At 58.8% G+C, this 57,671-nt stretch carries 49 protein-coding genes (2 of these 49 running past the window's edge); 23 read left to right on the plus strand and 26 right to left on the minus strand.

The window, feature by feature from the left end; translation table 11 throughout:
- Both nth and OHL20_RS03050 read left to right on the plus strand, forming a co-directional pair.
- Window positions 1-655, plus strand: partial view of an endonuclease III gene (gene nth / locus OHL20_RS03045; protein WP_263381740.1) — the 3' portion only. It extends 125 nt beyond the left edge of the window; the window shows 655 of its 780 coding nt (coding positions 126-780); its start codon lies beyond the left edge, outside the window; its stop codon occupies window positions 653-655.
- Window positions 656-746: 91 nt separating this feature from the next.
- Window positions 747-1,754 carry a tagatose 1,6-diphosphate aldolase gene (locus tag OHL20_RS03050; protein ID WP_263381741.1) on the plus strand — a complete coding sequence of 336 codons (1,008 nt, stop codon included), beginning with the start codon at window positions 747-749 and terminating at the stop codon, window positions 1,752-1,754.
- Between the two features lie 41 nt (window positions 1,755-1,795).
- On the opposite strand, the gene OHL20_RS03055 is transcribed toward OHL20_RS03050, so the two are convergent.
- From OHL20_RS03055 to OHL20_RS03080, 6 genes are all read right to left on the minus strand, one after another.
- Window positions 1,796-3,325, minus strand: a complete 1,530-nt coding sequence (locus tag OHL20_RS03055; protein WP_263381742.1) for an MFS transporter — start codon at window positions 3,323-3,325, stop codon at window positions 1,796-1,798.
- Window positions 3,326-3,371: 46 nt separating this feature from the next.
- Complete coding sequence (gene guaA / locus OHL20_RS03060; RefSeq protein WP_263381743.1) at window positions 3,372-4,931, minus strand: glutamine-hydrolyzing GMP synthase; 1,560 nt, start codon at window positions 4,929-4,931, stop codon at window positions 3,372-3,374.
- A 38-nt stretch (window positions 4,932-4,969) separates the two neighbouring features.
- Window positions 4,970-5,137 carry a hypothetical protein gene (locus OHL20_RS03065; RefSeq protein ID WP_263381744.1) on the minus strand — a complete coding sequence of 56 codons (168 nt, stop codon included), beginning with the start codon at window positions 5,135-5,137 and terminating at the stop codon, window positions 4,970-4,972.
- Window positions 5,138-5,208: 71 nt separating this feature from the next.
- Window positions 5,209-6,165 (minus strand): hypothetical protein, encoded by a 957-nt coding sequence (locus tag OHL20_RS03070; RefSeq protein ID WP_263381745.1) that lies wholly within the window; start codon window positions 6,163-6,165, stop codon window positions 5,209-5,211.
- The gene (leuS, locus tag OHL20_RS03075) at window positions 6,165-8,699 is read right to left on the minus strand and encodes a leucine--tRNA ligase (protein WP_263381746.1); all 2,535 of its coding nucleotides are present in this window, start codon (window positions 8,697-8,699) and stop codon (window positions 6,165-6,167) included. The genes OHL20_RS03070 and leuS overlap by 1 nt, the downstream gene beginning before the upstream one ends.
- Window positions 8,700-8,759: 60 nt before the next feature.
- The gene (locus tag OHL20_RS03080) at window positions 8,760-9,641 is read right to left on the minus strand and encodes a deoxyribonuclease IV (protein ID WP_263381747.1); all 882 of its coding nucleotides are present in this window, start codon (window positions 9,639-9,641) and stop codon (window positions 8,760-8,762) included.
- A 104-nt stretch (window positions 9,642-9,745) separates the two neighbouring features.
- Between OHL20_RS03080 and OHL20_RS03085 the strand changes: the two genes are divergently transcribed.
- The 3 genes from OHL20_RS03085 to OHL20_RS03095 all read left to right on the plus strand — a co-directional run bounded on the left by OHL20_RS03085 (window position 9,746) and on the right by OHL20_RS03095 (window position 12,691).
- Window positions 9,746-10,186, plus strand: coding sequence for a DUF6526 family protein (locus OHL20_RS03085; RefSeq protein ID WP_263381748.1), 441 nt, complete (start codon window positions 9,746-9,748; stop codon window positions 10,184-10,186).
- 165 nt (window positions 10,187-10,351) lie between these two features.
- Complete coding sequence (locus tag OHL20_RS03090; protein WP_263381749.1) at window positions 10,352-11,626, plus strand: aminotransferase class I/II-fold pyridoxal phosphate-dependent enzyme; 1,275 nt, start codon at window positions 10,352-10,354, stop codon at window positions 11,624-11,626.
- Between the two features lie 75 nt (window positions 11,627-11,701).
- Window positions 11,702-12,691 carry an NAD-dependent epimerase/dehydratase family protein gene (locus OHL20_RS03095; RefSeq protein WP_263381750.1) on the plus strand — a complete coding sequence of 330 codons (990 nt, stop codon included), beginning with the start codon at window positions 11,702-11,704 and terminating at the stop codon, window positions 12,689-12,691.
- Here the strand turns inward: OHL20_RS03095 and OHL20_RS03100 are convergent.
- The 3 genes from OHL20_RS03100 to OHL20_RS03110 all read right to left on the minus strand — a co-directional run bounded on the left by OHL20_RS03100 (window position 12,688) and on the right by OHL20_RS03110 (window position 15,101).
- Complete coding sequence (locus tag OHL20_RS03100) at window positions 12,688-12,951, minus strand: acyl carrier protein (protein WP_263381751.1); 264 nt, start codon at window positions 12,949-12,951, stop codon at window positions 12,688-12,690. The genes OHL20_RS03095 and OHL20_RS03100 overlap by 4 nt on opposite strands.
- 100 nt (window positions 12,952-13,051) lie before the next feature.
- Complete coding sequence (locus OHL20_RS03105) at window positions 13,052-14,230, minus strand: diflavin oxidoreductase (RefSeq protein WP_263381752.1); 1,179 nt, start codon at window positions 14,228-14,230, stop codon at window positions 13,052-13,054.
- Between the two features lie 283 nt (window positions 14,231-14,513).
- Window positions 14,514-15,101 carry a DinB family protein gene (locus OHL20_RS03110; RefSeq protein WP_263381753.1) on the minus strand — a complete coding sequence of 196 codons (588 nt, stop codon included), beginning with the start codon at window positions 15,099-15,101 and terminating at the stop codon, window positions 14,514-14,516.
- A 101-nt stretch (window positions 15,102-15,202) separates the two neighbouring features.
- On the opposite strand from OHL20_RS03110, the gene OHL20_RS03115 reads away from it, so the two are divergent.
- Window positions 15,203-16,420 carry an MFS transporter gene (locus tag OHL20_RS03115; RefSeq protein WP_263381754.1) on the plus strand — a complete coding sequence of 406 codons (1,218 nt, stop codon included), beginning with the start codon at window positions 15,203-15,205 and terminating at the stop codon, window positions 16,418-16,420.
- A gap of 106 nt (window positions 16,421-16,526) precedes the next feature.
- Here OHL20_RS03115 and OHL20_RS03120 read toward each other — a convergent pair whose 3' ends face one another.
- Window positions 16,527-19,973, minus strand: a complete 3,447-nt coding sequence (locus OHL20_RS03120) for a TonB-dependent receptor domain-containing protein (protein ID WP_263381755.1) — start codon at window positions 19,971-19,973, stop codon at window positions 16,527-16,529.
- 232 nt (window positions 19,974-20,205) lie between these two features.
- Here OHL20_RS03120 and OHL20_RS03125 point away from each other — a divergent pair, with 232 nt between their 5' ends.
- Window positions 20,206-21,444 (plus strand): cysteine desulfurase family protein, encoded by a 1,239-nt coding sequence (locus OHL20_RS03125; protein WP_263381756.1) that lies wholly within the window; start codon window positions 20,206-20,208, stop codon window positions 21,442-21,444.
- 47 nt (window positions 21,445-21,491) lie between these two features.
- Here the strand turns inward: OHL20_RS03125 and OHL20_RS03130 are convergent, their stop codons facing one another.
- Entirely contained in the window at window positions 21,492-23,363 is a 1,872-nt protein-coding gene (locus OHL20_RS03130; RefSeq protein ID WP_263381757.1) for an APC family permease, read from the minus strand.
- A 137-nt stretch (window positions 23,364-23,500) separates the two neighbouring features.
- Between OHL20_RS03130 and OHL20_RS03135 the strand changes: the two genes are divergently transcribed.
- Window positions 23,501-24,097: a glutathione peroxidase gene (locus OHL20_RS03135; protein ID WP_317890931.1), complete on the plus strand. Its 597-nt coding sequence runs from the start codon at window positions 23,501-23,503 to the stop codon at window positions 24,095-24,097.
- A 179-nt stretch (window positions 24,098-24,276) separates the two neighbouring features.
- Window positions 24,277-26,187 (plus strand): M61 family metallopeptidase, encoded by a 1,911-nt coding sequence (locus tag OHL20_RS03140; protein ID WP_263381758.1) that lies wholly within the window; start codon window positions 24,277-24,279, stop codon window positions 26,185-26,187.
- A gap of 134 nt (window positions 26,188-26,321) precedes the next feature.
- On the opposite strand, the gene OHL20_RS03145 is transcribed toward OHL20_RS03140, so the two are convergent.
- Window positions 26,322-27,554 carry a glycosyltransferase family 87 protein gene (locus tag OHL20_RS03145; protein ID WP_263381759.1) on the minus strand — a complete coding sequence of 411 codons (1,233 nt, stop codon included), beginning with the start codon at window positions 27,552-27,554 and terminating at the stop codon, window positions 26,322-26,324.
- 112 nt (window positions 27,555-27,666) lie between these two features.
- Between OHL20_RS03145 and OHL20_RS03150 the strand changes: the two genes are divergently transcribed.
- The 4 genes from OHL20_RS03150 (at window position 27,667) to mnmA (ending at window position 33,208) form a co-directional block, all read left to right on the plus strand.
- Window positions 27,667-28,791 carry an alpha/beta fold hydrolase gene (locus OHL20_RS03150; protein WP_263381760.1) on the plus strand — a complete coding sequence of 375 codons (1,125 nt, stop codon included), beginning with the start codon at window positions 27,667-27,669 and terminating at the stop codon, window positions 28,789-28,791.
- Window positions 28,792-28,866: 75 nt separating this feature from the next.
- Window positions 28,867-29,961 carry a cytochrome P450 gene (locus OHL20_RS03155; RefSeq protein WP_263381761.1) on the plus strand — a complete coding sequence of 365 codons (1,095 nt, stop codon included), beginning with the start codon at window positions 28,867-28,869 and terminating at the stop codon, window positions 29,959-29,961.
- Window positions 29,962-30,580: 619 nt separating this feature from the next.
- The gene (locus OHL20_RS03160; RefSeq protein WP_263381762.1) at window positions 30,581-31,975 is read left to right on the plus strand and encodes a hypothetical protein; all 1,395 of its coding nucleotides are present in this window, start codon (window positions 30,581-30,583) and stop codon (window positions 31,973-31,975) included.
- 102 nt (window positions 31,976-32,077) lie between these two features.
- Complete coding sequence (gene mnmA / locus OHL20_RS03165) at window positions 32,078-33,208, plus strand: tRNA 2-thiouridine(34) synthase MnmA (RefSeq protein ID WP_263381763.1); 1,131 nt, start codon at window positions 32,078-32,080, stop codon at window positions 33,206-33,208.
- Window positions 33,209-33,262: 54 nt separating this feature from the next.
- Here mnmA and OHL20_RS03170 read toward each other — a convergent pair whose 3' ends face one another.
- Together OHL20_RS03170 and OHL20_RS03175 are read right to left on the minus strand one after the other, a co-directional pair.
- Complete coding sequence (locus tag OHL20_RS03170; RefSeq protein WP_263381764.1) at window positions 33,263-33,820, minus strand: hypothetical protein; 558 nt, start codon at window positions 33,818-33,820, stop codon at window positions 33,263-33,265.
- Window positions 33,821-33,910: 90 nt separating this feature from the next.
- Window positions 33,911-34,333: a YtxH domain-containing protein gene (locus OHL20_RS03175; RefSeq protein ID WP_263381765.1), complete on the minus strand. Its 423-nt coding sequence runs from the start codon at window positions 34,331-34,333 to the stop codon at window positions 33,911-33,913.
- Window positions 34,334-34,701: 368 nt separating this feature from the next.
- Here OHL20_RS03175 and OHL20_RS03180 point away from each other — a divergent pair, with 368 nt between their 5' ends.
- Window positions 34,702-35,796 carry a BON domain-containing protein gene (locus OHL20_RS03180; RefSeq protein ID WP_263381766.1) on the plus strand — a complete coding sequence of 365 codons (1,095 nt, stop codon included), beginning with the start codon at window positions 34,702-34,704 and terminating at the stop codon, window positions 35,794-35,796.
- A 68-nt stretch (window positions 35,797-35,864) separates the two neighbouring features.
- Window positions 35,865-37,655, plus strand: coding sequence for a glycoside hydrolase family 57 protein (locus OHL20_RS03185; RefSeq protein WP_263381767.1), 1,791 nt, complete (start codon window positions 35,865-35,867; stop codon window positions 37,653-37,655).
- Window positions 37,656-37,673: 18 nt separating this feature from the next.
- On the opposite strand, the gene OHL20_RS03190 is transcribed toward OHL20_RS03185, so the two are convergent.
- Window positions 37,674-38,135, minus strand: coding sequence for a phage tail protein (locus tag OHL20_RS03190; RefSeq protein ID WP_263381768.1), 462 nt, complete (start codon window positions 38,133-38,135; stop codon window positions 37,674-37,676).
- Between the two features lie 116 nt (window positions 38,136-38,251).
- Here OHL20_RS03190 and OHL20_RS03195 point away from each other — a divergent pair, with 116 nt between their 5' ends.
- The 5 genes from OHL20_RS03195 to OHL20_RS03215 all read left to right on the plus strand — a co-directional run bounded on the left by OHL20_RS03195 (window position 38,252) and on the right by OHL20_RS03215 (window position 43,808).
- A complete protein-coding gene (locus OHL20_RS03195) occupies window positions 38,252-39,139 on the plus strand; it encodes a hypothetical protein (protein WP_263381769.1) in 888 nt (295 codons plus the stop codon).
- 21 nt (window positions 39,140-39,160) lie between these two features.
- A complete protein-coding gene (locus tag OHL20_RS03200) occupies window positions 39,161-39,802 on the plus strand; it encodes a class I SAM-dependent methyltransferase (protein ID WP_263381770.1) in 642 nt (213 codons plus the stop codon).
- A 199-nt stretch (window positions 39,803-40,001) separates the two neighbouring features.
- Entirely contained in the window at window positions 40,002-42,035 is a 2,034-nt protein-coding gene (locus tag OHL20_RS03205) for a M1 family metallopeptidase (protein ID WP_263381771.1), read from the plus strand.
- A 52-nt stretch (window positions 42,036-42,087) separates the two neighbouring features.
- A complete protein-coding gene (locus tag OHL20_RS03210) occupies window positions 42,088-43,197 on the plus strand; it encodes a hypothetical protein (RefSeq protein WP_263381772.1) in 1,110 nt (369 codons plus the stop codon).
- A 77-nt stretch (window positions 43,198-43,274) separates the two neighbouring features.
- Entirely contained in the window at window positions 43,275-43,808 is a 534-nt protein-coding gene (locus tag OHL20_RS03215) for a SixA phosphatase family protein (protein WP_263381773.1), read from the plus strand.
- Here OHL20_RS03215 and OHL20_RS03220 read toward each other — a convergent pair.
- On the minus strand, window positions 43,760-45,328 hold the full coding sequence (locus OHL20_RS03220) for a Ppx/GppA phosphatase family protein (protein WP_263381774.1): 1,569 nt from the start codon (window positions 45,326-45,328) through the stop codon (window positions 43,760-43,762). The two genes, OHL20_RS03215 and OHL20_RS03220, sit on opposite strands and share 49 nt — an antisense overlap.
- Before the next feature lie 127 nt (window positions 45,329-45,455).
- Here OHL20_RS03220 and OHL20_RS03225 point away from each other — a divergent pair, with 127 nt between their 5' ends.
- Window positions 45,456-47,606, plus strand: coding sequence for an ArnT family glycosyltransferase (locus OHL20_RS03225; protein ID WP_263381775.1), 2,151 nt, complete (start codon window positions 45,456-45,458; stop codon window positions 47,604-47,606).
- A 63-nt stretch (window positions 47,607-47,669) separates the two neighbouring features.
- The gene (locus tag OHL20_RS03230) at window positions 47,670-49,562 is read left to right on the plus strand and encodes an ArnT family glycosyltransferase (protein WP_263381776.1); all 1,893 of its coding nucleotides are present in this window, start codon (window positions 47,670-47,672) and stop codon (window positions 49,560-49,562) included.
- A 70-nt stretch (window positions 49,563-49,632) separates the two neighbouring features.
- On the opposite strand, the gene OHL20_RS03235 is transcribed toward OHL20_RS03230, so the two are convergent.
- The 3 genes from OHL20_RS03235 to OHL20_RS03245 form a co-directional block, all read right to left on the minus strand.
- Entirely contained in the window at window positions 49,633-50,808 is a 1,176-nt protein-coding gene (locus tag OHL20_RS03235) for a glycosyltransferase (RefSeq protein ID WP_263381777.1), read from the minus strand.
- Window positions 50,809-50,910: 102 nt separating this feature from the next.
- Complete coding sequence (locus OHL20_RS03240) at window positions 50,911-51,321, minus strand: MerR family transcriptional regulator (protein ID WP_263381778.1); 411 nt, start codon at window positions 51,319-51,321, stop codon at window positions 50,911-50,913.
- A gap of 365 nt (window positions 51,322-51,686) precedes the next feature.
- A complete protein-coding gene (locus tag OHL20_RS03245; protein ID WP_263381779.1) occupies window positions 51,687-51,860 on the minus strand; it encodes a BrnT family toxin in 174 nt (57 codons plus the stop codon).
- A gap of 86 nt (window positions 51,861-51,946) precedes the next feature.
- Here OHL20_RS03245 and OHL20_RS03250 point away from each other — a divergent pair, with 86 nt between their 5' ends.
- Window positions 51,947-52,948 (plus strand): SDR family NAD(P)-dependent oxidoreductase, encoded by a 1,002-nt coding sequence (locus tag OHL20_RS03250; RefSeq protein ID WP_263381780.1) that lies wholly within the window; start codon window positions 51,947-51,949, stop codon window positions 52,946-52,948.
- Here OHL20_RS03250 and OHL20_RS03255 read toward each other — a convergent pair.
- The 7 genes from OHL20_RS03255 to OHL20_RS03285 all read right to left on the minus strand — a co-directional run.
- On the minus strand, window positions 52,945-53,733 hold the full coding sequence (locus OHL20_RS03255; protein ID WP_263381781.1) for a LolA-like protein: 789 nt from the start codon (window positions 53,731-53,733) through the stop codon (window positions 52,945-52,947). The two genes, OHL20_RS03250 and OHL20_RS03255, sit on opposite strands and share 4 nt — an antisense overlap.
- Window positions 53,734-53,849: 116 nt before the next feature.
- Window positions 53,850-55,088, minus strand: a complete 1,239-nt coding sequence (locus tag OHL20_RS03260; protein WP_263381782.1) for a J domain-containing protein — start codon at window positions 55,086-55,088, stop codon at window positions 53,850-53,852.
- Between the two features lie 61 nt (window positions 55,089-55,149).
- A complete protein-coding gene (locus OHL20_RS03265) occupies window positions 55,150-55,785 on the minus strand; it encodes a hypothetical protein (protein WP_263381783.1) in 636 nt (211 codons plus the stop codon).
- Between the two features lie 12 nt (window positions 55,786-55,797).
- Entirely contained in the window at window positions 55,798-55,968 is a 171-nt protein-coding gene (locus OHL20_RS03270) for a hypothetical protein (RefSeq protein ID WP_263381784.1), read from the minus strand.
- 175 nt (window positions 55,969-56,143) lie between these two features.
- Window positions 56,144-57,040, minus strand: coding sequence for an Fpg/Nei family DNA glycosylase (locus OHL20_RS03275; RefSeq protein WP_263381785.1), 897 nt, complete (start codon window positions 57,038-57,040; stop codon window positions 56,144-56,146).
- A 94-nt stretch (window positions 57,041-57,134) separates the two neighbouring features.
- Window positions 57,135-57,482, minus strand: coding sequence for a HigA family addiction module antitoxin (locus tag OHL20_RS03280; RefSeq protein ID WP_263381786.1), 348 nt, complete (start codon window positions 57,480-57,482; stop codon window positions 57,135-57,137).
- Window positions 57,466-57,671, minus strand: partial view of a type II toxin-antitoxin system RelE/ParE family toxin gene (locus tag OHL20_RS03285; RefSeq protein WP_263381787.1) — the 3' portion only. The gene runs 73 nt beyond the window's last position; 206 of the gene's 279 nt are visible here — the last part of the coding sequence; its start codon lies beyond the right edge, outside the window; the stop codon is at window positions 57,466-57,468. Before OHL20_RS03285 ends, OHL20_RS03280 begins: the two co-directional genes overlap by 17 nt.

The following is a 57,671-nucleotide window of genomic DNA, read 5'->3' on the forward strand; positions in this document are numbered from 1 at the left end:
GAAGAAGCCGCTCGCTCCCGAGCGCATCACTGCAATCCTCGCCATACTCAGCAAGACATATCCCGATGCAGTTTGCGCCCTCAATCACCGCAGCGCATGGGAGCTGACCGTAGCTACCATCCTCTCGGCGCAGTGCACGGACGTCCGCGTAAATATCGTTACTCCGGCGCTCTTCGCAGCGTTTCCGACACCGAAAGCGATGGCCGCGGCGTCCCTGCCCGAACTTGAAGAGCTAATCCGCACCACCGGCTTCTACCGCAACAAAGCGAAATCCATCCAGGGAGCCGCGCGCACTGTCGTCGAAAACTTCGGCAACAAGGTTCCTCAAACGATGGAGGAGCTGCTCACCCTGCCCGGGGTAGCTCGCAAGACTGCCAACGTCGTCCTCGGCTCCTGGTTTGAGATTGCCGATGGCATCGTCGTCGATACACACGTCCTTCGTATCTCGCGCCGTCTAGAGCTCACCCAGGAGACAACCCCCGAAAAAATTGAGCGCGACCTCGTTAAGATCATCCCTCGCGACCATTGGATCGATTACTCCCACGAAATCATCTTTCACGGTCGGCAGATCTGCATCGCCCTCAAACCCCGCTGCGCCGACTGCACCCTCGAGAAGCTTTGCAACTCTGGCGATAAGATCTGGTCTTCCCACTGACTTGCGCACGGTAATCGGCCATTCCAGTTTCCTCAGTACAGACGCTGTAAAATCGCGACTGTAGCATCAAAGGTTTTAGGAGACGATTGACATGAAGCTGACCCCAGGAAAACTTGCCGGACTGAAGGCTGTCTCAGACGCCCGCGGCGTCATCGCTGCCGCAGCTATGGATCAGCGCGGCTCGCTTCAAAAATCCATCGCCAAAGAGCGCGGTGCGGCCTCTGATTTTCACGATCTCGAAGAGTTCAAGGAACTCGTAACCGACGTTCTCACTCGGTACTCTTCCGCCATTCTGCTTGACCCGGAGTACGGCCTTCCTGCAACTAAGCTTCGCAACTCTGCCGGTCTCCTGCTCGCCTATGAGAAGACGGGTTACGATTCCGCTACTCCCGGACGACTGCCCGACCTGCTCGACGTATGGTCCGTACGTCGCCTCAAGGAGGCTGGCGCTGACTGCATCAAGATTCTTCTGTACTACACCCCATTTGAGAAGACTTCGATTAACGACCTGAAGCATGCCTGGATCGAGCGCATCGGCGACGAGTGTCTCGCCCATGACATTCCCTTCTTCCTGGAGTTCGTTGGCTACGATACCGACGGCGGTGACGAAAAATCCCTCGGCTACGCTCTCAAAAAGCCTGCAATCGTCTCCGGCTCTATGGCGGAGTTTGGTAAGGCCCGTTACAACGTAGATGTTCTCAAGGTCGAAGTTCCCGTCCAAATGGCATTCGTTGAAGGAACAAAGGCCTACAAGGGTGAGAAGGCTTACACCCGCGCTGAAGCTCTTCAGCACTTCCGCGACGCTGAGCAGATGACGCACAAACCCTTTATCTACCTATCGGCCGGTGTCTCGAATCCAGTCTTTATCGAGACCCTTGCTCTTGCAGGCGAATCCGGTACCAAGTTCAATGGAGTTCTCTGTGGCCGGGCGACCTGGGCCGACGGAGTTCCAATCTTCGCTCGTCAAGGACCCAAAGCTTTCAAGGATTGGCTTGAGACCACGGGCGTAGAGAACATCCAGAACGTCAACAAAGCTCTCGAAGCTGCCACCCCTTGGTACACACGCTTCGGTGCTACCAGCCTCGAAGAACTCGGCTGAGTCGCTTCGCTCCTGAACAAACGCCTGACGGCCCCTCAGCGTCAGGCGTTTTGCTTTTCTACAGATCGTCCTTCGATCATCAGCCATGCGCACACCGCGCTCGCTAGCGCCAAGCCGGTGGCGATTGCCAGCACCCGGCGATATCCCGCCACAAACGCCTCATCCACGGCGAGATCTATCCGCACATCATCGGTCTCTATACCCGCCAACTTCGAGCGCTGTCGATCAATGGCCTGTCGCTGTACCGGCGACAGCCCCATCCCCTCAAGACGCCTGTTCAGCTCTTGATTGAAGCCAGCAAACAGGACCAATCCCAGTGCAGCCACCGCTAGCAATCCCGCAATGCGCGAAACGGCATTGTTAACGCCGGAAGCAACGCCAGCCTGCTCCTCAGGCAATGAGGACATCACCGTGGTAGTCAGCGGAGCGACACAGATCGCCAGCCCTAAACCCAACCCGAGCACCGCCGGAAAGAATGTAGTCCAGTACGATCCACCAATCCCGGGGCGCATGAATAATGCCAATCCCACTGCCGCAATCAGAGGCCCAATTGTCAGCGGCAGTCGTGCTCCATAGCGCACGACCAGGCCGCCCGACCAGCGTGAGAGTACAAAGATCAACAGGATGAGCGGCAGCAATGCACCACCGGCTGCCGTAGCGGAGTAATGCTGCACCTGTATCAGATCGAGCGGAAAGAAGAACAATACACCACTCAATGCTCCGTACAAGAAGAAGGTGATCAGATTTGCCCCGCTGAATGCACGCGACCGAAAGAGCCCCAGCGGAATCATGGGGATCTTCGACCGCGCCTCCACCACCAAAAACGTTCCGAGAGCCGTTAGACCCACGACCCACGCAACAGATATGGCCAGTCCGCCTCGTTGCGCTTCGATCAGCGCAAAGGTAATGCTGCCAAGTCCGACAGTAGCCGAGATCGCTCCGAACCAGTCCAGCCCTTTACCCGAGTGCTCATTACGACTCTCAGGCACGCGCCACACTGTTAGCCAGATCACCACCGCAGCCAGCGGCAGGTTGATAAAGAACACCCATCGCCACAACGCATGTTGCACCAGCCACCCGCCCGCCACTGGTCCAACCGCCGTGGTGATGGCCGTAAACGCCGACCAGGTTCCGATCGCGCGCCCACGCTCGCTTTCTGCAAATGAAGCACTGATCAGCGCCAGGCTGCCCGGTACCAGCAGGGCCGCGCCAAGACCTTGCAGCCCACGCGCAGCAATCAGCCAGCCGGTGGAGACAGCGAGACCACACCCCGCCGAAGCCAAAGCAAACAACCCTACACCAAGAAGATAGATCCGCCGGCGGCCATACAGATCCCCAAGCGACCCGCCGACCAGGAGAAGTGACGCGAGCAGCAAGGCATATGCTTCAACCACCCACTGCACATCCATCACCGTAGCGTGTAAATCCCTCTGTAGAGCGGGCAGAGCGACATTTACAACCGTCCCATCAATGAACGCCATGCTCGAGCCTAAAATCGTGGCCGCGAGCACAATTACTCCCGCACTAGCTCGTGTCCCTCTGCTCACCTCAGAGCCGTTGGCAGGCGTCATCTATCCTCAGTCACGGTTCATCGGGACTCTTGCTGTCAGCCTGAGCTTACTCCCACTCAATGGTGCCTGGCGGCTTGCTCGTGATGTCGTACACCACCCGGTTGATTCCCCTTACCTCGCTCACAATTCTGCTCGAGATTGTACGGAGCAATTCGTACGGGAGTGCCGCCCAGTCCGCCGTCATTCCGTCTTCACTCTCTACGGCGCGGATTGCACACGTGTTCGCATATGTTCGCTGATCCCCCATCACGCCCACGGACTTCACCGGCAGCAGTACCGCGAAGCTTTGCCACACCTTCCGGTACAGCCCAGCCTTCTTGATCTCGTCGACGACGATCTGATCCGCCTCCTGCAAAATTGCTACACGCTCTGCTGTTACCTCACCCAGGATTCGCACAGCCAATCCAGGTCCTGGAAACGGCTGACGCTCAATGATCTCGTCCGGCATTCCCAGGTCGCGCCCGATCCGCCGTACCTCATCCTTGAAGAGATCCCGCAGCGGCTCGATCAGCTTCAGCTTCATGTCCGCCGGTAAACCACCTACGTTGTGATGGCTCTTGATGGTGTGCGACGGTCCATGCACGCTGCTCGACTCGATTACGTCGGGATACAGCGTCCCTTGCACTAGCCAGGCCACCTCTTCGCCAACATGCTTCTCTGCCTCGAAGATCTTTTTCGCTTCGTCGTCGAACACTGAGATGAATTCGCCGCCGATCACCTTCCGTTTCGTCTCCGGATCAGTGACACCCGCAAGCTTCGTCAGAAATCGCTCCGAGGCATCAACGGCGACCACGTTCAGCCCGAGCTGCTCCCGCATCGTCGTCTGCACCTTCGCAAACTCATCCTTACGCAGCACGCCGTTGTTCACGAAAATGCAAGTCAAGCGATCGCCAATGGCCTTCGCTACCAAGACCGCGGCAACACTCGAATCCACGCCGCCGCTCAAGCCGCAGATCGCATGGCCATCGCCTACCTGCGCACGCACCCGCTCCACCGTTGTCTGAATGAAATGCTCTGGTGTCCAATCCGCTGCACACCCACAAATATCCATGCAGAAGTTCTTCAGCAACTCCATTCCCTGACGCGTATGCGCCACCTCAGGGTGAAACTGGACCGCCCAAATCCTGCGCGCCTCGTCCGCAATTCCCGCCACAGCGTTTGCCGTCTGTGCCGTCAGCACAAAGCCCGGGGGCAGCGTCTTTGCCTCGTCCCCATGCGACATCCAGACATCCATGGTCTGCGGGAGCCCACGGAACAGCGGAGTCTCCGCTATCACGGTAACAGCAGCATGGCCGTACTCACGTGCTGGAGCCGGCTCAACCTTTCCACCGAGATGATGCGTAATGAATTGCAGGCCGTAGCAGATGCCAAGCACGGGAACGTCCAGCGTCAACATGCCGACATCCGCATTGGGAGCGTCAACGTCATACACGGACGACGGTCCGCCAGAAAGGATAATCCCCTTCGGATTCAGCGCCTTGATCTGCTCCAACGGCACCGTACACGGCAACACGACAGAAAAGACGTTGAACTCACGGATACGTCGGGCGATAAGCTGCGTGTACTGCGATCCGAAGTCCAGAATGACAATAGTAGAGGTGTCCAAGATGGTTCAAGTCTAAACCAGCGCCGAGACCAGCCAAGTCAGTCGGGCCGCTTCGTGTTGTTCACCGCGCCGATGATACCGGCACCTGCAACAAGAACCGCCCCAGCAACGATCCACTGCGTGTGCACGTGTGCCAGCGTTGCCACGTAGATCAGACCACCAATGATAATCACGACGCCGATAGCGTAAATGCCGAATGATGACATGCGGAGCTCCTCAACCTAAATTAGAGACTTAGACTGAGACGCTATTTTTATCCTTCGTGATCGAAACAAAGCTACTTATCTGGCGCGCCAGCTGCCGAAGCGCGCCATAGATCGAGGTAGGCCACCAATCGCGCCACATGAAAGAAGTCGGAACCGATGAAGTAAAGCACCATCACGCCGCACCACCACCACGTCAGGAACGTCTGTGACGCCACTGTCTCGAATGGCAGCGGGCTTGCCGAGAAGACCATTGCCAGCACAATCAGCGCAATCTTGACGATGCCCAGCACCAGATTGATCTCGACGAGCTTGATCTTCAACGCACCCAGCCGAAAAGATGACCTCAGGCTCTTCCACGCACCCCAGCCATGCAGCATCGCAAGCAGCGGCGCGACCGAAAGTCCCCAACTTACCACGGCCCACAAGGTAAACAGCCCAAGAGTAGCCACGATAGCCAGGCCGAAGTACAACACCAGGCTAGGCTCCTGATTGCTCGCGATGGGGCCTGTTACGGCGACCTCCGCGGCCCATTGTAAGCAGAGAAACCAACACATGAAGCTCACACACAGCGCCGTCATGCGGATCGCCTGCAACACCATGAGCGTTATAGGCCGTGCATGCAGTCGCTCATCAGCCCTCTGCAATACCAGTGTCCTCCCCAGAGAAGACACAATCACCCAGGTAACCAGCAGCAGCGGAACAAGCCACACGGCGACCGCCTCATCTTGCGGTCCAAGCGCAAGCGCAGCCTTCCCAAGGGTCACCGAGCTTTTCATCGGATCGAGCAGCGTCATCTGCTTTAACCCTGCATAATCCAGTTGCGTTGCAAGCAGAATCCTTACTCCCTCATGCCAAATCAGCAGCAGCGCGGGAATTCCATACACCCATCGCCAAAGCACCTCAAAAGCTGTCAAGACGGGGCGCTTCCGCACCCAAGCCAACGTCGCGACAAAGCTCTGCGTCACCCGTTCCGACTGCGCCGTCTGCGAGACAGCCCGATAATCAAACGGGTCTGGAAGAGGCGCCATTACTTCACCACAAAATTCACGAGCTTGCCCGGCACCACAATCAACTTCACCAGCGTTTTGCCCTCGATCCTCGCAGTCACCTTGAGATCCGCCATCGCAGCCGCCTTCACCACATCTTGATCGCTCCCAGCAGCAACCGTCACCACGGTCACCAATTTGCCATTCACCTGGACCGGGACCTGCATTTCATCGTCCTTCGCAAGCTCCGCATCGGCTACCGGCCATTGTGTCCGAAACACCACACCCTCGCCACCTATCTGCGACCATAACTCCGCTGAAAAGAAAGGCGCGAACGGTGCCAACATCAGCACCAGGGTGCGAAATACTTCTGCGACCGTTGCAGCAGGAATTTCACCGGCATCCATCGCCGGCTCCGCTGCCTGGATGTCATTCACTAACTCCATCACAGCCGCAATACTGGTGTTGAAGTGCCACCGCCCGCTGAAGTCCTGCGTGATCTTTTCGAGCGTTTGGTGCAGCTTACGCAACAACCTCTGCCCCGCCACGGACTGCCCTGCCAACATGCTCACGACCGCATGCGCACCCTTGTACTTCAACGTCAGCCGGTGCACTCGATTCAGAAAGCGCACAATCCCGCCAACGCCCTCTTCCTGCCAGTCCAGGTCCCGATCCGGCGGAGCTGCAAAGAGTGCATACAACCGCGTCGCATCTACTCCATAGCGGTCGATCATCAAATCCGGACTCACGACATTGCCCTTTGACTTGGACATCTTTGCGCCGTCTTTGATCACCATGCCCTGCGTAAACAGCCGCTCCACTGGCTCGTCGTTCGAGATCATACCTAGATCGCGCATCACCTTCGTCCAGAACCGGGAGTAGATGAGGTGGAGAATCGCGTGCTCCACTCCGCCAATGTACTGGTCAATCGGGAACCAGTACGACGCCTTCTCCTTCGAGAACGGCTCCGTGTCATTCTTCGCATCGATATAGCGGTAGAAGTACCAGCTCGAATCGACAAACGTATCCATTGTGTCCGTCTCACGGCGCGCTGGGCCGCCACACAATGGACACGTCGTATTCACAAACTCGGGTACGCGTCCAAGCGGCGATCCACCCTCCTGCGTAATCTGGATTTGCTCCGGCAAGATCACCGGCAGTGCACTCTCCGGCAGCGGTACCACCCCGCCCGGCTCCACTCCATCATGCCCTTCTTCGCAGTAAACCATCGGAATCGGCGTCCCCCAATAGCGCTGGCGGCTTACTCCCCAATCCTTCAACCGATACGTGACCGTCGGCGTACCAAATCCGTTTGCTTTCGCAAACGCACCCATCTTCTCCTGTGCCTCGAGACTTGCCTCACCCGTCCAGGCACCCGAGTCAATCAGCACCGCCTCATCCTCGCCCAGGTAAGGCAGCGCCAACTCATCCGTATCGACATTTGGAGCGATTACACGCTTCAACGGTAGCCCATACTTCTGCGCAAATTCGAAGTCACGCTCATCATGCGCAGGTACGCTCATGATGGCGCCCGTTCCATAGTCCGCGAGGATGTAGTTCGCTACCCAGATTGGCACCAGTTCACCATTGAACGGATTGACCGCAAATCGCCCTGTCGACACGCCGTGCTTCTCAATCGCGCCCAGATCGCCAGCCTCACGAGCCGCCTTTTGCTGCGCTAGCATCTCTTCAACCTGCGCAGCCAGCAGTTCGTCTTTCGCCGCAAACGCCTTCGTCACCGCATGTTCTGGAGCCAACTGGACCGAAGTAGCTCCGAAGATCGTGTCTACCCGCGTCGTAAAGACGGTGATCTTTTCCTCACCCTCCACCGCGAAATCAACCAGCGTTCCTTCGCTCCGTCCGATCCAGTTCTTCTGCATCGTGCGGACCTTCTCCGGCCAGCCGTCCAGCGTCTGCAATCCCGCCAGCAACTCATCCGCATACTTCGTAATCCGCAGGAACCATTGCGTCAGCTCGCACTGTTCGACCAGCGTGTCCTCATGTCGCCAGCAGCGCCCATTGATCACCTGCTCGTTCGCCAACACGGTGCAGCATTTCGGACACCAGTTGACTCGGCTCTTCTTTCGATATGCCAGCCCTGCTGCGTACATCTTCAAGAAAATCCATTGATTCCAGCGATAGTAATCCGGAAGGCACGTCGTTACCTCGGTTGCCCAGTCGTAGCTCAGCCCGAGCCGCTGCATCTGCTTCCGCATGGCAGCAATGTTTCCCAGCGTCCATTCGCGCGGAGGTACGTCATTCTTTAGCGCAGCATTCTCCGCTGGCAGTCCAAATGCATCCCAACCCATCGGGTGCAGTACATTGTGGCCACGCATCCACATAAAGCGAGCCAGCGCATCACCGATCGCATAGTTCCGGACATGCCCTATATGCAGCGCACCACTCGGATACGGCAACATCTCCAGGCAGTAGTACTTCGGCTTGCCCGAATCATGCGGCTCAGCCGCGTAAAGCGTTGGATCGGCATCCCAGAGGGCTTGCCACCGTGGCTCTATCTCCGCCGGGTTGTATCGCTGGATGCCGTCACTCTCATGCTGGTTCTGTATTTCGGACATAGACGTCCATTGTAAAGAAATTGTTACCCTGCGCCGCTAAGCCTCGCCAGTCCGGGTCTGCTAGCCAGCCGACAAAGCTCGCAGCACTCCGACATTTCGCGCCTCGTCGCCCGGGGCGTCCACCGGCGTCTCGGCGATAAATGCCGCATGCTTAAACCGCGAATCCTGCAGCAACCGTTTGAACGCCGCCGCACCGATAGTCCCTTCTCCAATATGCTCGTGCCGGTCCAGCTTGGAACCACGTGCCGCCTTTGCGTCGTTGCAATGCCACACCCGCACCGCCTCGAACCCGACCGTCTCGCCGATAAGCTTCGCGGTCTCCACATACCCTTCCGGCGTCACAATGTCGTAGCCAGCCACATGCATGTGACAGGTATCCAGACACACTCCCACCGGAGCACATGCCTGCAGCCGCGCCACAAGCTCTGCCACCTGCTCTAGGCTCCCACCTAACGAGAATTCTGCTCCCGCCGTATTTTCAATCAGAATCTTGAAGTCCTTATCCTGCCACGCTATACCTTCAATCGATCGCTCTATTGATTCCACCGCCAGCCGCAGCCCCTCCTCCCGCGTCAGCCCTTTCCAGCTGCCAGGATGCAGTACGAGGTACTCCGCCCCAAGCGCCAGAGCGCGCTCCACCTCGCCCTTGAAAGCAGAGATCCCGTTTAGCCGGACGCCCTCCGTCTGGCTGCATAGATTGATGAGATAGCTCGCATGCACCGATACAGGTCCAATGTCGTGTGCCGTTCGCAACTCCCGCATCTTCGCCGCATCCTCCGGCTTCACATCTGCAGCTCGCCACGTCCGCGGACTCGACGAGAATATCTGAAAAGTATTCGCCCCCGCCTCAACTGCCCGCTCCACTGCCTTCCACGTCCCACCTGCCGTTCCTAGATGGACGCCAATTCGCTTCTTCGAACCCAGCTTTGTATCGATTGCCATGTCCCGAGCCTATCGCAAACTCCTGCGCGCCGGCAGTCATCCCGTTCCTGTCAGGCCGTACACTCAATCGACCACAAACGCGCTACAAACTGAAAGGATCCATCATGCCCGCGCCCCAAAGCCCTAAGAGCCACATGAGATTCGATCCGATTCACCACTACGTCATTACGCCAATCCTGCTTTTGAACTTTGTCTTCGCCTTCTTCGTTTGGAACAGCGACTACAGCCAGCATCCCTTTCTCTCATTCTGGTGGATCATTCTCTCCTTAGCTGTCCTTCTTCTATCCATGAAGACCCGTACCTATTCCCTCCGTATCCAGGATCGCCTCATTCGTCTCGAAGAGCGCCTGCGCCTCACTGCCCTGCTACCATCCTCCGAACATAACCTGATTCCTTCCTTTACGACCCGCCAACTCATCGCCCTCCGTTTCGCTGGCGACGCCGAACTTCCCACCCTGGCCCGCCGCACCCTCGCCGAGAATCTCAACCCAAAACAGATCAAAGAAAGCATCACAAACTGGCGCCCAGACCACGACCGCATCTAGTTTCAATGACTTGGGTGGGTCAGATCAGGGGGCCGCGCATCGTAAGTTTCTAATCCACATCTCTTATATGGCGAGATGGTTGCTCGGGTTTTCCTTTCCATGCCTGCTTCTTTCGTCTAGCATGGTTACAGACCCATGACACAGCGACTCGAAGTGCAAGAAACCGTGGCAGAGGAAGCCCTGGAACCAAAGGTGTTCCCTTCCTCCTCCGGGCATATGTTTAACAACTACTTCACGTCCGGCCGGACCTGGAGCTTTAAGAAGAGCGGCCTTCTCGATACCCGGGCCCGTCGCATCTTCGAAACAACGGCCTTGGGCTGCGCGCATGACGCCTACCCGTTCCACATGCCGCTCGAAGCAAAAGCTGGACCGCGCGTCCAGGCTGACGGTCACCAGATGCTGATGATGTCGTCCTACGACTATCTGGGGCTCATCGGCCACCCGCGCATCGACGCTGCCGCCGTCGCCGCCATCGGTCGATATGGCACCAGCACCAGCGGAGCCCGCCTTCTCACCGGAACTCTCGATATTCATAATCAGGTCGAGCGCGATCTCGCTGAATACAAAGGCACCGAAGCCGCCCTCACTTTCTCCTCCGGCTATATGGCCAATCTAGGCCTCATCACCGGCCTTTTTGGACCATCTGATCGCATCATCATCGATGCCCTTTGCCATCGCAGCCTGCTCGATGCCTGCAAAATGGCCGGTGTTCAGGTCCAGCGCTTCCGCCATAACGACCCTGAAAGCCTCCGCGAAGAGATCAAGAAGGGTCCGCCAGCGAACCGCACCGTCATCATCTCTGACGGCGTCTTCTCCATGGACGGCGACATCTGTTGCCTCCCCGACCTTATTGCAATCAAGAAAGAGTTTGGCTGTTTCCTCTTCATTGACGAGGCCCATGCCTCGGGCGTCCTCGGCGCCACCGGTCGCGGCACGGATGAACATTTCGGCATCGATACCAGCGAAGTCGATCTCTGGTCCGGCTCTCTAGCCAAGTCGATCCCCTCCGTGGGTGGTTTCGTTGCCTGCTCGCAGGAGGTTGCTATTTTCCTCCAGCATGCCTCTAGCCCCTACATCTTCTCCGCCGCAGTAGCCGCCTCTGCCGTTGCCGCTATCTCTGAAGGCCTTGCCATCCTCAAGGAAGAGCCTCAGCGCGTCGCTCGCCTCAAGGCAAATGGGGACTTTCTGCGCCACGGTCTTCAGGACCTCGGCTACGACACTGGCCTCTCTGAAACAGCCATCATCCCCGTCGTCCTGAATGATGAGATCACGACCGGCCTCTTCGCACGCAAGCTGCGCAACTATGGCATTATTGCTGCCCCGGTCATGTTCCCCGCAGTCGCCCAGGGTGTAGCCCGCCTCCGTCTCTGTGTCACCGCCGGACATACCCCCGAGCAGCTCGATTTCGTCCTGGACGTCTTCCGCCAACTCGCTAACTAAGAACTTGGGTGGGACGACGTAGGTCCCGCTGCTCATAATCGCTTCATCGCGGCTTTTGGTCGCCAAGGGACCGCAGTGACGACCCTCATCACCGGTGCAAGCGGCTTCCTCGGAGGCCGCATAGCCCAGCTTCTATCGGCCCAGGGCGAAGACATCATCGTGCTCGCCCGTCCCACCTCCGCCCTAACCCATCTGGCCAATGTGCCCCATCGCCTCGTCGAGGGAGACCTCTCCGACCCAGCCAGCCTGCAGCGAGCCGTGACCGAAGCAACTCGGATCATCCATTGCGCCGCCTGCTCGACCGATTGGGCACCTTGGCAGACCTACTACGGCGCGAATGTGACCGGGACCCAGAACCTCGTCGATGCCGTCCTGCGCTCCGACAAGATCGAGCGCTTTGTTCACATAAGTACCACCGACGTCTACGGCTACCCGCCTGCGCCCTGCGACGAATCCACCCTCACCCGCGACGCCGGGCTCCCCTACAACCAGACCAAGCGGCTCGGCGAACTAGCCGTCTGGAAAGCCCATCAAGATCACGGCCTTCCTGTCACCATCCTTCGCCCTGCCACCATCTATGGTCCACGCGGCAAGGACTTTACAGTAGAGATCGCCACCCTGCTTCGCCAACGCCTCATGGCCACGATTGATCACGGCGGCGCGCCAGGCGGTTTCGCCTATGTCGATAACGTAGCCGAAGCCATCCTCCAGGCCTCCACCCATCCAGCAACAATCGGTGAAGCTTTCAATTTGGCCGACGGAACCGAGGCAAACTGGGCAACCTACCTCAAGCTTTACGCAGAAGCCTTAGGCACTAAGCCGCCCTGGATCAACCTGAGTCTCACCGCCGCCACCGCGCTCGCCCGCATCCTCGAACTCCCACATCGCCTGCTCAGGCTGCCCGGACGGCCCCTTCTTACCCGACACGCGGTTCTGCTCCTCGCGCTTAACCAGGAGTTCCCAGCCGTCAAAGCAAAAGAGACCTTCGGGTTCTCCCCAAAGGTCTCTCTCGAAGAAGGCATCGCTCGCTCCGCCGCCTGGCTCAGCGATAAAACAAATGTCTAGTCTTCCAAGCCTGTTGCCGCCTTCGCGTCAACCAACTGCGTGATGCCGTCGATCATCTGCTGCAGCGTGGTCACCTGCTTCGCCTGCTCGTCATCGATCTCGACATCGAACTCCCCTTCGAGCTCGAAGAGGATATTGATGCGGTCCAGGGAATCGATGCCTAGCTCTTCAAACGTGCTATCCGGATGAACCGTTTCGAGCGGCACCCGGCGGGTCGTAGCGATGACTCTCAATACGCGATCTTGAATGCTTTCGGACATATGCCTCGATGCAGGCCGCCTACGATTAAGGGGCCTGCCGTTGGAGATGCAGGTAATTCATCTTCGTTATCTTACTCTGACATCCAACGGAAACATTTCCCTAGTACACGTCTCGCTGATAACGCTTTTGCTTCTTCATAGTCGCCAGGTACTCCTCAGCATGCTCGAGTGTGCCATTGGATCCCTTTGCAATGACGTCCAGCAGCGCCGTCTCCACATCCTTCGCCATGCGCGTTGCATCGCCGCAGACGTAGAAGTAGGCCCCTCGCTCCAGCCATGCATACAAATCCTTTGCTCGCTCCTGCATACGATCCTGCACGTAAATCTTCCGTGCCTGGTCCCGAGAGAATGCCGTATCCAGTTGCTTTAGTACGCCATTCTTGTGCATTGTCTGCAACTGCTCTTTGTAGAGAAAATCCAGTTGCTCGCGCTGCTCCCCAAAAAAGAGCCAATTATCACCTTTCTCGCCAAGCGCCTCGCGCTCCTCGAGAAACGACCGGAATGGAGCAATTCCCGTTCCGGGCCCGATCATGATCACCGGCGCGTTGCTATCCTCTGGCAGCCGAAAGTTCTGATTTGCATGCAGAAAGATTGGGATTCCCGCTCCAACATCCGCCCGCTCGCCAAGATGGCCTGAAGCCAGCCCCTGACGCTCCCGCCCATGCGCGTCGTACCGCACGACACGAACCGTAGTCTGAACATTCGTAGGATGGGCCTTCTGGCTCGAAGCAATGGAATACATCCGCGGCGTCAACCGCGACAACACGGTAAACAACTGCTGTGGATTCGTCACAATTCCCGGAAACTCCGTGGCCAGATCAACAAACTCCCGGCCCCAGCAATACTCCTCAGCACGTGCCTTGTTATCGGGGCCGACCATGTCCTTCAGACCATCGGTTCCCGGAGCAAGCTTTGCAAACTGGCCCACCGAGCCACGCGTCAGCTTGCCAATTGCAAGCCGCGTTCGTACCGCCTCTTCAAAGCTGATCTCGACCTTGTAGTGGTCCAGGACCCGCTCGTCGCCCGTAAAGTTGAGCGCCTTCAATACCTCTTCCACAGCCGCTGGCCGGTTCTCTGGAATAATACCCACCGCATCTCCCGGAAGATACGTCATCCCATCTTCCAGTGAGAGCTCCACGTGCCGCGTTTCCTTCTCAGATCCCGCCCCGGTCAAAAGCTCATTTACCAACACCTTTGAGTGAAACGGCTGATTCCGCGTGTACTTCGGGGCGTGCCCCTGATCCTTAATCTCTTCGGTTGTACTTGTCGTTGTAGTCATAGCAATCCTTAAACCCTAGCATGGCAGCCCACCCTGCTGCACCTGCGCTTTGCTCATTTAAGCAGGGCCCGCTCAGAGCCAGATGAATACGCGCCGCAGTTTCTGGCAGGACGCACCGCAAGGCATTTGTTTGCGGTCAGCCAGTCTGCGGCGGAGGGTACGCCCTCCCCATCCGCATGCGCGACCAACTCTACCCGGGCCGGAATGCTCAAACACCTCCGGTCGCGTCCGAAAGAACGTGGAGAGGTCAGTTTCAGGCGAGACCCCTTTGCTTCGACTTGCTCTACTTCATGCTCGCTGGAGGAACCATTCCGTTCATCCGCAGATACTCCACCAGCTGTCCATAATGATCAAAGCCGTGTGCGACCAGGGCACCTGCAAGGCTTGCCCGTGTCGAAGATCCCTGCACACTCTCAAACGCATTCTTCTCCGTCATCGCTCCGACCGCCTTGTGCGCAAAGGCGAACGACGCGGCCAGTGCAGCCACAATCTGATCTTTGTCGGTGAGTGTCCCAATGGACTTGACATCGACGTCGACCTTCAACCCACCGAGCGCTGAGCCGTAGAAGTAATTCGCCTGTGCGATGTGTCCCACCATCGACCCAAACGTCCGTACGCCTTTGTACTCCGTCGCCTGTCCCGGCACAAAGATCGCCGCACTTGGGGCAAAGTTGTACCTGTCTGCCGGCATCGCCTTTGCCAAGCCCATCATCTCCGTCTCAAAGTCAGTCAGTTGTCCGTTGAACGATCTGGAGGGCTCGATCAGCGTTCCTGGAGCAATCTTCGGGATCGCAGCACTCGTCTGCGCCTGCATGCTCACCACACAGCAACAACCAGCCAGCGCCAGCGTCATTATCATTTGCTTCATCATCACGTCATCTCCTCTATCGAACTAGCCCAAACGCGCCAAGCCTATCAGAATACAGAGAGCATCGATAGCCATTCGTATCGGGAGATGTGGTGCAATGAAGTATGCCCGCTATAACAGCTCCCGGTTCCGCGCAGAATCGCCAGCCGAGCATCCTGACCCAAACCCCACTCATGGCCCTCGCCATCGCCGCCTTTGGCATTGGTACGTCCGAGTTCATCATCATGGGCCTGCTGCCCAACCTGGCAGAAGACTTTCACGTCTCGATACCCAAGGCCGGCGCCCTCGTCTCCGGCTATGCTCTCTCCGTTACGATCGGCGCGCCCATCGTCGCGCTCGCCACTGCCAAGCTCGAGCGCAAGTTTGCACTTCTCCTCCTCATGGGAGTCTTCACTCTTGGCAACCTGGCCTGCGCCATCGCTCCTGGCTATAACCTTCTCTTTGCCGCGCGCGTTCTTACTGCACTCTGCCACGGAGCCTTTTTCGGCATCGGCAGCATCGTCGCTGCAAACCTCGTTCCCCGCAACCAGCGCTCGCAAGCCATCGCCCTCATGTTCTCCGGTCTTACCCTGGCGAACGTTCTGGGGGTTCCCGCTGGCACCGCCCTCGGGCAGGCCTTCGGCTGGCGCTCTGCCTTCTGGGCCATCGTCCCGATCGGCCTCATCGCCGCCACCTCCGTCTTCCTGCTCGTGCCTAAGCAGCCTCCCAGCTCAGCCCATCTACTGCACGAGTTCCGCGTTCTCCGGAAGCCGCAGGTGCTGCTCGTCCTTGCGATGAGCGTCCTCTCATCGGCTTCGCTCTTCTGCATCTTCACCTACATCGCACCCATGCTCGAGACCGTCACCCACGTCTCGCCACACGCCGTCACGCTCACTCTTCTGCTCTTTGGTGTTGGCATTACCATCGGCAATCTTCTCGGCGGAAGCCTCAGCGACTGGCGACCTATGGCCTTCCTCAACGGAGCGCTCATCGTCCTCATCATCACCAACCTCATCCTGCCCTTCGCCGAGCCCTTCCCCATTCCCGCTGTCGTCATGATCCTGATCTGGGGAGCAATTCAGTTCGCCGCCGGAGCGCCGCTCCAATCCCGCATCGTGGACCAAGCCTCAAGTGCGCCGAACCTCGCCTCCACTTTGAATCAGGGAGCCTTCAACTTTGGCAACGCCACCGGAGCATCGCTCGGCGGCATGATGCTCACCGCCGGCTACACCTACCGCCAACTCCCCATCGCCAGCGCCATCGTTACCTGCGCTGCCCTCGCGCTTGCTATCATCTCCACTCGCCTCGACCAGCGTCACGCACCACAGCGCGTTGAGGCATAGGCTTCCTGTTGGTTCTTGAGTATGGCTTTGAAAATTCAACGTGTGCAACTAAAGAACAAAGAAAGGCCGCCCACATGGAGCGGCCTTTTACAGATCGTGCCTTTATCTAGAACCGCAGCTTACCAGCCAGCTGAATGATACGGAATGAGTCGGTATACGTCGACGTAATCTCTCCAAAGTTAGCCGCCGTAATTGTAGTGATCGGATTTCCAAACTCCGGAGTATTGAGGAGGTTGAAGAAATCTCCTTTCAGCTCGAACGCCACACCATGATCTCCATGGGTCAACTGCGTCAGCTTCGCAATAGACATATCAATATTCTGCCGGGACGGTCCCCGGAAAGAATTGCGAGGCAGCGTTCCATACGTCGGTGTTGTCGGGATAACCTTCGCAACGTTGGTTAGTCCGTTCCGATTAAAGTTCGCCTTGGTGATGTACTGCGCTCCGCCATCGGCAGCGGTATTGGTATGCGGACTCAGTGTGGTGACCTTGTTTCCCGTCAAGTTGACTCGCACAAGTTGGGAGTCACCTGCGCCAGAAGGTCCAGGAGTCGTCCGCGACCGCGCCAGATTCGCGCTCACATCCAGCGGAAATCCAGACTGCCAGCTAACAATCGGGTACAGGCTCCACCCCTTGGTGAACACCTTCGGCACCGCTGAGAACGCCTCCGCAAATGGCAAATCCCATCCGCCTGAGAAGACAATCCGATGCTTCACATCCAGGTCCGAGACCGCATAGAACTGACCGGGGTTGTAGTACGGAACCTCACCGTTGCGCTGCCGGAAGCCCGACAGATTATCCATGTTCTTCGCAAACGTATAGGACAACTGGAAGTAGGTTGTACCGACATAGCGCATCGGAGTCGCCTGCTTGCGCAAGCTGCTCTGCAGGCTGTGATAATTTTCGTTCGTCAAATTCCGGAAGGTGTCGAGATAGCTGAAGTTCCCCGATCCGCCATTTGCCTGGTCGTAGACCCGCTGCGTACCCGATCCCTTCACAAATGGATTCGAGTCCACCAGTCCGGTGTACTTGTGTGAAACGCTGCCCACATATGCCATCTCAGCGGTCACGCCAGCTCCCAATGCGCGTTGGACTCCAAGATTGAATTGGATCGTGTACGGCGTCCTGAGGTGTGGATCGACAAAGTACACACCACCACCACCAAACGGAAGGAAGCCAGCCGCGCCAAAATCAAGATTCTGTGCCGGAGCCTTCGATGGAAAAGGATTCACCACGCCCGCACTAGTAAAGGGATTCTCATAGTAGCCAGTCCCGCTTGTGGTCAGACCCATCGGGTAATCCAGATTGAAGTCCGTGAATCCAAAGAACGGAGCCTGCCCGTTGAACTGCAGATTATCTTCGCCCTTCAGGATGTCGTAGAACATGCCCGTGCCGCCACGCAGGACGGTAGAACCCTTACCTCCAAAGTCGTATGCAAATCCAAAACGAGGAGCAAAGTCATTCTTATCGGAAAAGTTTGAGCCTTTAGGAGCGCCCTGATCTCCCGGGAACAACAATCCCTTGGGAGCACCCGTAAATCGGGTTGATTGTGCCCCCGTGACCAGCGAAAATGACCGGCCTTTCGTGTCTATCTTTGGCGAAGCAAACTCATACCGCAGCCCAAAGTTCAGCGTTAGATTCTTGGTAGCATGCCATTCGTCCTGCGCATACACCGAGGTGCTCTTGCTCCGAATGTTCGACGGCGCAGAACCAAACTGAAAATATTCATCCGGATCACCGACCAGAAATTGCGCATACCCCGTGGCGCTGCCCACAGTCGCAAATGCCGGATCACTTGGATCGTAGTTAGCCAATCCATAGAAATCGAATTCGCCATCTACGTAAAAGTCGTACAGCGTGTTGTTCTGATAGGGTGAGAAATCGCCACCGAACTTCACACTGTGCGTTCCCTTCTGCCAACTCAAATTATCCGAGTAGTCGAAGGTGTTATTGATCAGCGTCGTCGGTCCGTTCGGACTAAAACCAACTGTCAACGAGGTGCTGTAGTCGAACAGTCGCGTTGGCCCCGTCGCTTGGTCCGGCGTAATTCCTACGCCAAGCTGCGCAGGAGTCGGCAGCGTTCCCACCGGAATTGCATTCGTACTGTTGAGGCACTGCACGACAGCGCGAAACTCATTCAGCACATTCGGGGTAAACGTGTGGATATATCCCACGTTCGCGAGATGCACGATCGTCGACGCAGTCGTCGGTGCTGGAAGCGTTGAGCCACCTGCAAACGCCGAAAGCACCGGAGCCTTGTTGCGCGCCAGGGTCACCGAAAGCCGGTCCTTTGGCGTCAACTCAAAGTCGAAGCGACCGTTATATTGGTCGAACGGGGAAAGCAGCGCGCCAACCGGCGCAATCGTTCCACTCGCACTCGATGGGATCAGCGATGCGGCAATGTACTTCTTCGCCACGGGATCGATCTTTGTGGGATCAATGATCGCCTGCGTTTGCTTCAGCGGGTCAGTTTGAAAATAGGGATTGTCAATGAGCAGTTGCGCGATCGCTGGGTCTGGTCCGCCGTCTGTACCGGCGTGCGAGAAGTCGCCGCCAAGTTCAGCCGTCGTGAACACCTGTTCCACGCCCGGCAATTGAGAATTCTTCTGACGCTGTCCTTCGTACGAGAAAAAGAAGAAGTTTCGGTCCTTACGTGCCAGAATCTTCGGAATGAAGATCTCCCCGCCAATCGTCCCACCAAACTGGTGCCGCTTCAGATCGGAGCGCGGCAGCCCGTTCCGCTTATTGAAAAAGTCGTTCGCGTTCAAATAAGGATTACGCGCAAACTCAAACGCCGACCCGTGATATCGACTCGTTCCACCCTTCGACACGATCGTGATCACGCCGCCGCCGTTCCGCCCGTATTCAGCCGAGTAGTTGTTCTCCAGAATACGAAACTCTTCGACCGCATCAGGATTCGGGCTGAACACCACGCCGTTGTTGAGCAGGCTTGAATTATTTCCACCGTCCAACAGATACGTCACTGAGTCAGTTCTGCCGCCTGCCACCGATACCGTACCGGCACTCCCATTTCCCGGGTTCGTCGCATCCGTCACCCCCGGCTGCAGCCGAGCCAGATCGAGAATGTTGCGCCCATTGAGTGGGAGGTCAACCAGAGGACGCTCCGTCACGGAACCACCAACGGTTGAACTCACGGTGTCGATCGCAGCAGACTGAATAGTCACCTCAACAGCCTGCGTCATTCCCGCTAATGGCAACTTGAAGTCCACACGCTGTGACTGGTTGATCTGCAACACATACGAGGGAGACGTAGTAACAGCAAAACCATCCCGCTCCGCGCGCACCGTATACGTGCCGATTGGAAGCTGCGCGAATTGGAAGCTTCCTTGACGATCAGTCATCGCGGTGACCGTCACATTCGTAGCCGTATTCGTCACGGTCACCGTCGCTCCGGGCAGCAGTCCACCCTGAGAGTCAGCTACCTGGCCCAGGATCTTTGCCGTCGTATCCTGAGCCTCAAGCGCTCTTCCACCGAAGCAAATCGCCACAAGAACGAAGAGCCAAACCAAACTCCACATCTTCCGATGAAGCATCAAACCTCCAAAAGTGGAACAGTTAGGGTGCTACAGGGATCGTCTTCAAAGAAATAAACTGCAGACAGAGAAATACCTCTGCGAATCAACACGACTGAAACAAGGGATTAGCGTGACTATAACCGAGCAGTGGTAAAAAGCCAGCGCAAAATTTGTCATTTCTATGTCTTCGAAATCGACTGCACCCGATCAGTTCGCAACTGGATACACCACAACGGCGTAAACTTGAAGAATGCAGCGCATCTACATGGACGCCAACGCCACGACGCCTCTTCTTCCCGAAGTCTTCGAGGCTATGCGCCCCTTCTATATCGAGAGCTTTGGCAACGCCAGTTCCATCCACCAGCAGGGCCAGCAAGCCCGTGCCGCCGTAGATCATGCCCGCGAGTCGATCGCTCACCTGCTCCGCTGCCGCGCCTCCGAGATTGTCTTTACCTCTGGAGGCACCGAAGGCGACAATCTTGCTCTCTTCGGTATCCTTAACGCTGAAAATTCAGCCGCAGAGGAACCGGCCCACCTCATCACCACACAGGTCGAGCATCACGCCGTCCTCCACGCAGCCGAAGCCCTCGCCGCACGTGGCCTGGACGTGACCTTCCTTCCCTGCACATCCGCTGGCCTCATTGAACCCGAAGCTCTCCGAGCAGCTCTCAAACCAAACACAAAGCTCGTCAGCATCATGCTGGCCAACAATGAGACCGGCACCATCCAGCCGATAGCCGAACTGGCCGCCATCGCCCACGCCGGCGGCGCGCTCTTTCACACGGACGCAGTGCAAGCTGCGGGTAAACTCGCACTGGACCTTAGCCCAAAGGGCGCGCTCAAAGACGTCGATCTCCTCACCCTCTCCGGCCACAAGATGTACGCGCCTCAGGGGATAGGCGTTTTGTTTGTCCGCCGTAGCGTCCGGCTAGCCCCTATCTTTCACGGTGGAACCCACGAACGCCAGCGCCGCGCCGGAACAGAAAACGTTCCCGGCATCGTGGCCCTCGGCAAGGCCGCAGAATTGGCCGAGAGATGGTTGATCGCAGGTGCCCAACCGTTGGGATTAGCCTCCGGGTCAGCCAACCCCGCAGAACTCAGAAAGCTTCGCGACCATCTCGAGCAAGGCATTCTCTCCACCGTAGAAGAATCCGGAGTCAACGGGGCTGGCACCGACCGGGTAGCCAACACGACCAACCTCTACTTCGATCACATAGAAGCGGAAGCGCTTGTCATCGCTCTGGACTTGAAGGGTCTTGCCGTAAGCGGCGGCTCAGCCTGCCAATCAGGTGCAACAGAACCCTCTCACGTTCTCACCAGCATGGGCTTATCGGACAACCGTGCTCGCGCAAGCGTCCGCCTCTCCCTCTCCCGCCTTACCACCGCCGAAGAAGTTGACTATGCTCTCGCCCTCATCCCTGCAGCCGTAGCTCGCCTACGCACTCTGTCGCCGACCTACAAGAAGGCCGAAGCGCTTACGGTGGCTTAAAAAATGATCCGCCACCAGGGCGGACCATCGGGATCATTATCTCTGCTTTACAGATACCACGGAATGTTCACCACGATGATTCGCTGCTTGCCCTTCAGCAGCAATAGCAGTTTCAGCAACTGCACACGCTGATTGTGCAGCAGATTCTCCCACCAGTGCTTAACCACCAACTCCGGAAGCAAAACCGCCACCTTCCGCGTTGGATTTGCCTTCTCTAGTTCGAGGATGTAATCCATCACCGGTGTAATGATCTGACGATAGGTGGACATCAGGGAAATCAACTCCGGTTCCGGCATGTTTTCCTGCCGCAATGGCTCCAGCACCTTGGTATTCCAAACCTCGCACAGCGACTCCTCGCCCTCATCACAGTCCACATGAACCACGCGGATCTCCTTAGAGAGCAGCAGTCCGAACCGCAGTGCCTTCTCTGTAATACGATCCCATCGTGCCATCGGGATCACCACGATCGGCTGCTCCAGATGTGCCAGGTTCAGCGGCGTCATATCCCGCATCTCTGACCGTACTCGGACATAGTGCCGCTTCACCGCCATCATGATGAGGATCAAAATCGGCACGAGCAGCGCCGTAACCCACGCACCCGACATGAATTTGGAAGCCAGCACGATGATCGTTGTCAGGCCTGTAGCGACCGCGCCGACGCCATTAACAAACATGTGCCAGCCGCGTCCTTTATGGTCGCCTTCCTGCTTCTTCCAGTGAATCACCATGCCCGCCTGCGACAAGGTGAACGCTAGAAATGCGCCAATCGCATACAGCGGGATCAACCGATCCGTAACGCCCCGAAACAGAACAAGAATGACCGCCGTCAATCCCGACAACGCGTAAACACCGTGTGAGAACAGGAGCCGACGTCCGCGCAGAATAAATACATGCGGCAGATAGTCATGAAGCGCAATCGCCCGCGTAAGCCGCGGGAAATCCGCAAACGCCGTATTCGCGCTCAGCGCCAGAGCGAGGAACACGCTCCCCATCGTCAGAAAATAGAACCATCCCCGTCCGAAAACAGCCGACACCAGCAAGCTAAGCAAGCTCTGGTATCCCGCTTCGTCGGGGTTCATTGCCATAATTTGATAGCTCCTTGAGAGCCATGCAATGCCGTATAGCAGCACAATCAGAATCGCGATGATGATTGTCAGCGTGTACTGCGCCTTCTTCGCCCGCGGTTCGCCAAAGGCCATTACCCCGTTCGACACCGCCTCAACTCCTGTCATTGCGGCGCAGCCACTCGAGAACGCCTTCATCAGCATCCAGAGGCCCAGCAACTTCACCGTCTGCGGCAACGCCGGTGGCAAAACCGCAACCGAGTGCGGATGCCCACCCGCGGCGAATGTCTTGAACACGCCCACCCCAACCATCACCAGCAGTGTGCCAATAAACAGGAAGGTCGGCAGAATGAACGCTGATCCCGTATCTTTAACGCCGCGCAGGTTCACAATCACTAGAACCAGCAAGACCATCAGGCACAGCTCAATCGTGAATGGCTGTAGCCCCGGTATGGCTGAACTCAGCGCCGTGACACCTCCCGACACGCCCACCGCCGCCGTTAGAATGTAGTCGATCATCAGCGCCGCCGCAGCCAGCAGGCCAGCACCTTCACCCAGGTTTTCAGAAGCGACAGTATATGAGCCGCCGCCGTTCGGATACGCCGCAATTGTTTGCCGGTAGCTGAAGAACACGATCACCAGCAGAATCAAAATTGCCGTAATGATGGGCACAATAAACTGCGTCCCATACACACCGAGAGGAATCAGAAGCGCCATCGCAGCTTCGGGCCCGTATGCCGCCGAAGTCAGTGCATCCAAACCGAAGATCGGGATTCCCGCCGCAACGCCGATATGCTCTGCGCGCTCTTCACTCGTTGCGAGTGGTCTACCAAATAAAACATCAGAAATCGCCATGTCGTCTTAGATGGTACTTCCTTAGTACCTCAAATACCGACATTTTGAACTCGCTACTTGTTTGAAATGGGAAATAATTGGCCACGTCAATCGATCCGTCGATGGAAATGTTCATTTTGTAACCTGCGGGCGGTCGCGTGATACAGAAAATTCGCCCTGCCGGAGTGCGCGTTACACTTTATTCCATGTCCAGCCTTTACGAGATTCCCCTTCATACCATCGCCGGCGAAGCCACCTCCCTCACGCCCTACAAGGGCAAAGTTCTGCTCATTGTCAACACAGCCTCCAAGTGTGGCCTCACTCCGCAGTATGAAGGCCTAGAAAAGCTCTACAACACCTATCGCCATTGTGGCTTTGAGATCCTGGGCTTTCCCGCCAACGATTTCGCCGGCCAGGAACCCGGCACTAACGCAGAGATCCAGTCATTCTGCGCGACTAAATTCAACGTAACCTTCCCCATGTTCGAGAAGGTCACGGTCGTCGGTCCTGAAAAATCACCACTTTACGAGCTCCTCACAACTGCGCAACCCGTAGCCCGTATTGCCGACCCCGGCTTCAAAGACGGTCTCCGCAACTACGGCATCACCGTCAACGAGGCTCCCGAACTCACCTGGAACTTCGAAAAATTCCTCGTCAACCGCCATGGCCAGATCACCGGACGCTTCGCCCCCGACATGCTCCCCTCAGATCCCATACTCATCCAGGCCATCGAGGCCAATCTGCCCCCCCTCTAGGTTGTGGCGTTTACATCTAAGCCCCTCCTTCAACACCGTTGCGGAAGGAGGGAGCGTCCGCCTTTGCGCGAGGCCTCTCTCTTTACTTCAACTCTTCATGCACCCGAAACAAATCCCGCCTCGCTCCCGTACCCACCACATACCGTTCTGCCATCTCGCACGAAATAAAGAAGGCCGCCTTGACGCATAGAAACACTGCCCTCCTCCTCGCCGCAAGCCTCGTTAGCGCAGTCGTCGCAGCCCAAAACACGCCCATCAAGATCGTCGCCGATCTCACCGAAGCCCCGCGCAAGATCTACCACGCCGAAGTTGATCTCCCGGTAAAAGCCGGCCCCCTCACCCTTACCACCCCGCGCTGGATTCCCGGCAACCACCGTCCCACCGGCCCCGTCGACGACATTACCGGCGTAGTCTTCACTGCCAACGGCGAAGTCCTCAAGTGGCGTCGAGACGATGTAGACCTCAACGAGTTCCACATCAACATCCCCAAAGGCGTCACCACACTCCACGCTCACCTCGATTGCATTGTCACCGCCCGTATCTCGCAGAAGCTTGCCGTTCTTGAGTGGGAAAAGCTGCTCCTTTACCCAGCCAACGTTCCCGTCAAGAACATTCCCATCCAACCGTCCGTCAAGGTTCCCACCGGCTGGGGCATCGGCACAGCCCTCATCCCGACCAGCACCTACGATCCGCAGCATCCCACGGGCGGCCTCACCGACTTCGCCGCCACCACCGTCGAGCAGCTTGAAGACTCGCCCATCATCGCTGGAGCCTACTTCCACGAGTTCGCCCTCGCCCCTGAGATCACACCGAAGCACTTCATCGACGTCGTCTCCGACTCGCCCGAAGACTCCCAACTCCGCCCAGCCCTCCTCGTCGAGCTCAATAACCTCGTCCGCGAGACAGGCGCAGCCTATGCCTCCCGACACTACAACGCTTACCACTTCCTCCTTACCCTCTCCGACACAGCCGGCGGCGAAGGCCTCGAACACGGCCAGTCCTCCGACAACGGTGTAGGTGAAAAGGGCTTTGCTGACGAATCCCACCAGCTCGCCGAATCCGACCTCCTGGCTCACGAGTTCACCCACTCCTGGAATGGCAAATATCGCCGCCCTGCTCGCCTCTACCAGCCGACCTTTGCCGAGCCTGAGCAGGGCGACCTTCTCTGGGTCTACGAAGGCATGACGCAGTACCTCGGCAACGTTCTGGCCGCACGCTCCGGCCTCAAGTCGCAGGAGCAGTATCGCGACATCCTCGCCGCCTCCGCCGCAAGCCTCGACTACAAACCCGGCCGCGAATGGCGCTCCACCGAAGACACAGCGATTGCTGCCAGCATCCTCCGCGGCGGCAATCCCGCGTGGTCTAACTGGAAGCGCGGACAGGACTACTACCAGGAGGGCGAACTCTTCTGGCTTGATGCAGACACCCTCATCCGAAAGCAGACCGACAACAAGAAGTCCCTCACCGATTTCCTCCACATCTTTCTGGGCAAGGGCGGTAACACCGGACCCCTCATCGTCACCTATGAGCGCCCCGAATTGATCGCCGACCTGAATCAGGTCATGCCCTATGATTGGGCCTCCTTCATCCAAACCCACATCGACAACCTCAACACTCACGCCGACCTTGCCGGCATAGAACGTGGTGGCTACAAGCTCGTCTACACCGACAAACCCAGCAAGTCCGTTCGCACGATGATGTCTGCCGGCGGTCGCCGCGGAGGACCCGATGACTGGTACTCCGTCGGCTATCGCGTCAGTCCCGACAGTGTCATCTACGATGTTCGATGGAATGGTCCTGCAGATAAAGCCGGGATCGCACCGGGAATGAAGATCATCGGTATCAACGATCTGCTCTCCTCACCGGAAGCCGACATGGCCGCCATTAAGAAAGCAAAGACCGACACGGCGCCCATCCACTACATCCTGCAAGTCGGAAACACTCTCAAGCAGATCGACATCGACTACCACGAAGGCGAACGCTATCCCTCACTCCAGCGTGTCGACGGCACACCCGATCTACTGGATGACATCACCAAACCCCTCACCACCCCAGAGGCAGCCCCAGCCGAAACAAAGAAGGACATGTAAGGGAGTCAATTACACGCTGACATCCGTTCCTTGCGCAGTGTTGCAAGGAACGGACATCCAGCAACATTTGACTGCCTCGTTCATTGCACCTGCAAGCGTCTTCAGCAAAGATGTGTGCCTGCAGTGAGCGTCAGCTATATTGCTTCCACCAAGGGCCCATCCGCTACCTCACTCTTGGCGCGAAACCACCCATTCTGCACCACGCAAAATCCAGCCAACACCATCCAGATCAGGAAATTACGATCCCCTACAAGCTGCTTCGTCAAAAAAAGCGGTGCAAGCAGTAGCAGTGCCGTTCGTTGCGGCGTTCTCGACGAAGCCACCAACAGGATCACCAGCGGAAAGCACGCCACCAGTCCCATCGGCCACAGCGAAAGGTTTGCAAACAGGCAAGCCACTACGAACAGAAAAAAACTCTGAGCCTCACTCAGGCGTCGACCAGTTTGCGACCACAGCATCCAGGCCAGAAACACCAGCGGCACCGCCAACCCTATAAACACTGACTTAGGCCCAAGCACGAAGAGCGGATTCTGCCTGAATCCCGCCAACGCATGCTGAAACTCATAGACCACATCCTGTGTAACAATCAGCCGCCCAGCAAGTATCTTCAGCGACTCATACCTATGTGTCAGGAAGCCGCTGTGGTGTCCGGTCTCTGCGTCCAGCATGTGGTGAAAGTATTCGCGATACAAACCAGTTCCCCACCACGCCAGAGCTACCAGTGCTAGACCAGCCGCAGCCACACCACTCCACAGGACCGTTCGCCATCGCTTGTTCCCGAGAAGCCACAGGACGAGAAGCACGGGTGCAAGCTTAATCGAAATGGCCACCCCAAGACACAGACCACTCTTCCATCCATCGCCGAGGTAGAACGCCCCCACCACGAGCGCCAGTATGAACACATCTACTTGACCGAGATCGATGTTGGTAAACATTGGCACGCTCATAAAGAGCGCAAACAGCACCACCGTCTGTCCTGGGTGGCGTCGATGAAAGAAGTCCAGAATGCCGATCATCGTCGCAAGAATCAATATTCCGAAAAGTGCTTTGGCATGGTTGTACGATGCCCATCCAAATGCATAAAAGAACGGCAGCGCGGTTGGCGGGTACACGAAGCGACTTACCTGATTCATCCAAAGCGCATCCGAGTATTTCTCGCTGACATTGATCTGATTAACATACGGATCGAGATGGTCATGGGTCGCCATGGCCGCCACATAATACGCACGAAAATCACGGCAATAGGAATCGCGTACCAGGCTCCCGTACAAGCAACTGGCCAGCAGCATCAGGCCAATCAGGAAAATGCGCGGCGAAATATCGGAGCCCCATCTACTCATCACAGGGTTGGTCACAGCGCTAGCCAAACGATCTCCTCATAGGTTTCTAGTAGGTACGACTCTATCCTGAAACCGACCCATTCTAAAGTAACCGGGAATCATCTCTTTAAATCCATGAGCCTCGTCATATACTCCGACCATGCGCCACCTTCTAACCGCAATTCTCGCCGCAGCGTCTGTCGCCTCCGCGACACGGGTGCTCGCGCAAAAGCCGACACCACTTGCGCAGCCCGGCCATACTGTTGCGCCAATTAAATGGCCAACGCAGGATGGCGCATACGACATTCCCGGCTTCCACTTCAAAGACGGCGAAACTATCGCCAAACTCCATCTCCACTACCTCACCCTAGGCACTCCGCATCGCGACACCGCCGGCCTTACTGACAACGCCGTCCTCCTCCTTCATGGCACTGGCGGCGACGCAAATTCCCTCCTGGCACCCCAGTTTTCGACCATCCTCTTCGGCCCCGGTCAGCCCCTAGACATCACAAAGTACTACGTCATTCTCCCCGACGACATCGGCCATGGTAGCTCCAGCAAGCCCTCCGACGGCCTCCACATGCACTTCCCTCAATATGACTACGACGACATGGTCGCCTCGCAACACGCCATGCTCCTCGACGGCCTGCACGTCGACCATCTTCGCCTCATCCTCGGAACCTCCATGGGCTGTATGCAGGCATTCGTTTGGGGCGAAACCTACACGACCTTCGTTGACGCTCTTGCTCCATTCGCCTGCCTCCCCGTTGAACTCGCCGGGCGCAACCGCATGATGCGTTATATGGCAATCCAGAACATCAAGCTCGATCCAGCATGGAAAAACGGCGACTACACCACCGAGCCTATTCAAGGGCTCCGCGGAGCTAACGAACTTCTTCTGGCCATGGGCTCTGCTCCCTTACAAATGCAGAAGAACTTTCCCACTCGCATCGCCGCCGAGCAGTATGTCGACACCTATCTCGAACGCACCCTCGCCCACACCGATGCCAACGACCTCGTCTACTACATCAACGCCAGTCGCAACTACAACCCTCTTCCAAAGCTCTCCACCATCACCACACCGGTTCTGTGGATCAACTCTGCCGACGACTTCATCAACCCGCCCGAACTTGGCATCGCGCAGGCTACCGTCACCAAAATGCCTCATGCAAAATTCATTTTGATTCCCATCAGTGACGCCACCCGCGGCCACGGCACCCACACCCAGGCCGCCGTCTGGAAAGACTACCTCGTCGACTTTCTCGCCCAGACTGCAAAGAAATAATCGCGCTCCCATCAGATGACAAACGCATGACATCTCCACTCGCAAACTGCTGCGAGACTTGAAGCAGGAGATGTCATGCACGCGCGCCGAGAGCAAGTGTCCTGCCCCGCCTGGACCAGCGATCAACTCGACTCAACCACTCCGCCCGAGATAGAACCAGCCTACTTTGACGACTCTCTCCACGCCTGGGTCTTCAGTCGTCACGAAGATGTCCTTGCAGCCTTTCGAGCCTCAAGCCTTGTGCCCGCAGGCCCCCATGCCAAGGTTCATGCGCCGCCACCCGACGAATCTGCCCTCCACAACACGCGCAGCGAGACACAGGAAAGCCTCTCCTCCACGCAGCTTAGCCTGTGGCGAGATCAGTTTTCACCCCTGATTCAACGGGTTGTCGACACACTCCCGGAAGACCGGATCGTCGATCTCCTCGAAGACTACGCACGTCCCATATGCCTCTCACTCGCCGCAGCCATCACCGGCATCGCCCCCGAAGTGGCACCCCATCTCCGATCCATCGCTCAGCCCATATCTGCCTCTGCCGCCGATCCCCACGATCCTGTCTTGCGAACCGCCTCGAAGCCTGCCACCCTTACCCTTCGCGCCTTCTTCCACTCCGGTCCCGAGGCTCTTCGCGACTCAGGTTTTGTCGCCTTGGCGCACACCATGCCCAGCCTCATGGCGAACCTCTGGTACGCGCTTCTCCAGCACCCTCACGAGTGGACCCGTCTCCATCAAAGCATCGACACAGCCGAACAGGCGATCGAAGAGTTGCTTCGCTACGCCGGGCTACCACGCACCCTCTTCAGACAAGCCTCTGAAGATCTACACCTGGCCGGCTGCGCCATCCGCAAAGACGACCGCATCATCCTCAGAATCATCGCCGCCAATCACGACCCGCAACGCTTCCCGCATCCGGACCACGTCAATCTGACCCGTCGTGCCGCAGGTCATCTCACCCTTGGGGCTGGCCCTCACGCCTGCATCGCAGCTAACCTCATCCGCCAGGTTGCCACCTCCCTCACCGCTCCACTCCTCAAGCGCTTTGCAACAGGGACGCTTGCGGAGGAGGTGCGCTGGCAAGGCGGTTCAGGCTTCCGCTTTCCTGTAGCCTTGCGCGTTCACCTCAACACCCGCAAAGATGGATTCACGTCCAGTCCGCACCGCTCTCTTTAAAGCCGCTCGCGTAAGAGGCTCCCTGCCTCTTTGTAGCTAGTCACACTTTCAACCTATTGCCGCCTAACGGCATCACAGGCACAACAACCTGATCCCCGGCCGCAACTTCAACTTCTCCGCACTGGCCGCCCTCTCCGACAACGTCCGCTTCACCAGTCACCTTGCTGTCCGCGCCACCGTAAAACAGCTGGTCATCTGCTACAAAAGCCCCGACCGCGACCCGGCCGGCCAGGGCACCCCCAAATCTCTCCTTCGTCTCCCACGACAACTACATCAACTCCAATAATCGGGGCCTCCGCGTCGGCCCAGTCATTCGCTTCTAAATCGGCAGGCGGCGACGGAGTGCAACTTCTCCTTGCAATTATTTGTGGGCCGCTGTTCTAATCCATTGCACCCCCCGGATATCTGCTTGTCGGAGTGTCAGATGATCTCCTTGCGTCAAGGCCATCGTCCTATCGTGCGCTCATCAGCGTGCGGTTTGCTCCTTTGCTGTCTTTTCGCCTGTGCCTCGTATGGCGCAGCGCAAGAGGCCTCACAGGAGAACTGGGATCAGCCACTAACTTGGGCTCCACGAAGCGATATCGACAGAAATCTCTTTCTTCTCCACTACGTTCATTACATGTACTCGAACTCACCTGCTCTTGATGGTGACCCAAAGAAGATCGACGCCTGGTTTGCCACGCAACGGGCAACCTTGGCAGATCTCGACGGTGTAGCTCGCGCTCAGGGTGCAGATCAGCAGATACTTCAGATCTACGCGGAGACAATGAACTACATGTCTTCGGTTCAGACCTACCTGGCGCGTTTGAACATGATTAAACAAACCAGCGACAATCAGTCCCCGTGGGATGTCATCGCCAGCATCATCACGGGTGTGCAGACGAGCACGAAGGTCGAGGACACCTCAAAGCGGTGGCTATCAAGCGAAAACGCTTCAAGCGCTGGAACACTGGCCGGTTTCGCAGATGGCATTCTGACCTACCAGCAAAAGTCGGGTGCACGAGCCGCCAGCGATGCCGTAGCGATGCAGGAGGAGGCGAGAAAGCTTGAGGATGAGAACCGGCAGACGGCCTCCAGCCTTCGAACTCGCGCTGCAAGACTCACCGCCAAATATGGCTGGTCCAACGGCGAAGCCGCCTTCGATGGCTTTACGAGTCCGGATCTCAGCGATATGGTGGCGCGATCCCCTAGGGACCCGTTCCTTCAAGCCCGGTACGCCGACGCCCTTTACTCGCGAGCCAAAACTGGTAACGATGTCGTTCCCGCAATCAACGCCTACTGGAACGCGGCGCGTCTGGTACCGGATGATGCCGCCTTCTACCCTCTGCGGAACACCTACCTGCGTCAAGCAATCAACGCTGCCATCCATGCAGCCAATCTGGACAGCGGGAACACCTTCGCTCGCAAGAGTTATTTTGCCGGCAGTGCAACACGACTCTCTCGAACCTACATCTCTCTCGTCAGTCCGGATAACGGCTACGGGCAATACAAACTCGCAACCGCCCTCGGCTATGCAGGTCGTTATAGCGATGCCATCGAAGCAGCACACAAGGCATACGACTTGTCCCATGGGGCCTGGGAGAATAGCGTCGATTTCTGCGTGGTGTACGCAAGCCTGATGAGTCTCAGTGGAGACGAACAAGAAGCTGCTAACTGGATACTAAAGGCCTACACAAGGCACTACCGCGATATCAAGACGTTGAAGACCAACGATGACTTCGCGCCTCTCAGGAACCGCCTGCCGCAGCGTTTCGAGCAAATCACTTCACCAAAGGTCGTCTGGCATCTGCGGTTTGATACGCACCCCGCCTCTATAGTCATCCAGAACAACTCAGACTTCGACCTTGTACGACCCAAGCTGCTCGTCAGAGTACGGCAGGGGAATCAGGTTATCGAAAAACAGGTAGGTTGCGACCTGATCGAAGCCGGGCATAGCTGTCAGGTGGACAACGCAATTTCAGTTCCGGGCGATCGGGACGACGCCGAAGAAGCATCACTGATAAGCAATCAGTAATGTAAAGAGCGCCTTCAGCAAGCCTTTCCGGTCTGGATCCGGCTGCCACGCCGCGCAGTCCGCCCCCGCATGGAGACAAACCGTTATCATAAAGACAGCCGTATGCCCGCACTCGCAGCCGCACCTGAGACCATCGCCGTAGCCATGTCCGGAGGAGTTGACTCCTCTGCCGTCGCCGCACTCCTTCGCGCCCAGGGCCACACCCTCGTCGGCCTCACCCTCCAGCTTTGGAATCAGCGCCGTCTCGCCGGTCACGAAGGCATGCCCGAATCGGTCCAAGGCCGCTGCTGCTCTATCGACGACGTTTACGACGCCCGACGCGTAGCCGAGCAACTCGACATTCCCTACTATCTCGTCAACCAGCAGGCCCGCTTTGAGGCTGAGGTGGTCAAGCCCTTCGTCAGCGAATATCTCGCCGGCCGAACCCCAATCCCCTGCACCCTCTGCAACAACCACCTCAAGTTCGACCAACTCCTCACCACCGCCCAGCAGATCGGCGCCGACAAGATCGCCACCGGGCACTACGCCCGTAATCACTATGACGAAACCCGCGGCCGCTGGATTCTCTCCCGCCCCGCCGACCACTCGAAAGACCAAACCTATTTTCTGTTCGGTCTCACCCAGGATCAGCTCTCCCGCACCCTCTTTCCCCTTGGCGAGATGCAGAAGCCAGCCGTCCGCATCATGGCCTCCGAAGCCGGGCTCAACGTGGCCACGAAGCCCGACTCGCAGGAGATCTGCTTCATTCCTGGCGGCGATTACAGCGCCTTCCTCAAGGCCTACCTCGACGAGCAAGGCGAGCCGCTTCCCGACTCCTCGGGCGAACTTGTCTCCACCTCCGGCGAAGTTATGGGCCATCACGGAGGCATCCATAGCTTCACCGTCGGTCAGCGCAAAGGCCTCGGCCTCACCAGCCCAGACCCCCTCTATGTCCTCAAGATCCACCCGGACTCGCATCAGGTCACCGTGGGCAGCGACGCCGATCTGATGACCCGCGAGCTCAACGCCGACCGCCTCAACTGGATCTCGATTGCCGGCCTGTCCGGCGACGAAACAATCCGCGTCAGCATCAAGATACGCCACCGACACACCCCGGCCATGGCCACGCTAAGCAGCACCGGCCCGGAGACGGTCCTCGCCATCTTTGACGAGCCACAACGTGCCATCACCCCCGGCCAATCCGCAGTCTTCTATCAGGATGACGAGGTAGTCGGAGGCGGCTGGATCATCTAGCCGCAAATAATTAGGGCGCAGCCGAAGCCGCGCCCCAGCAAAACAAAGATCTCTTTACACATCTGGCCCACGATACCCACCGAAGCCTTTGGCCCGGCTCATCAGCACTTCCATCCCAGCCTTGAACCCACTCACAATCCCCGCAACCTGCTTCACCGGTATACGAATTCCATCGTGAATCGTATCGGCCAGCGCAGCCGTCCGCATGAGGGTGGTAGTTACAAGGTTATCGACGCGAGACACCTGCGCTTTGGTCTTGTCATTCACGTCCGTCAGCGTGGCGTCGAACTGCTGCGCCTTCGCCCGCACGATGTGGCTGGTCTCTGTAAGATTCTCTGTAATCACGCGGATCTTCGGCGTCATCTCCGCCATCAGCGACTCCGTGCTGGTGATGATGGGTATAGCGCGCTTATGAAACTCTTCAGCGATCACAATGAGTCGCTTATTCATCTTCATCGCGCCGAGAGCGAAAACCACCACCACAATCGCCTGAATCAGCATGCAGAAGGCTACTAGACCCACGAAGAACATCAATAGGCGCGAGTTCCCCGAAGACAGCGCACCTGGATCATCAATCCACATCCCCAACGTCATTCCACCCATTGCTAACATCGCCGCCACCCTCTTTGTTCCGACTTAACTCTCGACACCGCAAGGGGGCGGCTCTCTCAAGCGCGCCCCCGACATCCAAACCATCACAAATTAGGAGTGCGAATCAGACGTGGTCGTCGTGTAAGCATCCTTGCCGGCGTCAATCGCTGCGGCGACCTTATCCTGCTGCTCCTGCACGATTCCCTTACCCTTTTCAACATACTCGTTGAACTGGCTTCGGCCCTTCTCGTAATACTCCTTACCCTTATCGACGTACTCGCCCACTTGCTGCTTGCCCTGCTCGGTCAACGCCTGGGCGTGCGCCTGTGCCTGTGCGGCAAGATCGGCCGCGCGTTCTTTACCCTGTTGAGCCAGGACATTAGCCTTGTCACGCGCTTCTGAAGCGCCCGCAGCTATGTCGTTCCGCGTCTCTGCGCCCGACTTTGGTGCATACAGAACGCCAACAAGGGCACCTACGCCCAGACCTGCCAGAAACCATCCAAACCCGCTGATGCTGCTTTCGCTTTCGGCCATGTCACTCTCCTGTTCAGCTTCAAAGATTGTTGTATGAGATCCCGGTCTCTACTGTACGCGAACGTCGTTTTATAACAACGCTCTCCCGGGACACCCGATTGCCAGACCGCACTTTCCAGCCTGAGGGAAAATCAAGAGAATGTCTCCCTTTGGTGGATGCCCGACCCTCCCATTAGGTTGCGCCAGACCCTTCATCCATAGTACTTCTCACGCCTGCAGAGCCTGCTGTCCTGAGCAAAGCCGGCCATCCGCACTTCGCCGATCCGCTTGCACCCGTCCCAAACAATCCTGAACCCAACTCACCTTTTTGGAGTCTTAACCAAAGAAACAAGTATCCTGCAGTCTCAAGCACGAAAAGAAAGAGACCCATGCACCTGAAGACATCCGCAACCGCCGCTCTCGTCCTGGCACTGGCACTCTCCGGCTGCAAATCGAGCCCCCTGCCCGACGACACCGCGCTCAACACAGCGCTTCAGGCCAAGCTGACAGGCGACACCGCGATCGCCACCGAACCCATCCAGACCTTTGTGCAGGGAGGTGTCGCCACCCTCCAGGGATCCGTCAGCAGCGAAGCAGCGAAAGCGCTCGCAGCCAGCGACGCAGGTCAGGTTCCCGGTATCAAGTCGGTCACGAATCAACTCACAGTGCAGGCAGCACAACTCACGCAGCCGATACCCCCGCCACCTGTCGCCGCCCCGACCTCTGCACCTGCGCCGCCGCCCGTCACCCGGCCCACCAAACCCTCCGCCCGGGTTGAGGCGCCGATCAAGCATCCACAGCAGGCCTACAATCCGCCGCCAGCCCCTATCGAGCGCCGTCCGCTCCCAGAGCAGCAGGCGCAGCAGCCGATCGCGCCTCCCCTGGAACATCGCCCTACGCCGCCCCCTCCACCCGCCTTCCGCAACGTTACGATTCCGTCCGGCACCACGCTACCCATCCGCATTACCCAGACACTTGATAGCGCCTCCACCCAACCGGGCGACCCTTTTTCCGGAACGATCGCCAGTGACGTCGTCATCGACGGCCTCGTAGCCTTCCCTGCCGGCACGACGGTCAGCGGTAAGGTCGACGAGGTCCACGAAGCTGCCCACTTCAAGGGTGCTGCTCTCCTCACCATCTCCCTCGTCAGCATCAATCGTCGCGGCGACCGCCTCCCCGTCACTACCGACCCCTTTACCAAAGCTGCTGAGGGTCGCGGCAAAAATACTGCCGAGAAAGTAGGCGGTGGCGCAGCAGTAGGCGCTATTCTCGGCGGCATCTTCGGCGGTGGCAAAGGTGCCGCAATCGGCGGTCTCGCCGGTGGTGGCCTAGGAGCGGGCGCCCAGGGCGTAACCCGCGGCCAGCAGGTTCAGATTCCCTCCGAAACTCTCATTCGCTTCCGCCTCGCCAACCCTCTCGATGTTCGAGCCTCCACGGCGACTACGGAAGGCGACGCCAACCTTCAGCACCACGACAGCAACTAAGTTCTTAGGTAACCTGCAGTTGGAACTGTTTTCGCTTCCAACTCCCACCAAAGTTCGAGGTCTCAATAGTGACGCAGCCAGAACGCCGTCCGACAGGGTTTCTCACGCTCACCCTGCACGCGCATCTTCCTTATGTCGTCAATCACGGCACCTGGCCCCATGGCATGGAATGGCTCCACGAGGCTGCCGCCGAGACCTATCTCCCGCTTCTCCGAGTACTCGCCAACCTTGAGCGGGACGGCATGGCGCTCCACTGCAACCTCAACCTCTCGCCCATCCTGCTCGAGCAGTTGGCGCACCCCGTCTTCCTGGCGGAATTCCCTAAGTATCTCGGCCGCAAAATCGTCGCCGCACGCGAGGACGAGGCATTCTTCACCCAGTCCGGCGAGGCCCATTACGCCGAGACCGCCCGCTTCTGGTTTCGTTTCTTCACCCAGGCTCTCGAGCATTTTAATGGCCTCAATCAGGACATCATCGGTGGATTTCGTCACTTCAACGAAGTCGGCCTGATCGACATCATCACCTGCGCCGCCACCCACGGCTACCTCCCACTGCTAGGCACCGACGAGAGCGTCCGCGCTCAGATCCGTACCGCCGTCCAGACGCACCGCCGCCACATTGGCAGTCATCCCCGCGGCATCTGGAGCCCCGAGTGCGGCTACCGCCCCGCAGGCTCGTGGACCCAGCCTGTCCTCGACAACGGCACCACCGAGCCCCAACCCCCGATCGACCGCATCGGCGTAGAACAGGCTCTCTCCGAGTCCGGTCTTGAGTTCTTCTATGTCGATACCCACCTCGTCGAAGAGTCCCAGCGAGCCCCCTCCCCCTATCAGCTCCGCAGCGGCAAGCTGCTGTCGAACGGCAAGCTCCGCTACGAGACGCCCACCCTCCATACGCTCTCTGGCGAGCACCGCAGCCTCTACCAGCCCTATTACGTTGAAGGCTCATACGGTGGAGAACTTAACAAGCAGTACGCCACCACCATCTTTCCCCGCGATCCTAAAACCGGCCTTCAAGTCTGGTCCGGCGAAACCGGCTACCCCGGCGACGCAAACTACCTCGACTTCCACAAAAAGCGTTGGCCGGGTGGTCATCGCTACTGGCGCGTTACCGGCCACCCTGTCGACATGGGCGACAAGCAGCCCTACTATGCTCAGGAGGCGGACGCCCGCATCGCCGCCCATGCCAAGCACTTCGTCAATCTCGTCTGCGAGGCCATCAAGCCCGGTCTGAACGACGACGTCCCCCCGATTCTTTGCGCCCCCTTCGATGCTGAACTCTTCGGCCACTGGTGGTTCGAAGGCCCGCAGTGGCTCGAAGCCGTAGCCCGCGAGCTACACGATCACCCCACAGGTATCGCGCTCATCAGCTCCGTAGACTACCTCGACCAGTACCCCCGCGCCGGCTTCATCACCATGCACGAGGGCTCCTGGGGAGCCGAGGGCGCCAACCAGGTCTGGATGAATCCAGAGACCTCCTGGACGTATGCCCACATCTATCCGGCCGAGCGCTACATCCGCGATGTCTGCACTGCCACCACCTGGCGTACCTCACCCCTCGCAACCCGCATCGTCCAGCAACTCTGCCGCGAACTCCTCCTCCTTGAGTCCTCCGACTGGCAGTTCCTGATTACCACAGGTGCCGCACGCGACTACGCCGAGCTGCGTTTCCTCACCCACAACGACCAGTTCAACGACCTGAAGGCGATCTGGCAGACCTACGAGGCAACCGGCAGCATCAATGAGGAGCAGGAAAAGCGCCTTGCCGAGATCCACACCCGCGACGGAATCTTTCCCGACATTGACCCCGGCTTCTGGGCCAGCGGAGCCCATAACAACGCTGCTGAAACCACGATGTAGATACGAAAGCTCCGTCGCCTAGACCCCAGGTGCCGGAATGCTTTGGTCCCGCTGAAAGCTTGAGTACTCCAGAACAAGCCGCTCCACCACATAGGCGCTACCTTCAGCATCGAGCACTGAAAGCGCTTCATAGGAAGCAGGCCAGCACCGGTACACGTTGTACGCGACGGCCAGCGCCCCGGCAGGATCATAGATCTCAATCACAAGATCCTTCAGCACTCCGACAAGCTTCACACTGGTTCCCATCACCGCCTGCGCCCAGTTCTCAAAGGTCGGATCGGTCGTTACGCCGCGTTCCAACCCAAGCTGCGCTAACGTCGAGCGTCCCGGCCCGCTTTGCTCGATAGGGGACCCGCCGTCTCGCTCCAACACCACCTGCGTACTCCACTGCAGCCCGGTAACCTTCGATATTCCCGAAACATACTTCCCATCCCATTTCACGCGAAAGTTGCGATTCTCGAACGGACCTGTAACCAGCATGGCATCTCCCTGGCATAAATTTCTAATCGCCGAAGTCTAGCTCCTGCCACCTGTTGGGTCAAAAGAATCTTCTGCAGTCCGAACATCAGGACGAGCCATCCCGGTTTGCGCATCTCATGAATACACTCCTCGTGGCCACCTCACCCACACTCGCCCATCGCAGACCCCACCTGCTTCCGACTCCCCATCGCCGTGCGCGTCTCAACCCGCTGGCCCTATGGCATCTCCTCTCGCTCGATGCCCCCACCGTAGCTGCTCTTTGGACCTGGTTTCTCGCCCGCACCAATCGCGTCCACCTTCCTGCCACCGCCATCGCCGCCATGGCCACCGCCGTCTGGCTCCTTTATGCCGCCGACCGCCTCCTCGACACCCGTTCCTCCATTCCGCAGTCCCTCGAAGCCCGCCATCACTTCCACCAGCATCACCGTCGAGCGTTCTCCGTCGGCATCGCCGTAGCTACCCTGATCCTCGCTGTCCTGCTCCCAACCCTCGCCACCGAAGCTGTCCGCCTGTACCTTATCGAGGCCAGCTTCCTCACTGGCTACTTCATCCTCATCCACGCCACGCGCAGCGCCCACAGGCTCCCCAAGGAGTTGGCCGTCGGACTCTTCTTCGCCGCTGCCACTTTCATCCCAACGATCGCCCGCGAACCTGCCCTCCGCCTCCAACTCCTCCCTCCGGCCGTCCTCTTTGCCGCGCTCTGCAGCCTCAACTGCCTCTTTATCTACAAGTGGGAGCACCCCAACCCCACCTCGTCCGATACCCACCCCGCCACCCGGCTTGCCCTTCGCTACCTCGTGCCGATAGCGCTCACTCTCCTCATCGCGTCCGCAATCGTGACTCTTTTCGATCTCCAAACCCCTTGGCAGATCCCTGCCGCCACAACGCTGGCAACAATCGTCCTCCTGGTTCTCCATTACTACCGCCACGCCGTTCCTTCTACCACGCTCCGAGCCGCCGCCGACCTGGCTCTCCTAACTCCTATCCTGTTCCTTTTCAGGTAGCGGCTACTATCCACACAAGCTATGCCCGCCAACTTCAACCACATAGCCCGGCTCTACCGTTACCTCGAATACCTCACCCTTGGCCCCATCCTTCAGCGCACCCGAACCCACTTCCTTTCACACCTGCTCGACCGAAAACAAGCCCTGGTACTCGGCGATGGAGACGGTCGCTTCCTCGCCCAACTCCTCAAGACAAATCTCGGCATACACGCCGACGCGGTAGACACCAGCGCCACCATGCTTCAGCTTCTCCGCCAACGCTGCGAAACGACCGTTCACAGCGCTACCCATCGCCTCCACACACACAATCACAGCGCCCTGGAACACGCAGTCTCCAGGAAAACAGACCTGATCACCACCCACTTCTTCCTTGACTGCCTTACCCAGACCGAACTCGAAACCCTCATCGCCAAACTGTCTTCGCACCTGGCCTCGGGAACCCTCTGGCTCCACTCCGACTTCCGCATCCCCACCGGCCTTCTCAACCTCCCGGGCCGCCTCTACATCAGAATCCTCTACTTCGCCTTCCGCCTCCTGACCGGTCTGCGCACTACCCACCTCCCCGACCACGAAGCGCCGCTGCAGCAAGCAGGCTTCCAGCGAACGCACCAACATCTGAGCCTCTTCGGCCTGCTCACCACGGAGCTTTGGGAAAGAACTTAGCACCGATCAGTGCGGATGACACCGATCGAACCAGACATCAATTCCTGTGCCTCAGCTGCCTTCTGTCCTACAGCCGCGAGCCTTCATCCGTGCTCTTCCGCGCTCACCCGTGGTGAGCCTCTCAGACGGGATTGCAAGTAAATCGGTGTCATCCGCACTGAGCTGCGTTATGCCTCTCTCTGCCCAAGTACAATTCATCATGCCGCGAACCTACCTCTCAGCAGCCACCCTGCTCCTTCTCGCGCCCCCTCTCGCCTTTGCCCAAGGCAGCATCGCCACCAACTCCCCCACGCCCCTCTCGACCCGCGTCGTCGCCTACAACATAGACGCGAAGATCGACACCGGCAAGAAGGAGGTCGACGCCACCGAAACCCTTACCTACAAGAACCTCACCGGCCAGCCACTCACGACCTTCCCGTTCCATCTCTATCTCAACGGCTTCCAGCCCCAGTCCTCCTTCACCACCGAGACTCACTACACCGGCGGCATTCGTGACAACGAGAAAGACAACGACTATCCCCCTGAGAAGATGGGCAGCATCGCCATCGCCCACATCGACGCTGAAGGCTACGGCGACCTCACCCCGACCCAGCGCTTTCTGGCGCCCGACGACCACAACGCCGCCGATCGCACCGTAGCCGAGTTCACGCTGCCGCATCCTCTCGCGCCAAACGACTCCATCACCTTCCACATCGCCTTCCACGACAAGTTTCCCGTCTCCATCGCCCGCAACGGCTACAAGCGAGACTTCCTCATGGGCGGCCAGTGGTTCCCCAAGGTCGGTGTCTTCTGGCACGGTGCTTGGAACTGCCACCAGTACCACGCCACTACCGAGTTCTTCTCAGACTTCGGCACCTTCACCGTCCACCTCACTCTCCCCCGTAACTACGTCCTCGGAGCCACCGGCGTACCCACCGGCGAGATCGTCAATCAAAACGGCACGAAGACTCTCAGCTTCTACGGCGAAGACATCGGTGATTTCGCCTGGGCCGCCAGCCCGCACTTTCAGGTCACCGACGGCATCTTTCTCTCATCCCTCGGTCCCGTCCAGATTCACGTCCTCGCCCTCGCTGCTCACCCCGAAGCCGGCCAGCGCTACCTGAAGATCATGCAGCAATCGCTCGCAGAATTCGACCATCGCTATGGCCCCTACCCGTACAAAGTCCTCACGGTCATCGACCCCGAACCCGACTCTCAGATCGGCGGCATGGAGTACCCCACCCTCTTTACTGGCGACACCTCCTGGTTCGACCCCACCCACGTCACCGAGCTAACCGCCGAGCATGAGTTCGGCCACCAGTATTGGTACGGCATGGTTGCCACCAATGAGTTTGAGGACGCCTGGCTGGACGAAGGCATCAACTCCTACACCGAAGTGAAAGTCTTGAGCGCCATCCTTGGCAAAAACACCTCCTTCCTCAACAAATCGTGGGCCAATGCTGGGGATTCCACCCTTCAGCGCGTCACATACCTCTCCGCACCAGATTCGGACCCCGTCACCCGCCACGCCTGGCAGTTCCGCAACTCCGGCTCCTACAGCGGCGTCACGTACGGCAAAACCGCGACCCTCCTTACCACCCTCGAAGGCATCGTCGGCACGGACGTGATGGACGACGCTATGCGCACCTACTTCATGAAATACCGCTTCACCCATCCCGTCACCGAAGACTTCCTCCGCACCATCGAGCAAGTAGCCATCGCTCACGGCAAAGCCATCGGCGATGCACCCCCAAGTCCCTTCGCCAGCACCGTTCCCTTCTCGACCGACTACGCCGCCGCCCCACCCGTCAACTCCAGCCTGCGCCCCTTCCTCAATCAGGCCGTCTACGGAACCCAGGTCCTCGACTACCGTGTCGACTCCATCAGCTCCGATCCCGTCCAGTGGTGGCTCCCCGCGCCGAAGGACAGCAAGAGCACCCAGTACATCACCACAGTCAGCCTGCGCCGCAAGGGTGACTTCATCCTGCCCGTCACCGTTGAAGTCGTCTTCGAGGATGGCACACGCCTTCGCGACACCTGGAACGGCGTCGACGAGTGGAAGCGACTCACCTACACCCGCAACTCCAAAGTCGTCTCCGCCGAGATCGACCCTGACCACCTCGTCCTGCTCGACAAAGACCCCTTCAACAACAGCATCACCGAGCGAGCCAACTCCACCGTTCATCTCAAGCTGGCGAACCTCCTCCTCGCCGCGCAGCAGTTTGCCGAACAGCTCATCACCTGGCTGGTTTAGGAATTCGTTTGTCACAAGAACATCTGCACCAACTCAAGAGGCCTTCAACGTTATGAATGAAAATCGCAGCCTCCTCTTCCACGGTCTTGGTCTCACCCTGCGCCGCCTCCCGGCTCTCCTCTGGGCCTTCCTCTTCAACTTCGTCTTCTCCGCCCTGACCGTCGCGCACATCGCCGGAAGCATCGGCAAGATCACCGACACCTCGCTCGCCGCAGAGCCCCTGCGCCACGGCTTCGACCTTGGCACCATGATCCTTCTGAGCTTTAAGCTCAATGAAGGCACAGGACTCAGCCCTAACTCCGGCGTGTCCATTCTCCTGTACCTCGCCACCTACTTCCTCATCGTTCCCGGCACCCTGCTCTGCTACCAGACTGGCATTCCCGCCCGCCTGTCGACCATCCTTCAAGCCGGTCTCATGCACTTCTGGCGCTTCGTCCGGATCACCGTCCTCGCTGGCCTCGTCATGGCCCTCATCCTCGGTCCGCTCTTCGCGATCTATTCCCGCTACAGCGCCTACGTCGACGACCACATCGTCGGCCGTCCCGGAGTGATCTATGAACTCCTTGCCCTCGTCGCCATCGCTCTGGTCGCAGCCATCCTCCGGCTCTACTTCGATCTCGTCGAGGTCTACACCGTCCAACTGGGCCTCCAACTCCTTGCCAGCGGCAAGCCCGACCGCCGCGTCCGCAAAACCCTCCTGCCCGCACTCCGTGCTCTCCGCAGGAACTTCGGCCGCTCCTACCTGACCTTCCTCTTCCTCTCTTTCCTAGGCTTTGGAGCCATGGGCCTCGCCGCCCGCTTCAGCATCCATTCGCTCGCCCAGCCGCGCGTCTGGCCCACCTTCCTCATCACCCAGGCTGGACTCTTCCTCATGCTGCTCACCCGCTTCTGGCAACGCGGAGCCGAAACCACCCTCAGCCTTGACTACCCCATCCTCGAAGCTCCCATAGGCCGCACGCGCGCCACCTTTGTGCCTAACGAACCCGCTCCCGTCTCCACCATCAGCGCAGCCCCAATACCCTTCACCCACGCACACGTCACCGACCCAATCCCTCAGCCAGAGCCCAGCACTCCCTCTCTCCCCGAACCCGATCCTGCCATCTACCATCACAATCCAGGCTCCACTCCCGAGCCGGTTGATCCCGATCCCAGCGAACTTTAGGATCGGTGCAGGTCCGAATGATTACGCAGTTGTCAGACCACTCCGTAATGAAAACGACTTATAATTGTTACAGTTATATGAATTTATTTATTCTTCGCCACGCCAGCGCTGGCACCCGCCGCGCCAACCCACTTTTAGACGTAAAGCGTCCCCTGGACAAAGATGGCAAGCGCCACTGCCTCCAGCTCGCCCACGTCCTGAACGCCCTGAAGATCAACTTCGACCTCATCGTCTCCAGCCCTCTCAAGCGCAGCCTGCAAACCGCAACCCTCGTCGGCACGGAGACCGGCTACGAAGCGCCAGTCATGCTCTCTGCCGGTCTGGCACCGGACGCCAAGCTGCCCGACTTCCTCAAGCTCCTGCAGGAGTTCCGCAATCGCGAGAACGTCCTCCTCGTCGGCCATAACCCCAATCTGCAGGGCTTCCTTGGTGCGCTCGTTGTTCCCGCAAACCAGACTCCAGCGCAGATCCGACTTCGCAAGGGATCGATAGCCCGGCTAAACCTCACTCGCGGCCCCGCAAGCCTCCAGGGCCTGATGGACCCACGCGTCATCCGCGCTCTTTACGCCACTTCGACCAAAACCTCTCGCCGGAAGACAGCCAAGAAGTAAGCCGCCTCCTTCTTCAGCGACCACGCTTCTAACTCCGCCCCGCCACGTCCCGGCACCAGTTGCAGCACCACGCGCTTCGGATACACCAGCGTCCGCATCTTCACCACGGCGCTGGCCCGATCCTGATTTAACGCCTGTGCCAGTCGCAGCAGCACCACTGCCCGAGTTACATTCTGGTGCTCCTCTACGGGGATCGTCCGCATCACGCGATCCGCTGCCTCAGGCCGACTCTTCCCCATAAACCGCGCCACCGCACTCACCAGCAGCCGCTGCTCCGGCGAAAAACCAAAGATCTCCGAGTTGGCAATGATGTACTGCGTGTGGCGATGATGCCCCTGATGATTCATGAACTTACCGGCATCCTGCATCATCGCCGCGCACTCCAGCCAAAGCCGATACTCCGCCGGCAGCTCATGCACCCGGGCCAGTGCGTCGAACAGTTCGACGACATGCTGCCGCACCGGCTCCGCCTTCTTCTGGTCGATCCCATACCGTCGGCACACCTCGAGCACCGCAGCCCACCGCTCGTCCTCAATCTTCTTGTGGACCGAGGCCCGCAGATCGACCTCTCCCAGCATCTGCGCCAGCATCCCGTCGCGCAGTCCCAGCGAAGAGTAGCGAAATCCCTGCAGGCCCATCCGCTCCAGCAGGCTCGCATACACCTGCGCGCCGCCAATAATGATCTCTGAGCGTCGCGGCCCGATTCCTGGCACAGCCGCCCGATGCGCGTTGTCCATCTTTACCAGCCGGTCCGCCAGCCTCCGAATATCAACCGTCGGCGCCGCCAGCGTACCTACCTTCCGCGTAGCCCTCTTGGTCGCCGTCTTCTTCAGCGCACCACCCTTCGCCGGAAGAGCTGCACTCGCCTCCGCCAGTGCCGCCGCCGTTCCCGATGTCGCGATTACCAGCCCAATCCGGTGCTGAACGCCAAGTCGCCTCTCGCCACGCCGCAGCTCCCGCTCGATATATTGCTTCAACCGGGCGATGTCTTCCTTTGTAGGCGGATCGTTCTGCAGAAACTCCTGCTGCAGCCGCACCGCTCCCAGCGGCAGACTCACCATCTGCTTCACCAGCCCACCGTCCGATATCGTCACCTCGCAGCTTCCGCCGCCGAGATCGATCAACATGCACTTCCCGCGCGCCCCCACCTCATGCGTCACCACACCCAGGTGGATCAGCCGACCCTCTTCCAGCCCCGAGATCACTTCGACGTTCCAGCCTGTAGCCGACTTCACCCACTCCCGGAATGCCGCCGCATTGCGCGCATCCCGCATCGCGCTCGTCGCGACAACCCGCACCTTGTCAACTACATGGAGCTGCGCCGCTTTGTGGAATCGCTTCAGCGCCCCGATCGTGGAAGCCATGGCCTCAGGCGAAATCACGCCTGTCTGGAAGACGCTCTCCCCCAGCCGTGTCACCTCACGGTCTTCATGCAGCGTCTTCAAGCGGTGCATCTGCAACGAGGCAATCTTCAGTCGGCAGGAGTTCGAGCCGATATCGATCGCGGCAAAGGTGGGCATCGTCTAAACTCTCCCAAGGGCAGAAACTCTGAATTGAAAAGCGTCCCTTGCAAACGATACAGGGTCTAGATCAAATCCCTGTGCTGCCGCATCCAACACCAGTAAATTCGAGGTAAACCGCCAGCCGATGCTTCTTCAACACCCCATAGTCCAGACGGCAGCTTCCAGCCTTCGGACCGATCCATCCAACCCCGACTCCTCGAAGTTTCATGCAGGTGCCCCGCGACAATCCACCGCACTGGCCATCCTTGCCGGGTTGTGGCTGATTCTCTTCTTCGCCGCCCTCTTCGCCCCGCCGCTGCTCGACGATGCCGACGCCACCCACGCCAACGCCGCACGTCACATAGCCCTTACCGGCGACTGGGTCACGCTACACGTAAACAGTATCCGCTATCTCGAAAAAGCGCCGCTCCCCTACTGGCTCGTAGCGATCAGCTTCCGCATCTTCGGCTTCAACACCTTTGCCGCCCACCTCCCACAGGGCATCGGCGTCCTGCTCCTTGCCATACTCGGCTACGCCTGGGCTAACAAGGCCTTCGGAGCCAGAACCGCCTTCTACACCGGTATCGCAGTCCTCACTGCGGCAGGCGTCTTCCTCTTCACCCGGATCTTCATCCCCGAAGTCCTGCTCTCACTCCTCCTCTGTATCTCCCTCTACTGCCTCCTCGAAGCACTCAGCCGATCCAACACCAGATCTGCGTACGCCATGTGGGCTGCCCTAGCCCTCGCCGTCCTGACCAAGGGCCTTGTAGCCCTCGTCTTCTTCTTCGGAGCAGGCGCCATCTATCTCGTCCTCAGCGGCGACTACCGCAAGTGGCGCGCCCTCCGTCCCTTCACCGGCCTCCTGCTCTTCCTCGCCATCACCGCCCCCTGGCACATCCTCGCCGGTCTCCGCAACACCGGCGGCATGAACGGCCACGGCTTCTTCTGGTTCTACTTCATCAACGAACACGTCCTGCGTTTCCTCGGTAAGCGCATCCCGATGGACTACAACAAGCTCCCCGGCTATCTCTTCTGGAGCCTCCACCTCGTATGGCTCTTCCCCTGGGCGCTCTTCCTACCCTCCCTCTGCGACCAGTCGATCAAAGCCTTCATAGCCCACCGCCGCGCCAGCACCCCCATCTTCGAGAACTGGCCAGTCTGGACGGCCTACGGTGTAGCCATCCTCGGCATACTCCTCCGCAACCTCTTCCATGCTCCCTATCTCCTCGTCGTAGCCGCCGCCGGCCTCGTCATTCTTCTCATCGAACTCCGCCGTCGCCAGCGTCTCGAACCGGGCACCGCTCTACTCCACATCGAGACCTACGCCCAACGAACCACTCTCCTGCTCGCCGTCTATTCGGGCCTGATCCTCGTCTTCTTCTCCCTGTCGACCAATCAGGAGTACTACACCTTTCCTGCCTACCTCCCGCTCCTGATGCTCCTCATGCACGCCGTCGTCCGCTCGGAGACTACCTTCTCCATCGACAAGGCCTCCCGTCGTTGGATCACCGTAGCCCACGCAGCCTTCACCATCCTCGGCATCGCTATCTTCGTCGCACTCGCCTACGGCCTCTGGACGTCGCGTAAGGAAGCCTTCGTCCCCGACATCGGCGATCTGCTAGCCCATCGCGGCGTAGGCGACTACACCCTCTCGATGTCCCACCTCTTCGACCTCACCGGCCCGTCCTTCGCGGCTCTAAGACTCCCCGCTACCCTGGCCGCCATAGCCTTCGCCTTCGGACCAGCCATCGCCTGGCTCCTACGCCAGCAGCGTCGCCATCTCGCCGCGACCACCACCATCGCTCTCACCAGCGGTCTCTTCCTCATCGCCGCTCACATCGCCCTCGTCCGCTTTGAGCCCATGCTCTCCTCGCAGGATCTAGCCGAGAAGATTCAGGAGCTCGAAGACGACCGCGTCATCTCACGCGACAACGAAGTCCTGCTCTACGGCGACCAGGCCTACGGCTCCTCCATCCCCTTCTACCTCGGCGAAGACGTCGAACTGGTCGAAGGCCGCTCCACCTCCATGCTCTTCGGCTCGACCTTCCCCGACGCCCCGCACATCTTTCTCACCGACGCCGACCTTCTCGCCGGGTGGGGCACAGGCGAGCGCAAGATCCTCTTCGTCCCACTGGAAAAGCGCGACGACGTCGACAAGTTGCTCGGCTCCCGCCAGGTACTGCTCGAGGAGACCTCTGGCAAAGCGCTCGTCACCGATCGCCCACTCGATCGGCAGCCGCCTGTTGATTCCGTCCACATCCGTTCCGTTTTTCCAGCCCTGCATCTACCCCGTTGACGGCGGATGAGTACAATCACACCGTGACGTGTTAGGCTTCACTCCTCATAAATGCTAGACCTTTTGTCACCTGCACGACAGAACGATCAAGTCCTGCTCTCAGAAGGCAGCACCCACGTACGCTCCAACTCTTGGAGCCTGCGTTCGATCGCGATCATTACCTCGGCTTGGCTCCTCCTGCAGTTTGGCGGACTCTTCTCGCCCGGCCTCCTCGACGACGTCGACTCCATCTACATCGAGATCGCCCGCGAGATGCTCCACCGCCACGACTACGTCACCCCTTTCGTGAACGGCATCCGTTTCTTCGATAAGCCACCCCTTATGTACTGGATGGCCGCCGGTTCGATGCACCTCTTCGGCGAGCACGACTGGGCCGCCCGCCTGCCCCTCGCCCTCTCCGTCCTGATGCTCTTCTACGCGGTCTACGCCCTCGGCAAACGCCTCTTTAGCGAGCGCGGCGGCCTCTACTCCGCACTCGCCGTCGCCACCGCCATCGGCCCCTATCTCTACACCCGCTTCTATATCCCCGACATCCTCATCGCCCTCTGGATGACCCTCGGCGTCCATCTCTTCCTCATAGCGCTCGACCGCATCCGCACTCGGGTTTCTGCGCTCCTCCCCTGCCTCGCCTTCGCCGCCGTCCTCGCCCTCAATCTCCTCACAAAAGGCCTCATCGGCCTGGTCTTCCCCATCGGCTTCGTCCTCCTCTATCTCGTCGTCACGAGCCAACTCCGTCTCCTCGCCCGCCTCCACCTGCTCGCCAGCACCGCGGTCTTTCTCGTGATCGCCGCCCCATGGCACATCCTCGCCGCCCTCAGAAATCCAGCCATTCCTCTGCCTGCCGGAATCGGCCTTCCGGCAACCGGTGGGTGGGCCTGGTTCTATCTCTACAACGAGCACTTCGCCCGCTTCCTCGGCAAGCGCATCCCGCACGACTACGGCAACACCCCCGTCTGGCTCTTCTGGCTCTACCTGGCCATCTGGATGATCCCGTGGACCACCTTCCTCCCCGGAGCCCTCAGCGAGCACATCCGCAATCTCGGCCATCGCTACCCGGTCACCCTCCGCCAGCGCGAAGCCGCCCTGAGCCTCACCCTCTGGGCTGGCCTCGTCGTCGCCTTCTTCAGCTTCTCGAGCCGCCAGGAGTACTACTCCTTACCCGCCATCCCCGCACTGGCCCTGATGGCCGGAGGCCTCCTCGCCCGCGCCGAAGCCAGCCCCTCCGAGATCTCCAACCGCGCCCGCAGCAGCGCCCTCCGCTGGAGTCTCTGGCTCCTCGTCCCCCTCACCACACTCATCGCCGCAATCTGCGGATACTTCGCCGTCACCGCTCCCCGCCCCGCTCCCGGCACCGATATCGCGACCCTGCTCGCCGGCAACCCCGACCTTTACAATCTCTCCCTCGGCCACATCTTCGATCTCACCGGCGCAGCCATGGGCCTCTTCCGCGCCCCACTCTCCGGCGTCGCCCTTAGCATGGTCGCCATCGGCCTCGGCAGCTATCTCCTTCGCCGCTCCGGCCGTCCCTACGCCGCAAACCTGACGCTCGCCGCAGCCATGGTCCTCACGCTCACCTGTGTCCACGAGGGTCTCGCCCGCTTCTACCCCGCCCTCGGCTCAAAAGATCTGGCCATCGCGATCGACCACGTCCGCCAGCCCGGCGACCTCATCGTCCTCGACGGCGAGTACACCTCCGGCTCCACCCTGCCCTTTTACACCCGGCAGCAGGTCCACCTGCTCAACGGCCGTGTCAACACGCTCTGGTATGGGAGCTTCTGGCCTGACGCCCCGAAAGTCTTCGAAGATGAGGCGTCGCTCCACGCACTCTGGGCCAGCCCGCAACGCATCTTTCTCTTGACCTATAACACCACCACCCGCACCAACGACCTGACCCCCTACGGCGCAGTCCACAGCCTCGCAGCCAGCGGCGGCAAGACCATCCTCACCAATCGCTAGTGTCGTACGCGAAGCGCTAAACCTCACGCCGTGGCGCCCGGCGTCAGGGCGCTTTGGCAGCTAATCTTCCCTACTCCATCGCCTCGACCTGCCCGCCGCCCTTCAGACGATAGATCTTCCCGCGATAGTAGAAGTGATCCCCACCATAACTACCCAGCCACAACGCGCTCCCTAGCAAATCACGCAATGGATAGATCAGCGCGCCGTAGAGCCACCCATCATCGCCCATAACCCGCAGAATCGTACCCGCCTGCAGCCACCGATTCACCATGGCCAGCCCAATCCAGGCAAGCCCCAGCAGCGCATGTCCACTCGCCAGCCCCCAAGCCAGCCCGAGCAGTCCAAACGGCATGGCAAACGTAAGTCCACTCCCAAAATGTCCCCAGGGTCTCGACCGCCGCGTGCTCTGCATCCAGCGCAACTGGTTGCGAAACGACAGCCAGAACGGCGAATCCTGCACCATCAACCGGATCACATGGGTCGCCAGCAGCACACCTGTTCCCTGCTTCGACAACCGGTTCCCGAGCACGAAATCGTCTGCATAAAACTGCCCAAGCTCGCCAAATCCGCCGACGTCGTAGAACGACTTCTTCCGCACCGCCATCGTCGCGCCCAGCGCAAACTTCGTTCCCTCCAGCATGTCCGCGACCAACACACCCGAGGTCATCTCGACGCTCTTACCGACTGCATCCAGCTGCGGAGCAAGCCCACCCGTAGTCGTCCCCAGATACACGCACGAAGCCAGCCCGATATGCGGGTCTTTCAGATTCTGCACCATGCGTCGCAGATAGTCCGGCTTCACCCGAACGTCTGCATCGCTGGTGATATACAACTCATGTTTCGCCGCCGAATCCAGCTTCTCCAGCGAGTACACCTTCGCATTGTGGAACTTCGGCATCGGTTCGCCACAGGTCATGTAGTGAGCGTCCACATGTGGATAGCGCGCACCCACCCGCCGCGCCAGTTGCAGCCCCTCGTCGCTCTCCTGCCGTGCACAAAAGAGCAGTTCAAACTCCGGATAGTCCTGCTCAAAGAACGTCTCGAGATTTCTCTCCATCCCAGGTTCCGTCCCGTGCAGCGGCTTCAACACACTCAGCGGAGGCAGAAAGGTCGCTTCGGCGCGCTCGTCACGCCGTTTTCGGAGACCGAACCGGACTGCGGCCGCAATCACCATCAGACAGTAAATGCTCGAGGTAACCGTTCCAAACAGTCCGAGAGACAACACAATGCGAAGCAGCAGATGCATCTGAATCCTTACCGAAATTACGCGCACGTACGCTTGAAAGACGCAGCGTCCCGCACACCCCAGTTTAGTGCATATGCGAACCCTTGAGTAGCCAGCGCCTCGCTACACCTTCTTCTTCGCCGCCTTCACCGCAATCTTTACTGGAACGATCATTGGACGGCGCATCGGCACCAGTCCAGCAGGCGGATCCTGCTGCTGCATGCGCGACAACATCTCCGTCCGCACATAGTCGACAAACCCCTGCATCTGTCGATTCATCTCTTCCATTCGCTCGCGCATCTGCAGCACAATCGCGATTCCCGCGATATTTACGCCCAGGTCCCGCGCCAGGTTCAGGATGAACTCCAACCGCTCCAGATCCTCGTCCGTATACAGCCGTGTGTTGCCGTCGCTCCGCGAAGGCCGCAGCAGCCCCTCCCGCTCATAGAGGCGCAGCGTCTGCGGATGAATCTCGTACATCTCCGCCACCGCCGAGATCATGTACGCTCCCCGACTTTTCCGCTTCGTCGCCATAGATCCTAGCCTGCTTTTGACTGTCGCTGGGCTTCGCCTTTGACCGCTTGTGCTCCGGCCTTCAAGAGTAGCCGCATGGCATCGTTCACTTTAGTTGCGCCCGGAAAGCCGTAAACAGCTCCGGTTCGATCAGGACTAGATTAGTTCCGCGTTCAAATCGAGCAGCGTACGGGTTCCTTACTCCGCCCGCCAAGCTGTATTCCGCCCGCATTTCGTCCGGCTCAACCTTTTTCTTCTTCATAGTCCTGTCTTTCACCCCGCGTAACTGGCCGCGCACTGATTAGTCTGACCCCTTCGCCACGTTCGACGGACGCAACAATCAATAGTCGCTTACGGACTGATGTCCCAACAAGCAAAAATCTAGCCTAATCATCAGAATGGTCTGGATCGCTATAAACTTTAGCATCCTCGTCCTTGAAAACAGTTGCAGCCTCTTCAAAGGCCACGCCATGCTTCTGTTTGTTCGCGATAGCCTTCTTGCGGTCCCACTCGAAGTACATTCCCTGCAGCAGATGGAGGTGGCTTCGCTGTTCCCGCATAGTCCAGCATCCTCTTTCCTCAGTCTACAGGCGTGGCGAAACTATAACGCGACATGGTCCATCCGCTCTGCATCACATCATCAGCCATGAAGAAGACAACTGCCGCCTTTTACACCGCCCAGATCCTCACCGGCGTCATCGCCTCCGCTGCAGCCTACGCTCTGCTCCCCCGGCAGCTCAAACGCGGTCAGGTAGTCGTCATCACGGGTGGCTCTCGCGGACTGGGCTTCGCTTTGGCAGAACGCTTCGGCCGCGCAGGCGCCAAACTCGTCCTCTCCTCGCGCAACGACGACGAACTTGAGCAGGCCCGAGAGAATCTCCTCGCCCGCAAAGCAGTCCTCCACGAGGACGACATCCTCCTCGTCTCCGCCGATCTCACCGACGAATCCCAGGCCAGTGGCCTCATCGACGCCGCTCTCCATACCTTTGGCCACATCGACATCCTCGTCAACAACGCCGGCATCATCGAGGTTGGGCCCGTCGAGAACCAGTCCCTCGACGCCTACGAGCGGGCCATGGCGACCAACTTCTTCGCCGCCCTCTACACCACCTACGCCGCCATGCCCTCCATGCTCGCCCGCCGCGCCGGAGCCATCGTCAACATCGCCAGCATCGGCGGCAAATTCGCCGTGCCCCACCTGCTCCCTTATGTAGCCAGCAAGTTCGCCCTCGTCGGCTTCTCAGAGGGCCTGCACGCCGAACTCCGCCACAAAGGTATCCGCGTCACCACCGTCTGCCCCGGTCTCATGCGTACCGGGGGCGAGAGCCATGCTCACTTCACCGGCCAGGTTGAGCAGGAGAAAGACTGGTTCGATTTAGCTGCAAAGACCCCCATGATTGCCGCCTCCGTCAGCCACGCCGCCCGCCGCATCGTCAACGCTGTAGCCGCAGGCCGAGCCGAAATCACCATCACCCCGCAGGCCTGGCTCGCCGCCCGCATCGCCGGCCTCGCCCCCGAAACGACCCAGTGGGCCGCCAGCATGGTCAATCAATACCTCCTGCCCGAGCCCGCCGCCGAGAACCCCCGCCCCGACATCTCACGCCCCTTCTGGGCCACCGAACTACAGTCCACAGCCAACGAGTTCTAGTGAAGAACGCTGCCCGCTCGACCTTGGCTGGTCGCTCGGGACCGCACTGGAACCTCTTCCGCCGGACTGGAAAAAGCCGCACTTACCGGCGAAGTCGCCAGCACCTGGTACAGCCCATAGTCAATCGTCACCTTGGCCTCGCCGCCAATACGCACATGAGTGGTCGACACGTTCTTCTCCGGCAGCCACACCTCGCCACGCCGCATGTACCAGGAGTCAAAGCTCGCATGACTCAACAGCCACGAAGGACTCTTCGCTGGCTCAGCCTGCAACCGCACCATCGCAAAGTCATCCGTACTCACCCACAACTTACCCCGATAGTCGACCCTGCTCGCAACCTTCGGCTCCACTTGCAGCACCCACGTACTCATCCCGTCGAGCGTCTCTCTGCCGAGTAATTGAAAGTTATACGTCTCAGGCGAGAACATCGCCCGCTGCCAGTTCTGCTTGTCCGCCGTCTCCTGCTCGCCTTCAACCAGCTTCCGCAGCACCTGGGCACACAGCACCTTCGATCCCGACTCACCCACCACCGTAAGCAGTTTGCGCCCCGGAGCCGTGTACTCCACATGAACCTTCATCTCGGCGTGATGCTCGCCCGTGGTCCCGTTGTACTCCAGGTGGTAGCTCCGGTCAGAGGCGTAGTGTTGCAGCATCGCCTGCCGCAGCCGATTGCGCTCCATCATCTGGACCACAATCGCATTCGCTGAAAGCTCCTCGCCGACAAGGCGAATCGCGCAGCCACTTACGAAGCCGAAGAGAACCACCACTCTCACGAGACGACGCATGGACCACCCCCACAACACCTATCTCATCACGTCCAGGCCGACCCTTTGCAAACAAGCGGTAGAAATTGCAACAATTCCGTCCCGAAGTGAGCAATCTTACTCACCCATACGCCTCGCTACAACTCCGCAAACAAACCCTCACGCGGATCGTCAGGATTCAGCTTCGCCAACTCCCGCAAAATCTCCTTGGAGCGCTCATCCTGCACCTTCGGCACCACAATCTTTACCTCGACAATCTCATCCCCGCGAAGCCCCTCACGAGAGGCAGAACTCACACCCTTCTCGCGCAGCCGCAACTTCTGCCCTGTCTGCGTCCCTGGCGGAATCTTCAACTGCGTCCGTCCGCCAGCCTCCTGCGAATCAATCGTCGGCACATCGATCTTTGCGCCCAGCGCCGCCTCCGAGATCGTAACCGGCACCGTTACATGGATATCGTCGCCACTTCGCCGGAACACCGGATGCGTCCCCGCCTTGATGATCAGGAACAGGTCGCCAGCAGCCCCGCCGCCCACACCCGCATTCCCTCTCCCGGCGAGCCGAATCCGCTGCCCGTCCCGCGTACCGGCCTTGATCCGGAACTCCAATGGCTCCGTCCGTGTCACCACGCCTTCCCCATCACAAGTCCCGCAGGCATTCTGCACGCGCCCGCTGCCGCCGCACCGTGGGCACTGGATATTGAACTTCATCCGCCCGCCCATCTGCGTCACCTGTCCCGATCCATGGCACTCCGGGCACTCCATGCTCCCGCCCGTCGTCGACTTGCCCTTGCACGTCGGGCACGTCTCCTGCCGCCGAATCTCAAGCCGCGCCACACCACCGCGAACCGCCGTCCAGAAGTCCACACTTACCTGGTACTCAAGATCGGTTCCGGGCCGTGACTCACGAGCCTGCGCTGCACCCTTCTGCCCGCCAAACATGCTGCTGAAGATGTCCTTGAAACCACCGCCACCGTACCCGCCGGCCTGCGGTCCCTGGCCACCCGCACCGCGCTCCTGAAAGTCAGAAAAATCGAAGCCGCCAAAATCAAACGGCACCTCCTGACCACCGCGTCCACCGGCGCGTGGCGGAGCCTGCGGACCCCCATATCCACCGCGCGCGGCAGCCTCTGCCGCCGCTGCATCCAGATTGTCCGAGTAGAAGCCGAACTGGTCGAACACCTTCCGCTTCTTCTCGTCGCTCAGAACGTCATTTGCCTCGGAGATCTCCTTGAACTTCTCCTCGGACTTCTTATCGTTCGGATTCACATCCGGGTGATACTTCCGCGCCAGCTTGCGGAAGGCCTTGCGAATCTCATCCGACGTCGCCGTCTTCTTGACGCCCAGCGTGCCGTAGTAGTCCTTAGTCTGTGTAGCCATTGTTCGTCGCTCTCTCTTCTCTCGCCAGCCAAGGCACCGTCGTCATCGCCTGCTTCTATCATCAGGCATCTTTCTTCAATCGGGTTGCCGTAACCGTCGTTTCGCTCTTCCGCCGCAATCGTCGCGGCCTTCCACCCGCCTCAATCTCGTACTGGTAATGCTCCAATATCCGCTCGGGCGTCCACAACGCCCAGTGGTTCGCCTTTTGATCATGCATCTTAGCCAGTTGGATCTCGTCCATTCGGCGCATCATCCGCTGCAAATCGCTATAGTGCTCGATATACGCGCTGTCCTCGCCCTCGATCAAGCGCTGCATGTCCACATACACTGGCTGCGCCCACTCATAGAACGTGTGCCACACATCATAGAGATCGAGATGACCCTTCTTCACCAGCAGCGACAGGTGCTCATAGAAGTCCAGAACCTCAAACACACTCACCGGAGGATTCTCAACATCCCACGCCAACAGTCCAGTCTCGCCTGAAGCGTCTTCTCCAAGCCTCGCCTTAGCCAGCCGTCGCCGCGCCGCAACAAACGGCTCGGAAAGGAAAAAGCTCAACTGCTTTTCAAGATTGTCGACCGCCCGATACGCTCGCTCATGCCGTAATTGCAACCCGGCATATCCAATCGCTCCAGCACTCGTCAGTACCAGCACCGCCGTCGATATAGCCTGCACAGCATCCCAGTTTACGAACACCGTATCGCCGACTCAGTTCCAGACCTGCCGCGCCTCGACTGCTTCAATCGAAAACATCTGGTCCGGCTCCATCTGCTGCATCCGCTGCACGAACTCAAGGGCTTCTTCCTTCGTGTCGAACGTCAACCGGTTATATAACTGACCGGCTCGTACTTGGTCACACTGCCAGATCATCTCTGTCATCGTCCTGCTCCTCGTGCCGGATTTTTGTTCCAGGTTGCTTGGAGTACGATCATGACGCGCCGCTCGCTTGCTTCCCCACCTTGCGGCTGTGCACCCTCTTGGCAGCTCTACGTGTCCTGTTAGATCGTTTGATTCAAATTATCCCATCAAGGTCGCACGCGAAACGCAACTTCACCTATGATGTTTTTGCATCGGGCTGACAAACTGGACACCAGAACAGGTTTCGGCCTTCCATCTCCTTCCTTAAAATTTTCGTCCCACACACAAAGCACTCCTGGCCATTCCGGCGATAGACATAATGTGTCTCTTCCTTCACCGGCTTGCCCTTGCCGCTCGGTCGATCCTTCGGCAGCGTCGTCACAATCCGTCTATCGACCATTCCCGCCTTCATCAGCGGCAATGCTTCCTTCCAGATCATGCGCAGCGTCGCCTCAGGAACATCCTTACCCGCCACATACGGGTTCAGCCGCGCCCGGTACAGCAGCTCCGCCCGATAGATATTGCCCAGCCCCGCGATCACCGACTGGTCCATCAACAAAGCCCCAATCGCCTTCTTGCTCTTCACAATCTTCGCAATCGCCTTCTCCGGACCATCGCCATTCAGCGGATCGGGTCCCAGCCGCTTCAGCAGCGTCTCCCACTTCGCCTGCGTCCAGATCGTGCAATCCGTCGGCCCACGCAACTCCATCCACGCCAGCTTCGGAGCCTCCGTATGCCCCGTCCCGTCATCCTCCGAATACCACGCATGCCGCTTACTCTCACCCGGAGCCACAGGCCGCTTCACCGCAGCCTCATTCCACATCCGCAGCCGCAGCGCACCCTTTAAAGCAGGCAGTGGTCCCGATCCCTCCGAGAAGTCCCCCCGCAGCCCAAGATGCACATGCAGAATCCGGTCCTTCCCAAAGTCATACCCCAGGTGCTTCCCCACAGCCAGCACCCGATTCAGCTTCTTCCCGTCAATCACATCCGAGTCAACAAACCGTCCCTGCGGCCCATCCACCCGAACCGCTTTACCTGCAAACGCAGCCTCATGCCGCTCCGCCCACCGATGTATCTCATTCCCCTCAGGCATCGTAAAGCTCCCACCAACTCAACTCCGATACCTGGCCGAAGACCAAGGTAATCGAGAGGTACGTGTTGTTGTACCGGACGCAACCCGCCAAATCTCAGGCAACCGACAAAATGCGTGGTCTCACTTCTTTCTTGATCGTCGACTGTGCATGCTTGTAAGCGATAGCCAACTCATAATTCCCCTGCATATTCATCCAGAACATAGGCGACGGACCAAAATAACGCGAGAGCCGATACGCCGTGTCGGCAGTAATTCCACGGCGTTCAGCAACAATTTCAGAGATTCGCGTAGAAGGCACATGAAGAGACATCGCCAATGCATTCGCACTGATGCCAAGCGGAACCATGAACTCTTCACGAAGCACTTCTCCAGGATGGACCGGCGCACCAGGATGGCTCATATCGCGCGGAATAGACATACTCACCTCAGTGATAATCGACAATTTCTACATTCTCCGCACCGGAAGAAGTCCAGACGAAGCAGATACGATACTGATCGTTGACACGAATACTATGCTGGCCCGCCCTGTCTCCATGGAGCGCCTCCAATCGATTACCGGGAGGAAACCGCATAGCTTCCAAAACATCGGCGTTATTCAACATAAACAATTTTCGTACGGCTATTTTGGACG

It is taken from the genome of Granulicella arctica (genome assembly GCF_025685605.1).
Taxonomy (GTDB): Bacteria; Acidobacteriota; Terriglobia; order Terriglobales; family Acidobacteriaceae; genus Edaphobacter; species Edaphobacter arcticus.

What these genes read in the sequence shown, in the direction of transcription:
- OHL20_RS03050 (WP_263381741.1), top strand. Translation starts at nt 747, where the DNA reads ATGAAGCTGACCCCAGGAAAACTTGCCGGACTGAAGGCTGTCTCAGAC.
- OHL20_RS03055 (WP_263381742.1), bottom strand. Translation starts at nt 3,325, where the DNA reads ATGACGCCTGCCAACGGCTCTGAGGTGAGCAGAGGGACACGAGCTAGT.
- OHL20_RS03065 (WP_263381744.1), bottom strand. Translation starts at nt 5,137, where the DNA reads ATGTCATCATTCGGCATTTACGCTATCGGCGTCGTGATTATCATTGGT.
- OHL20_RS03070 (WP_263381745.1), bottom strand. Translation starts at nt 6,165, where the DNA reads ATGGCGCCTCTTCCAGACCCGTTTGATTATCGGGCTGTCTCGCAGACG.
- leuS (WP_263381746.1), bottom strand. Translation starts at nt 8,699, where the DNA reads ATGTCCGAAATACAGAACCAGCATGAGAGTGACGGCATCCAGCGATAC.
- OHL20_RS03080 (WP_263381747.1), bottom strand. Translation starts at nt 9,641, where the DNA reads ATGGCAATCGATACAAAGCTGGGTTCGAAGAAGCGAATTGGCGTCCAT.
- OHL20_RS03085 (WP_263381748.1), top strand. Translation starts at nt 9,746, where the DNA reads ATGCCCGCGCCCCAAAGCCCTAAGAGCCACATGAGATTCGATCCGATT.
- OHL20_RS03100 (WP_263381751.1), bottom strand. Translation starts at nt 12,951, where the DNA reads ATGTCCGAAAGCATTCAAGATCGCGTATTGAGAGTCATCGCTACGACC.
- OHL20_RS03105 (WP_263381752.1), bottom strand. Translation starts at nt 14,230, where the DNA reads ATGACTACAACGACAAGTACAACCGAAGAGATTAAGGATCAGGGGCAC.
- OHL20_RS03110 (WP_263381753.1), bottom strand. Translation starts at nt 15,101, where the DNA reads ATGATGAAGCAAATGATAATGACGCTGGCGCTGGCTGGTTGTTGCTGT.
- OHL20_RS03115 (WP_263381754.1), top strand. Translation starts at nt 15,203, where the DNA reads ATGCCCGCTATAACAGCTCCCGGTTCCGCGCAGAATCGCCAGCCGAGC.
- OHL20_RS03120 (WP_263381755.1), bottom strand. Translation starts at nt 19,973, where the DNA reads ATGCTTCATCGGAAGATGTGGAGTTTGGTTTGGCTCTTCGTTCTTGTG.
- OHL20_RS03125 (WP_263381756.1), top strand. Translation starts at nt 20,206, where the DNA reads ATGCAGCGCATCTACATGGACGCCAACGCCACGACGCCTCTTCTTCCC.
- OHL20_RS03130 (WP_263381757.1), bottom strand. Translation starts at nt 23,363, where the DNA reads ATGGCGATTTCTGATGTTTTATTTGGTAGACCACTCGCAACGAGTGAA.
- OHL20_RS03150 (WP_263381760.1), top strand. Translation starts at nt 27,667, where the DNA reads ATGCGCCACCTTCTAACCGCAATTCTCGCCGCAGCGTCTGTCGCCTCC.
- OHL20_RS03155 (WP_263381761.1), top strand. Translation starts at nt 28,867, where the DNA reads ATGCACGCGCGCCGAGAGCAAGTGTCCTGCCCCGCCTGGACCAGCGAT.
- OHL20_RS03160 (WP_263381762.1), top strand. Translation starts at nt 30,581, where the DNA reads ATGTACTCGAACTCACCTGCTCTTGATGGTGACCCAAAGAAGATCGAC.
- mnmA (WP_263381763.1), top strand. Translation starts at nt 32,078, where the DNA reads ATGCCCGCACTCGCAGCCGCACCTGAGACCATCGCCGTAGCCATGTCC.
- OHL20_RS03170 (WP_263381764.1), bottom strand. Translation starts at nt 33,820, where the DNA reads ATGTTAGCAATGGGTGGAATGACGTTGGGGATGTGGATTGATGATCCA.
- OHL20_RS03175 (WP_263381765.1), bottom strand. Translation starts at nt 34,333, where the DNA reads ATGGCCGAAAGCGAAAGCAGCATCAGCGGGTTTGGATGGTTTCTGGCA.
- OHL20_RS03180 (WP_263381766.1), top strand. Translation starts at nt 34,702, where the DNA reads ATGCACCTGAAGACATCCGCAACCGCCGCTCTCGTCCTGGCACTGGCA.
- OHL20_RS03190 (WP_263381768.1), bottom strand. Translation starts at nt 38,135, where the DNA reads ATGCTGGTTACAGGTCCGTTCGAGAATCGCAACTTTCGCGTGAAATGG.
- OHL20_RS03195 (WP_263381769.1), top strand. Translation starts at nt 38,252, where the DNA reads ATGAATACACTCCTCGTGGCCACCTCACCCACACTCGCCCATCGCAGA.
- OHL20_RS03200 (WP_263381770.1), top strand. Translation starts at nt 39,161, where the DNA reads ATGCCCGCCAACTTCAACCACATAGCCCGGCTCTACCGTTACCTCGAA.
- OHL20_RS03205 (WP_263381771.1), top strand. Translation starts at nt 40,002, where the DNA reads ATGCCGCGAACCTACCTCTCAGCAGCCACCCTGCTCCTTCTCGCGCCC.
- OHL20_RS03210 (WP_263381772.1), top strand. Translation starts at nt 42,088, where the DNA reads ATGAATGAAAATCGCAGCCTCCTCTTCCACGGTCTTGGTCTCACCCTG.
- OHL20_RS03215 (WP_263381773.1), top strand. Translation starts at nt 43,275, where the DNA reads ATGAATTTATTTATTCTTCGCCACGCCAGCGCTGGCACCCGCCGCGCC.
- OHL20_RS03220 (WP_263381774.1), bottom strand. Translation starts at nt 45,328, where the DNA reads ATGCCCACCTTTGCCGCGATCGATATCGGCTCGAACTCCTGCCGACTG.
- OHL20_RS03225 (WP_263381775.1), top strand. Translation starts at nt 45,456, where the DNA reads ATGCTTCTTCAACACCCCATAGTCCAGACGGCAGCTTCCAGCCTTCGG.
- OHL20_RS03235 (WP_263381777.1), bottom strand. Translation starts at nt 50,808, where the DNA reads ATGCATCTGCTGCTTCGCATTGTGTTGTCTCTCGGACTGTTTGGAACG.
- OHL20_RS03240 (WP_263381778.1), bottom strand. Translation starts at nt 51,321, where the DNA reads ATGGCGACGAAGCGGAAAAGTCGGGGAGCGTACATGATCTCGGCGGTG.
- OHL20_RS03245 (WP_263381779.1), bottom strand. Translation starts at nt 51,860, where the DNA reads ATGCGGGAACAGCGAAGCCACCTCCATCTGCTGCAGGGAATGTACTTC.
- OHL20_RS03250 (WP_263381780.1), top strand. Translation starts at nt 51,947, where the DNA reads ATGAAGAAGACAACTGCCGCCTTTTACACCGCCCAGATCCTCACCGGC.
- OHL20_RS03255 (WP_263381781.1), bottom strand. Translation starts at nt 53,733, where the DNA reads ATGCGTCGTCTCGTGAGAGTGGTGGTTCTCTTCGGCTTCGTAAGTGGC.
- OHL20_RS03260 (WP_263381782.1), bottom strand. Translation starts at nt 55,088, where the DNA reads ATGGCTACACAGACTAAGGACTACTACGGCACGCTGGGCGTCAAGAAG.
- OHL20_RS03270 (WP_263381784.1), bottom strand. Translation starts at nt 55,968, where the DNA reads ATGACAGAGATGATCTGGCAGTGTGACCAAGTACGAGCCGGTCAGTTA.
- OHL20_RS03275 (WP_263381785.1), bottom strand. Translation starts at nt 57,040, where the DNA reads ATGCCTGAGGGGAATGAGATACATCGGTGGGCGGAGCGGCATGAGGCT.